We start from the raw sequence: 57414 nt of genomic DNA on the forward strand, positions 1-57414 counted from the left end.
CGTGGGGGAAACGCCCGGTCCCATCCCGAACCCGGAAGCTAAGACCCACAGCGCCGATGGTACTGCACCCGGGAGGGTGTGGGAGAGTAGGTCACCGCCGGACAACCATTAGGTCGAGAGCCTCCAACCACCCGGTTGGAGGCTCTCCCACTTTAACCGGCTTGATGCCGACCGATTGCGCACCGCGACGCTGGTGTGCGATCATTCCCGTGACAGCGATCCATCGGCAGGAGGTGAGACCCATGTACGCAGTATCCGCAATGGGTTCTCCCTGCAGTCAGCGACCGTGCGACTGAAGTAGTCGCAACTGGGAGCGCCCGCCAGGCAATTCGCGAAAGGCGACTCCCATGAACACAACAACCCCTTCCACTTTGCACTTCACCTCGACGACGGTGTCCGACCGACCGGGGTCCGACCAGCCGGTGTCCGACCAGGATCAGCCGCAGGTGGACGCCACAAAGCGGGGGTGCGCCGCCGGCGAGCGAGCGTTGGTGCTCGGTGGCGGCGGATCGACAGGCAACGCGTGGCTGATCGGCGTCATCGCCGGCCTGCTCGATGCCGGGCTTAATGTGACCGAGGCCGATCTGGTCATCGGGACGTCGGCCGGATCGACGGCCGCGGCCCAGATAGCTGGCTCGACCCCGGCCGAACTCCTCGCCGCCATCCTTGCCGCGGCGCCCCAGCAACGGACCGGACCGGTCGGATCCGACGGTGGACGCGGTCCGACCAGGCCGGCGACGGACCACCTGGAGCGAACGGGCAAGATTATCGCTGCTTCCGAGGACGCGGCTGACATGCGCCGCAGAATGGGCGCGGCGGCATTCGACAGGGATGCGGCGTCGGACGGTTCCGGGCAGGCGCGGTGGCGCGAGACCGTCGCCGCACGGCTACACAGTCAGCGCTGGCCGCAACGAGCGGTGCTCGTCACGGCGGTCGATGCCCACACCGGTGAACCGGTCGTGTTCGACCGCCATAGCGGAGTCGACCTGGTGGACGCCGTCGCCGCCAGCTGCGCCAGTGGCTTCGCCTACAGGATCGGGGATAACCGATATATCGACGGCGGCTACCGACGCAACGAGAATGCCGATCTGGCAGCCGGACTCGGACGGGTGCTGGTACTGTCGCCATTCGGCGGCAGAACACGGACGCCGTTGGAGTGGGGCATGCATCTGGCAGCCCAGGTCGACGAGCTACGTGCACGCGGCAGCAGAGTTGAAACGATCTTCCCGGATAGCGACGCCGAGCACATGTTCGGCGCCAATGCGATGGATTTTTCGCTGCGTCCGCCCGCTGCTGGGGCTGGTTACAACCAAGGCAGAGCCCTTGCCGGGCAGCTCACCGAATTCTGGCGATGACGCCCTCGGCGGAACACCGGCGGCCCCGGCGTCGTTGTACCAGCGCCACCCTCTTCGATTCAAAGGACTTTTCCATGACCCAGCGGACCATCGTCATCACCGGAGCCAGCGACGGCATCGGTGCCTCCGCCGCGCGGACGTTCAGCCGGCAGGGGGAACGGGTGGTCGTCGTCGGCCGTTCCGCGGAGAAGACGGCGACGATTGCAGCGGAAATCGGCGCCGACTACTTCGTCAGCGACTTTGCTGAGCTCGCCCAGGTGCGCACCCTCGCGGCGCAGCTGAAGGACAAGTACCCGCGGATTGACGTCCTTGCCAACAACGCCGGCGGGATCATGGGTCCCCGCGAGCTCACTGTGGACGGCCACGAGAAGACTCTCCAGGTCAACCACCTGGCCCCCTTCCTGCTCACCACCGAGCTCATGGACGTCCTCACCGCCAGCACGGCGACGGTGATCAACACCTCGAGCGTCGCCAATTCGCTTTTCGGCAAGCTGGACATCGAGGACCTCGACGCTGCCCGGAGCTACAACACCAACCGCGCGTACGGCAATGCCAAGCTCGCGAACATCCTGTTCACCGCCGAGCTCCACAACCGCTACAACGCGGCCGGCATCTCGACGGCGGCGTTCCACCCGGGCGGCGTGGCCACGAACTTCGCGGCGGACTCCACGAGCCCCATGCGCTTTGCGTACAAGTCGTTCCTGAAGCGGTTCATGCTGACCCCGGAGCAGGGCGCGGACACGCTCGTGTGGCTCGCCAACGCGACGCCGGGCCATGACTGGATCTCCGGGGCGTATTACGCCAAGCGGGCCCTTTCCAAGGCCAACAAGCAGGCCTACGACGGGGGATTGGCCCGGGAGCTGTGGCTGCGCAGCGAAGCGATGGTGGCCCAGGACCTCGACAAGCTCGATTCGCCGGCGTAACCGCCGCTGACCTTGGGGGCCGTAACGCCCCAGTAACGGGTGCCCAATATCCTCCTATCAGGGTTGCTTTCGCAAAATGATCCAATGCAGGCCGGCATCCTTTGCCGGAACCTAAGGAGAATCCTGATGGCCGAAATTGTTCTCGACAAGTTCTCGGCTCAAAACTGGGTGATTACCCCAGCCGCTCTGGCGGTGGGAGAAATACCGCCGCGGAATATTCTTGATCAGAAATGGTTGTTGGTCCTGTCCGGCGTCGTGGAGGCAAACTTGGAAGGAAACAGCAATTCGGCGTGGTTGAACGAGACCGTCGATTTCCTTCCCGCCGACAGCGTATCCCTGGGCTTTGGGCTGCAGGAAGGGCCGCTGAACTGGGCGATCAACCACTATTCAATTCCAAGGCCGTCGGCAAACGAGCACGACTATACAACCGTATTTTCACTCCAACAGTGGGCTCCGTTCGCTGGCCTGAGCGCAATTTTCGACGAGCATGAGTCGATAGACGCTGGCTACGCTGTCGACAGGTGGCGTCCACGCCACTTCCTTGTGGGGTTTACGCCGTTTACTGCGCAACCAGTCGGCAACATTTTCACAGGCCTCACAGTCGATGTGGGTGTTCGTGACAACGATGCGTGGATCTTGAAGCTCAGTTATAACATCACCCTCCTTGGCACGATTGCCTTCGTGGATCCGGGGTCGCTGAGGCCTCCGTCATAGATCCGATCACCCGGGAGCTTCCCGCGCCGGTACGAAGGCCCCGGCACCGCAGTCCAGCGCCGCCCGGCCAGGAACGAGACGTTAACCGGCAGGTTCGGCCTCTATCCGGGCGCCGACGCTCCCACCCCTGCTACACCCTCAAATGCGATGAGCCGGTCTACCGCCCGGCGTCGACGTTGTCGATGGCGTTGAGCGCGCTTTCCATGGTCCCGGCCAGGTCGCTGGCCGGGGCCGGCCTGGCGAACAGGTAGCCCTGCAGCGAGTCGCAGCCGCGGTCCATCAGGTACTTGGCCTGGGCCGGGGTCTCGATGCCCTCGGCCGTGACCAACAGGTCCAGGGCGTGGGCTGCGTTGATCATGGTGCCGAAGAACGGCAGCTGTTCCTGGCCGGTCTTGACCATGGCCACGAAGGAGCGGTCGATCTTGACGTTGTCCAGCGGCAGCTCCTTGAGGCGGCCGAGCGTGGAATAGCCGGTGCCGAAGTCGTCCATGGCAATCCGGACGCCGGCCGCCCGCAGCTGGTGCAGCTGGCGCAGCACGTCCGAGGACGCGTCGAAGAACACGCTCTCCGTCAGCTCCAGCGTGAGCTGGCGCGGATCCACGCCGGTGGACGACACGATCTCCAGGACATCCGTGCCGAAGTCCCGGTGCTGGAACTGCAACCCGGAAACGTTCACGGCGACGCTGTACGCGGCATCTCCGGCCAGCCAGGGCCGGATCTCGGCGCAGGCGCGGCGCAGGACCTCGTCGCCGATTTCGCGGATGAGGCCGCTCTGCTCGGCCACCGGCAGGAACTGGTTGGGCGGGACCAGGCGCCCGTGCCGTTCCCAGCGCGCGAACGCCTCGAACTGCACCACGGCGCCGAGTCCCGGCGACACAACCGGCTGGTAGTGGACCGAGATCTGGCCCAGCTCCACGGCGCGGCGCAGCCCGGTCTCGCCGTCGGCCTTGTGCACGGCCGTGCCCAGCATCTCGGGCCGGAAGCGCAGCCACGTGCTCTTGCCCCTGGCCTTCGCCGCGGTCAGTGCGGCGTCCGCCTGCCGAAGCAGTTCCGCGCCGTCCAACGTCTGTGCCGTTTTGGAGGCCAGGCCCATGCTCACGCCTGGACGCACCATGGTCCCGCCGACCCGCAACGGTACCTGCAGGGCCTCGGCGATCCGCTTGGCCACCGCATCGGCCTTGAGGCATTCGGTCAGCAGCACAACGAACTCATCGCCGCCGAGCCGGGCCACGGTGTCGTGCGGGCGGACGCAGTTGCGCAGCCGGCTCGCCACCTCCACCAGGAGCTCATCCGCGGCCGATCGCCCCAGCACGTCGTTGAGGTTCCGGAAGTCATCCAGGTTCAGCAGAAGGACGTCCACCGGATCGGGCCGGCGCAGCGCCACGGCCAGCCGCTCGTTGAACAGGGGACCGTTGGGCAGTGCCGTGAGCGGGTCACGCAGGGCACCGGCCTTGAGCTGGTCATCGTGCTCGACGAACGCTGCAGGAACAGTGGCCGCCGCACCGGGAGGACGACGGCGGAGCGCGCCGACTCCGCTGCCGGCACCGGCGATGCCACTGACGCTACTCACCGGGGCGCCGGCGTCGTACTTCTTGATGGCGTTCGGCTGCTGGGAATCCGTGTGTGCGGCCAGGCGGTGACCCGTGCCGCGGACGGACAAGGCAACCATGCGGCCTGCTTCGGCGGGGACCAGAGAGTACGCGATTTCGACGGGAACTTCGGACCCGTCTGCCTTGCGGCCCGAACCCTCGAACGGCGGGGACGAGGGGGATGCGGCGCCCAATTTGGCCAGGACGCGGTGGAACGGCTCGCGCGAGGCCTCAGCCAGCAGGAGGCTGTGGTCCGCGCCCAGGAGCTGCGCGCGGGAGTATCCGAAGAGCTGTTCCGAGGCCGTGTTCAGGAAGGAGATCGATCCGTCCTGGTCCAGCAGCAGCAGCGCGTCCGGGCTGTGCTCCAGCAGTAACTGAGCGAAGCCATCGTCCATGGTTTGTGCCTGCCCCCCAAGCGACGGAAATAAGGAATGCAGCCACCATGCGGAGAACAGGGCGCGCTGCGCTCCCTGCATCATATGTGGTGCGGAGCCTAAGGCGTGATACGCGTCATGCCGCGCCGGAAAATGCATCGGATCCGCACCGGAGGCCCCGCCAAACCGAACGCCAAACCGGACGCCAAACCGGACGCCAAACCGGACGCCAAACCGGACGCCAAACCGGACGCCAAACCGGACGCCAAACCGGGGGCTATCCGGGCAGCGGCACGCTCTCCAGGGCAGCAATAGCCGCGACCGAGGTGCGCACCGCGGCTGCCCGCCCGGACTCCGGCTCGGCGCGGGAGAAGAGGAAGCCCTGCAGGGCGTCGCAGCCGTGGTCCATGAGGTAGCGCGCCTGGGCCGGCGTTTCGATGCCCTCGGCGGTGACCTTCAGGCCCAGGCTCTTGGCCATGTGGATCATGGAGGTCAGGATGGGCAGCTTTTCCACCCCGGTGCGGACCATGGACACGAATGACTTGTCGATCTTCACCACGTCCACCGGCAGGTCCTGGAGCCGGCCCAGGGACGAGTAGCCGGTGCCGAAGTCGTCGAGGGCCACGCGGATGCCGGACAGGCGCAGGGTCTCGAGCTGGGCGATGACGTGGGAGTGGGCGTCGAAGAACACGCTTTCCGTCACTTCCAGGACGAGCTGCTGCGGGTCCACGCCGCTCCACGCCGCAATATCCAGGACCCGTTCGGCGAAGTCCCGGTGCTGCAGCTGCACGCCGGAGACGTTCACCGCGAGCGTCCGGAACGGATCCTCCGCGAGCCACGGCGCCAGATCCGTGCAGCTGCGGCGCAGGACCTCGGCCCCGATCTCCCGGATCAGGCCGCTGCGCTCCGCGGTCTCAATGAACTGGTCCGGGGGCACGAGCTGGCCGTCCCAGTTCCAGCGGGCGAGGGCCTCGAACTGGACGACGTCGAGCCGGTTCGTGGAGATGACGGGCTGGTAGTGGACGATGATCTGGCCCAGTTCCACAGCCCGCCGCAACCCGGCGGTCAGCTGCGTGCGTTCCAGCAGGGCCGCGAGCATCTCCGGACGGAAATGCACGTAGCAGTTCTTGCCGGCCTCCTTGGCCGCGTACATCGCCAGGTCCGCCTGCCGCAGCAGCTCCGAGGACGTCATGGTCCCACTGCCGCGCGAAGCCACGCCCAGGCTCAGGCCCGGCCGCATGAGGGTGCCCTCGATGGAGACGGGGGCGTTCAGGGTGCCCACGACCCGCTGGGCCACGGCATCGGCGTCCCCGCAGCCGACCAGGAGGACCACGAACTCGTCCCCGCCCAACCGCGCCACGGTGCCGTGGGGACCCACGCAGTTCTGCAGCCGGCGGGAGATCTCCACCAGCATCTCGTCGCCCGCATGGTGGCCCAGGACGTCGTTGACTTCCTTGAAATCGTCCAGGTCCAGCAGCAGCACGTGCACCGGCTCGGGCGTGAGTAGGGCCGCAGCGGCCCGTTCGTTGAACAGCATCCGGTTAGCCAGGCCCGTCAGCGGGTCCCGGAAGGCGAGTTCCTTGAGTTTGTCCGCCTGCTCGGCGAGCTCTTCCATGGCCTGGCGGGCCTGGTCTTGGGCGCGCCGGCGCGTGGTGATGTCGCGGAAGTTCCAGATCCGCCCCACGACGGCGTCCGAGACCTTCTGGGGGCGCGAGCAGAGCTCCACGGTACGGCCGTCGGTGAACTCGAGCACGTCCTGGCTCTGCATCACCTTGTCCGCGTAGAGCGCGTTGACCCTGCGCAGGAAGAAGTCCGGCTCGACCAGCTGCTTCGCAATGAAGTTGACCAGGGCGCTGGGGTCCTCCGCGGCCACGAGTTCGGGGGGCATGCCCCAGAGCCTGAGGTACTGGCCGTTGATCCCGGTGATGTGGCCCTCGCTGGAAACGACCACGATCCCGTCGGACGTCGTCTCCAGCGTCGCATCCAGGAGCGAGACGGCGAGGCGGCGGCCGGAGTCGGTGTCGTTGCGGTGGCTGGCGTCGCGGACGGCGACGGCCATGGCCGTTCCGGAGCCGCCGGTCACCAGCGAGCACGTGATCTCCAGGGCGAGTTCACTGCCGTCACGGTGGCATCCGACAGCCGCGAAGGGCCGGCTGGCCGACCGGTTCTTTCGGCCCAGCCTCCCGAAGACGCGCAGGAAGCCGCCGCGCTCACCCTCTGACAGCAGGACGGTGTGCTGGGTGCCCAGCAGCTGTTCGCGCGGGTATCCGAACAGGCGCTCGGCCGCTGAATTCATGAATGCGATGGTTCCGTCCGCGGTCAGCAGCAAAAACGCATCGGGACCCTGCTCCAGCAAAGCCTCTTCGAACCCTGTTCCCACGGCGATACCGGCCCCCAAAGCGACGGAAGTTGATAGACCCCCGGCGATGCCGCGGGCAATGCGTTTCCCTGAATCATAGGGTTCCCGGGTCCCGTGTCCAGCACCTTGGCACCGGAGATTTTCGGCGTCCCTTCAGGTCACCCGGTTCCCGGACACCCGATCCCCGCGCAATGCGGCGATCCTCTGGCCCGCCATGGTGAGCGCGTTCGCCAGTCCAGCCTCCGGTTCAGGGCCCGAAAACAGGAATCCCTGCAGGGAATCGCAATGCAGATTCATCAGGTAGCTTGCCTGCGCGGGGGTCTCCACCCCTTCCGCGGTAACCGTCAGCCCGAGGCCGTGCGCCATGGCGATCATGGCTGTCAGGATCGGCAGCTCTTCTCCGCCGCTGCGGATCATGGACACGAACGACTGGTCGATCTTCAGGGTGTCCACGGGGAGCTCCTGGAGCCGGCCAAGGGAGGAATAGCCGGTGCCAAAGTCATCGAGGGCCACCCGCACACCGGCCTTCCGCAGGGCCACGAGCTGCCGGGTCACATCGGCGTCGTTGTCGAAGAAGACACTTTCGGTGACTTCCAGGACCAGTTGCCGCGGGTCCACGCCGCAGGACTTCGTCACCGCCAGGACCAGCTCGGCGAAGTCCCCGTGCTGCAGCTGGACTCCGGAGACGTTGACAGCCAGGGAGCGTGAGGCGTCCTCCGCCAGCCAGGGCCGCAGTTCCGTGCAGCCGCGCAGCAGCACTTCGGTGCCGATTTCGACGATCAGCCCGCTGCGTTCTGCCGCGGGAATGAACTGTTGCGGCGGGACAATCTCGCCGTCCCGGAGCCAGCGGGCCAGGGCTTCGACCTTCACCACGACGCCCAGGTTGGTGGACACGATCGGCTGGTAGTGGACAGTGATCTGGCCGTTGTCGACGGCGAGCCGCAGCCCGGCCTCGATGTCCGTGCGGTCCACAAGCGCCTGCATCATTGCCGGCCGGAATTTCAGGTACCTGTTCTTGCCGGCAGCCTTGGCCGCGTACATCGCGACGTCGGCCCGCCGCAGGAGCTCGGAGGCGTCCACGGCATCCTCACTGATCGAGGCCATCCCCAGGCTCAGGCTGGGACGCAGCATGGTGCCGTCAATCCAGACCGGCACTTTCAAGGACTCGACGATCCTCGCGGCGACAGCCTCGGGATCCAGCGACCCCACCAGCAGCACCACGAATTCGTCCCCGCCCAGCCGGGCCACGACGTCGTTCGGGCGGACGCAGGCGCGCAGGCGCCGCCCCACCTCAATCAGCATCTGGTCCCCGGCGTGGTGGCCGAGGATGTCGTTGACTTCCTTGAAGTCGTCGAGGTCGAGCAGCAGGAGGTCGACGGCGGTCCCGCACGGCCCGCCCAGGGCGCTCGCCAGGTGGTCGTTGAAGAGCTGGCGGTTGGACAAGCCGGTCAGCGGGTCCTGGAAGGCCAGGGCCTTGAGCTGGGCGGCCTGCTCCGCGAGGTCGGCCATGGCCTGGGTGATCTGGTCCTGCGCGACCCTGGCCGGGGTGACGTCCCGGAAGCTCCAGACGCGTCCCACGACCTCGTCGGCGACTTTTTGGGGGCGCGAGTAGCGCTCGAATGTCCGGCCGTCGAGGAAGTCCAGGACGTCGTGGCTCTCCGCCATAGGATCGGCGTACAGGGCAAAGACTTTTTCGAGGAACTGGGTGGGGTCCTTGAGCTGGTCCAGGACGAAGCCCATCACGGCCTTGTCGTCCTGGGTGGCGAGCAGGTCCCGGGGGATGCCCCACATGGAGACGAACTGGTTGTTGACGCCGGCGATCTGGCCCTCGCTGCTGACTACCAGGATGCCGTCAGCCGTGGACTCCAGGGTGGCGGTCAGCAGCGACATCGCCTCGCGCAGGCTGGCGTCGGTCTCGCGGTGGGAAGTGCCGCGGACGGCGACGACCATGCCCACCCCTGCGCCGGGGGCCAGGAGGGAGCCCACCACTTCGCCCTGGAACTCGGAGCCATCCCGCCGTTGACCGTAGACGGCGACGGGAGGGGTCCCCAGGGCGTGGCTGTCGCGGCGCAGGCTCGTGAGCATCCGCCGGAAGGTTGTCCGGAATCCGTCCGCCAGCAGCATGCGGTGGTCGTGGCCCAGGAGCTCGCCGCGGGAATAGCCGAACAGGCGCTCCGCAGCGGTGTTGACCATGCTGATGGTGCCGTTCTCGGCAATCACCAGGACAGCGTCGGGGCTGGCATCGAGCACGTCAGCGTAGCTGGGGCCCGGCCCGGGCATCGGGCCGGGCATAGAGCCGCCGGACGGGCGTCGCGCGTCTGCGCGATCGCCGTCGTCGTCCGTCTCCGGGCGGGAAAACGTCACCCGGCCACCGCCGTGCGAACCTGAGACCACTGATATTCCATTAAGACGTCCTCCCCTCCGGAAATCATAGGGGTCCCAAGGGCGCCTCCTGCGTCAACACGGTGCAGTGGCGCTGCAGCAAGGCCGGATTGGTGGCCGTTGCACGGGGGTCACCGGTGGTTGAGCCTGCGCAAACCCGGGCTCCCGGCGATTCCGGCGTGTTCCATCACCGAGCGGTAGTGCTGGACGAGTTCATCGCCCAGGGCGGACCATGTCCGGCCCTGGACCGAGGCGTGGGCTGCCGCCGCGAACGCGCGCCGCTTGGCGTCGTCGCCCATCAGGTCCGTCACGCGGGCCCGCAACCCGGCGAGGTCGCCCGGCTCGTAGAGCCAGCCGGTGCGGGAGTTCTCCACGAGGTCCAGCGGGCCGCCGCGGCCCGTGGCCACCACCGGCACCCCGGATGCCATGGCCTCCTGGATGGTCTGGCAGAAGGTTTCAAACTCGCCGGGATGGACGAAGAGGTCGAAGGACGCCATGGCCCGCGCCAGGTCCTCGCCGCCGAGGAACCCGGTGAAGACCGCGCCGGGCAGGGCCGCCGCCAGGGCCGCCCGCTGGGGGCCGTCGCCCACGATCACCAGCCGGGTGCCGGGAACCTCGGCAAGCACCGCCAGATCTTCGACCTGTTTTTCGGCCGCTAGCCGGCCCACGTACCCGATGATGCGTTCGCCGCCCGGGACCAGGGAGGACCGCCAGGCCCCGTCGCGCTTGGCCGGACTGAACCGCTGCGTGTCCACGCCGCGCCGCCACATGCCCACCCGCGGAATGCCTCGGCCGCGGAGCTGGTTGAGCGCAAAAGTGGAGGGAACCAGGGTCCGGGAGGCCAGCAGGTGGATGTGGTCCACCCTGCTCCACGCCCAGTTCTCAAGGAAGGGAACGCCGTAGCGCGCCGCGTAGCTGGGAACCTCGGTCTGGTAGATGGCGACAGTGGGGATCCCCAACTGGTGCGCGGCCTGCGCTGCCCGCCAGCCGAGCACGAACGGGGACGCCAGGTGGACGACGTCGGGCGCGTAGTCGGCAAGGATTCGCTTGACCCGATACACACCGCCCAGCGCCACCCGCACGTTCGCGTACCCTGCCAGCGGAACCGAGGGCAGCCGGTGGACCTGGGCGCCGTACACCTCGCCCGGGACCTCGGCGTCCTGGGTTGCCGGCGCGATCACCAGGACCTCGTCCCCGCGCTGTTGAAGGTGCTCCAGCACGCGCAGGATGGAGTGCGTAACCCCGTTCATGAGCGGCAGGAATGATTCGGCGACGATTGCGATCCTCACACCTCCACGGTGCGGGCGGCGGCTGTCGGCGCGGGGTCAGGCGAATGGCGGGGGAGGGAAGAGTGCGTTAACAGGAGGGCGCGCGGGGCACCGGGGGCCGGTCACAGGGGGTCGGGCCAGTTGCCGACTCCGCGCAGGGCACGCAGGGGGTCCGGCCAGTTGCCGACGGGGCCGGAACGGCCCCGGGCCGGGCGGCCGCGATATGACTGTCCGCGCGCTGACAGGCCGTGACGGGACTGGCCGCGGGCGGCTTCGCCGGCGGGGACGGAATCAAGCAGAGGGGTGATGATGGGCATGAGATTGTCTCCTGAAAGAATAGTAAGTTCAGAAGGCCCCCCGCGTCGATAGCCCGAGCCTGACTGCCGTCAGTTGGGGGTGGTCTCTCAGTCCGGCGCGGATCCCGCGGCAGCGTCCCAGTCCCGCTTGAGTCTCAGTCCCGCTTGAGCACATCCGGGAGTTCGTCCACGTAGACCGTTTGCGGCGGCTCGTAGTAGATCACGAGGACTTGCTCGCCGACGGCGAAAACGCTGGTCTTATCAAACGGGTGGGCGTGGAACGCGCTGGTGCCGCCGCGGAACGGAAGCATGACCTCCCCGATGGTGCCCGGCCCGATCCGTCCGGTGACCCGGCCGATCCTGCCGGTCAGGCTCCGGTCAACGTCTTTGTGCATCGAAGTCCTTGGGCCTGGTCCTGCGCATGTCCCTAGGCATCCGGGGTTTTCGGCGGCTGTTTGGGTGCATTCTTGCCGTCCTTGAGCGCGGACCGCAGGGCGGGGAGGTAGTCGCCCACCTGTGCCAGAATCCCGCCAATCATCCGGTTGATGCCTTCGCCGCCGTTCAGGACGGTCAGCTGCCCGACGTGGGCAAAGGGCTCGGCCGCTGCCGCGATGATGGCCGGCATGTTCTCGGCGAGCTGCTGGGAGATGACGGCGTCCTGGTTGGTGCCGAGTGCCTCGGCACGGGCCTTGATGCCGTCAGCCTCGGCCAGCGCCTTGGCCTTGATCGCGGAGGCAGCCGCATCACCGCGGGCCTTCGTGGCTGCCGCTTCGGCCTCGCCGGTGACCTTGGTGGCACCGGCCGCGGCGGCCGCGGCCGTGGCGTTCGCCTGCGCCTGGAGCTCGGTCCGGCGGGCGTTGACCTGGGCTTCGAGTTCGGTGCGCCGCGCCAGGGCTTCGGCGGCACTGATGTCAGCGGCCTTCTGGCCTTCCGCCTCCGTGCGCTTGGCGTAGGCCTTGGCATCCGCGGGCTTGCGGACGCTGGTCTGGAGTTTCTGCTCCTCGCGGTCCGCCTCCAGCTTGGCCACTTCGGTCTCCTGCACCACCACCTGCTGGCGGGCCGTCGCGTCAGCCAGCGGGCCGGCCTGGGCGGCATTTGCCTTCGCCTGTTCGGCATTGGCCAGCGCGATGGACTGCCGGATCGCGGAGATGCTCTGGGCATCGGCAATCAGGGCCTCGGCCTCGGCCTCCTTTTCTGCCGCCTCGCGGTTCCTGGTGGCCTCGGCAATGCGGGCCTCCATCTTCACCTGGGCGATGTGAGGCTTGGCGATGTTCTGGATGTAGCCCGTGGGATCCTGCAGGTCCTTGATCTGCAGCGAATCGACCACCAGGCCCAGCTTCTCCATTTCCACGCCGCTGGCGCTGCGGACCTGTGATCCGAGCTTGTCGCGCTCGCGGATGATCTCCTCCATCGTCATGCTGCCGATGATGGAGCGCAGATGCCCTTCGAAGACGTTGTAGACCTGGCTTTGCATCTTGGGCTGCTGACCGAGGAACCTCCGTGCGGCGTTAGCGATGAAGGGCGGGGCGTCGCCGATCTTGTAGATCACCACGCCCTCGACAATCACCTGGATGCCCTGGGACGTGACGCAGGAGACTTTCAGCTCGGTTTCGTTCAGCGTCAGGGACAGGGCCCGGACCGTCTGGAGGCCCGGCAGCACCAGGGCTCCCTTGCCCGTGACGATCTTGAAGTCCATGCCCTCCCGGGTCTCCAGGGTGCCGCGCGTCAGCCCGGAGATGATGAGGGCCTCGTTCGGCTCGGCCACCTTCCACATCAGTTTGGTCGCCAGCCAGATGACGCCGACGACGGCCAACGCGCCAATGATCCCGGCGATGAGCGGGAAGAAAGCTGACAACTCCGGCATAACCCAAGTCCTTTCACGGTGAGGGAAAGGCATTGCGCAAAGCCCCCAAATGGCGCTGCTGCCCTTCCCAGCTGGCTTGGATGCTGGAAGTGTGGAGCCGCCCAGTCAGCTGTTGTACACAGTCTGCGGTGCTCCCGGCCGGGAAGTCCAGCAATTCGGGGCTGCGGGGCAGTTTAGGCTCCGCGCGGGGGGCAAAAGCCCCTGTTCGGGCGCACGCCGGCGTGCCATGGTGGGCCCGGAGAGGTGATTCTCGATGCACATCGGGTTCGGCGTGGTCGGGATCGGGTGGGACGCGTGGCGTGCTGAGCGCGGCGGACCCGACGCGATCGCCCGCCGCCAGCAGGCCCGGCTCGCCGAACTCGTGGAGTTTGCGCGGTCCGCGTCGCCGCACTACCGCAGGCTGTACCGCGGCCTGCCGGAGCGCGTCACAGATCCGGCCCGGCTGCCTCCCGTCGGCAAACGGGACCTCATGGAGAACTTCGACGACTGGGTGACGGACCCGCACCTCACGCTTGCGAAGATGACCTCGGACCTTCTCTCCGACCCGGCCAAGGTGGGGGCCGTCTACCGCGGGAAATACCTCGTGTTCACGACGTCGGGGAGCACCGGCGAGCCGGCCGTGCTGGTTCATGACCGAATGTCGTGGACGGTGGCAGGCGTCGTCGTCCGGGTCCGCGAGCGCAGGACGCTGATCGGGGCGGCGGACCTGCGGGCGCTCCTGCTCCGCGGGGTGCGGGCTGCGGCCCTGGTTGCCGACGGCGGCCACTTCGCGGGCGTCGTGATGACGGAAATCGCGCGGCGGCGCAGCCCCCGCGTCGCGCGGCGCCTCCGGGTCTTCTCCGTGCTGAGGCCCCTCGCCGACCTGGTGCAGGAGCTCAACGACTTCAAACCCACGGTGCTTTACGGCTATCCCAGCGCGATGCTGCAGCTGGCCGCGGAGCAGGACGCCGGACGGTTACGGATCCGTCCGGTCCTGGCCATCAGCTCCGGCGAGAGCCTGTCCGACAGCGGACTCGCGCGGATCGAATCGGTTCTCGGCTGCCATGTCACCAGCCGCTACCTGTCATCGGAGGTCCCGGCGCTGACGAGCCGCTGCCGTTGGGGCTCCTACCATGTCAACGCCGACTGGTACATCCTGGAGCCGGTGGACGAGGAGTACCGTCCGGTCCCCGCCGGCGTCACGTCCCACACGGTGCTTGTCACGAACCTTGCCAACCGGGTCCAGCCGCTCATCCGTTACGACCTCGGGGACCGGGTTGAGCTGGCCGCGGATCCCTGCCCGTGCGGGAGCCCGTTTCCGGTGGTGACGGTGGAAGGCCGCGCCGGGGACCTGCTGTCCTTCCAGGCGCCGGACCAGGCACCGGACGGGGCGCCGGTGACGGTGCTGCCGCTGGCACTGGGCACGGTGATCGAGGAGACCGCCGGGGTGCGCCGGTTTCAGGCGATCCGGACCGGGCCAGGAGCGCTGAGCGTGCGGCTGGAGCTGAGGCCCGGCGCCGACCTGGCGGAGGTGCGCGGCGCGGTGGCGGCGCGGCTGGCCACGTTCTTCGCGGCCCAAGGGTGCGGCTCGATCGACGTCCAGTTTGCGCAGGAGCAGCCCCGTCCCGACCGCAGCGGCAAGTTCCGGCAGGTGTGGTCCGCCTGAGGCCTAGTGCTGTTCCAGGATCCGGCGGGCGTCGCGCTGCGCCGCCAGTTCTTCCGGGCTCAGGGTGTGTCCGGACAGGAAGCCGGCGGCTCCCATGATCCGCCGCAGTTCGGCGACGGTCCGTGCTGTCTTGGCCCCGCGATGCGCCATGACATGGCAGTTGGCGCAAAGCGGCACCAGATCTGCCACGGGATCCAGCACATAACCGCTGCCCAGCTGAGCGGGCGGAACGATGTGGTGGACCTGGATGAAGTCCTTGCCAAGCTCGCCGTAGGCGATTTCGTAGGAGAATCCGCATGCGGCACAGTTCGTTCCATGATGGGCGATGCACGCCCGCTGTGCGTCCGGGCTGCGTTCGTAGCGGTTCACGTCCACCCTGCTCAGCGCATATCCGGGCAGGGTGCCCGGCACAGGCTGCGTGGCGTCGTGTCCTGGCGGCGGACCGAAGTCAGACCAGACCTGGCGGATCCGGGCTTCCTCTGAGGGATCAAGGGTCATCCCGGAGCCATGGATGGTTTCCCGGGCCACCCCGGGGGCGGACGCCTGCAGGATTTTCATATCGATGTGGTCGCCGGCAGGCAGCAGGGCGTCGAAGGCCACCCGGACATACAGGGGCGGGACGGATGCAGGGGAGAGGGGATCCGGGGCGTAGTTCTCTGGCGCCCCTTCCGGCGCCGCGTTCTGTGGCCGCGGCTCCGGCTGGGGATGCTCCGACACCACGACTCCGTGACCGATCAGCCCGCGGCCGTGGCGCCCCTGCAACAGGAGCCAGGCGTCCGCGCCGGAGGGGATGTCCTGATGCCGGCCGACGCTCCAGCTGGCCAGGAACCGGCCCGTTTCGGCTGCCTCCGCCACCACAGCAGGGTAGGTCCACCCGTTCCAGTGCTCGGGGTTCCACACCAGGATGATGGCTGTCATGTGCCCATTGTCGCAGTCTCCTGCGCGTGCGTCATGGCCGCGTCACAGGGCAGTCTTTGATCCGCCTCCGGCCCGCGGCGAGGCGCCCGGTCCAGCCACCCGAACCGGTCACGGCAGTAGAATTAATGCCAGGGGTGTTGGAGAAATGTCCGGATCCATCGTCGTCGTGCTGATCTTTTTCGCCGTGGTTTCCGTACTGGCGATCGCCGGGACGGTCGTCCTGGTGTGGCGGGACGGCCGGGGCCGGATTCCGCTGGAGCCAACGGAGCGGCCCTGGATGGCCGGCAACCTCCCGAGCGTGCCGTACTCCGTGTGGCGTTTCTAGCGCGCAGGCGCCGGCGCCCCCGCGACCACGGGATGGTCACGGCCCAGGTTCCCCAGGCCGGAGGCGCCCTGCGGGGAGCCGAGGTCCTCGAAGAACTCCACGTTGGCCCGGACGTAGTCGGCCCACTCCTCCGGGACGTCGTCCGAGTAGTAGATCGCCTCGACCGGGCAGACGGGATCGCAGGCGCCGCAGTCCACACACTCCGAGGGGTGGATGTAGAGCGAGCGTTCGCCTTCGTAGATGCAGTCCACCGGGCATTCGTCGATGCAGGCCTTGTCCTTCACATCCACACAGGGCTGCGCGATCACGTACGTCATGGCAGGCTACACGCCCGTGTAGACGGTCTTGCCCCACGTAAAGAAGTCCAGTGCGGACTTCCCCTGTTCGCGGAACGTGTTGGTGGAGGAGTCCTTGACGCCGCCGAACGGCACGTTCAGGTCCAGGCCCGCCGTCGGACGGTTGACCTTGATGACGCCGGCCTGGGCCCGCGAGGCGAAGTCGGTGGCACGGGCCAGGGAGTCGGTGCAGATGCCGGCAGTGAGGCCGTAGCGGGAATCGTTGATGGCGGCGAGGCCGGCCTCATAATCGGCGACCTCCAGGACGGCCACTACCGGTCCGAAGATTTCCTCGGTCACGGCGGCGTCGTCGAAGGGCAGGTCGGTGAGCACGGCGGCCGGGAAGAGCAGGCCGCCGGAGGGGTCGCCGTCGTACGCGCCGTGCAGCAGCGTTGCGCCGCGCTCGACGGCGGTGCGCACCGCCGCCTGGTTCTGTTCGAACTGCTGGCTGCTCACGACGGCGCCCATGCGGGCCGGGTCCGATCCGTCACGGCCGAGCCCGTCCCCGGCGGTGTACTCGGCGGCTTCCTCGGTGAGGGCGTCAAGGAACGCGGACCGGATGCCCGGGGTGACGTAGACGCGGGACGTGGCGGTGCAGGCCTGGCCGGTGAGGCCGAACGCGCCGGCCGCCACCACCTGGGCGGCCTTGCGGGCATCGGCGTCGTCGAGGACGAGGACGCCGTTCTTGCCGCCCATTTCCAGCTGGACCCGGGCGCGGCGGGCGTTCAGGATTTCCTGCAGGCCCAGGCCCACCTTGGTGGAACCGGTGAAGGACAACCCGGCAATCCGGGGGTCCCGGGCGAGGGCGTCGCCCACCACGCGTCCCTTGCCGTGGACCACGTTGAACACGCCGGCCGGCAGCCCCGCGTCCTGCAGGGCGCGGGCGAGGTGGGTAGCGGAGAGCGGGGTGAGCTCGGCCGGCTTGATGACCACGGCGTTGCCGCTGATCAGGGCCGGGGCGGACTTCCAGGCCGGGATGGCGATGGGGAAGTTCCACGGCGTGATGAGCCCGACCACGCCGAGAGCCTCGCGGCGGGTGGTGATGGTGGTGTCCGGCAGGCCGCTGGGCAGCACCTCGCCGCTGGCGGCCCAGCCGAGCGAGCCGAAGAAGCGCAGCACGTCCGAGGCGCGCTTGACCTCGCCCTTGGCCTCGGCGAGGGTCTTGCCTTCCTCACGGACGAGGTCTTCGGCGATGGCGGCCTGGCGGTCCAGGAGCAGGTTGCCGGCGGCCATCAGGATGGCGCCGCGGGACGGTGCCGGGAGGGCGGCCCAGGCCGGCTGGGCCGCGGCGGCGGCGGTGATGGCGGCGTCGACGTCCTCCGCGGTGCCGCTGGGGGAGAGGGCGGCGAGCTCGCCCGGGCGGGCCGGGTTCATCCGCTCGGTGTCCGCCCCGCCGAGCCATTCGCCGTTGATCAGGTGCCGGGCGGTGAGGAGGCCCCGGGCTGTTGCGGTTGAGGTGTCTGTGTCGGTGGAAGTCATGGTGTTCCTTCGTGAGAGTCGGAGCAGGGGGTGTGCTGAGTGTTCAGCGCCTACGGTTAGAGCCCGCGGATCAGGCCGCCGTCGCAGCGCAATGCCACGCCGGTGATGTAGGAGGCCGGGGCGCTGCAGAGGAACGCCGCGGCGGCGCCGAATTCCTCGGGTTCGCCGTAGCGGCGGGCGGGGATGGTCTTGCGGGATTCGAGCTGGATTTCCTCGGGCGTGGTGCCGCGCCGCTTGGCGGCGGCCTGGTCGAGTTCCGCGACCCGGTCCGTGGCGATGCGTCCCGGAAGGAGCATATTGACAGTGACGGCGTCCAGCGCCACCTCGGCGGCGAGGGTCTTGAGGTAGCCGGCGAGTGCAGCGCGGCCGGTGTTGGACACGGCCAGGTTCGGCAGTGGTGCCACGACGCCGCTCGACCCGACGGCCAGGATCCGGCCCCAGCGCCGTTCCCGCATGCCCGGCAGGATGTGCGAGATTAGGGCGTGGTGCGGTTTGACGAGCTGTTCGAACGCCGCGGCGATGTCGTCCGCGCCGAGCGTGGCGGCCGCGCCGGGCTTCGGCCCGGGACCGTTGAGGACCAGGATGTCGATGGGCCCGAGTTCCGCGACTGTCTGTTCGACGGCGGCGGTCACGCCCTCCGCGGTGCTGAGGTCCGCTTCGATGGCGACAGCGCCCGGTCCGAAGGCGTCCGTCAGTTCGGCCACGATCTCCTTGGCGCGGACTTCGCGCCGGCCGGTGATGGCCACCCGGACGCCTTCGGCGGCGAGGGCCCGGGCGATGGCGAGGCCCAGGCCGCCGGTCGAGGCGGCCACAAAGGCGGTCTTTCCGCTGATTCCGAAATCCATCAGTTCCTCCCCGCCGTGGTCAGCACGGCGGCCGGGTTCGGGCCGAGGGCCTCGGCGGCCTCGGCCAGGTGCGTGCGCAGCCCGGTCCGGAGAACCTCCGGGAACGCGGCGGCCGGTGCCCGGACGCCGGCATCGGCAATGAGTCCGCGCTGGTGCAGGCATTCCTTGCGGATCGCCAGCGCGATTTTCGCCTGCTGCTCGAAGTTGATCAGCGGCAGGTAGGGCAGCAGGGCATCGCGGGCGGCCTCGTAGCCGTCTTTCTGCCAGGCCCGCACGCAGGCGATGAGCGCTTCCGGGTAGGAGAAACCGGTCATCGCCCCCGCGGCGCCGGCCATGAGCTCGTCCAGCAGCCCCTGGCCGCCGAGACCGCCGAAGACAGAGACATCGAGGGCTGCGGTGAGGTGCCCGATCGCCACGGAGGTGGGCGGAGCCTCGGCCTTGACCGCTGTGACGAAGCCGCAGGCCTGCACCACGGAAATGAGTGACTCGGTGCTGATGTGGACGCCGCTGGCCAGCGGGTAGTCCTGCAGCACCACGTTGGCGCCGGTGGAGTGATGGATGGCGTTCAGGTGCGTGATGACCACGCCCGGGTTGGCGGAGTTCGCCTGCACCATGACGGCAGCCAGCCGGTCCCCGGTGGCGGCCTGGATGGAACGGATTTCATCGACCGCCGTGCCGGTGTAGAGGGAAGTCACTCCCACCACGAGGGGCAGGCGCGTTTCCTCCATGACCACTTCCAGGACCAGGCTGCGCTCGGCCGCCGTCAGGGCCGCGGCCTCGCCGAACACGCCCAGGACCGTGAGTCCCGTGGCGCCGATCGACTCGTAATAGCCCACGAGCCCGGCCAGGCTGTCCGTGTCGACATCCAGGGCGCTGCCCTGGAACGGTGTGGCGACGACGCCCCACACTCCGGGTGTCAGTGACTCCCGCATTGGTTTCTCCTTCTAAGCTCTAGTTGTTCTTCGAGCGGCTGAATCTGCTAGCGGCCCGGCCAGTGCGGCGCGCGCTTCTCCTGGAAGGCGCGGACGCCCTCGGCGGAGTCTTCGCTGTCCAGCGCCGCCATGAGGGCGGGGAGCCGGAGGCCGCGGGCCTCGGTGGCGGTCAGGTGCGCGGTCTGCGTGACCATCTGCTTGACCGCCCGGACCGAGGTGGGGGCGCAGGCGAGGATCTGGTCCACCCAGCGCTGTACCGCGGCGTCGAGCTGGTCCGCGGGGACCACCTCGTTGACCAGGCCCATGGACTGCATCTCTGTGGCCTGTGCCTTCCGCCCGGTCAGGAGCATGCCCATTGCCTGGGTATAGGGGACGCGGCGCACCAGCTGATGGATGCCGCCGTCGAGCGCCAGGCGCCCGACGCGGGGTTCCGTCAGTCCGAAGCGGGCGGTGTCCGCGGCGATCACGATGTCCGCGCCGAGCACGATCTCCATGCCGCCGCCGAGCGCATAACCGTTGACCCGGGCGATCACCGGGATGTCCAGCGTGGTGCGCAGGCTGAGCCCGCCGAAGCCGTTCGGGTCCAGGCCCGCCCAGTATTCGAGCCCGGTCTTGTCCACGGCGGAGGCGGACATGTCCGCGCCGACGCAGAATGCCCGGGTCCCGGCGCCGGTGATGACCACGGCGCGGACGTCCGGATCGGCTTCGAGCTGGTCCCAGATCTCGTTGAGCCGGGCCTGCGCGCCGCCGTCGACGGCGTTGAGCACATGCTGGCGGTCGATGACCACGGTGGCGATGTGGTTCTCGATGGTCAGGGTGACCTGGTCAACGGCGGTGGGAACTGAGGCGGTCGTGCCGGCCTCTGAAACGGCGGTCACCGCAGCACCCCCAGCTGCTGCAGGCGCTCGATGGTCTCGGCGTCGAAGCCGTTCTCCAGCAGCACCTCGACGTTGTGCTCACCCAGCCGCGGCGCCACGCGGCGCACGGTCGGCGGGGTGGCGGAGAGGCGGATGGGCGCATTGAGCATCTTCACGGTGCCGACGCCCGGGTGTTCGGCTTCCACGATCATGCCGTTGGCGTGCGTCTGGGCGTCGGCGAGGGCCTGCTCCAGGGTGTGGACGGGCGCGTTGAGGAGGCCCTGGCCTTCCAGCTGGGTGGTCCAGTACTCGGTGGTGTTGGTGGCGATGCGCTCGCGGAAGATCGCCTGCAGCGCCGGCTTGTGCTTGAACTGCTGCTCCAGGTTGGCGAACTCGGGCCGCTGCGTGAGGTCCTCGTCCAGGCCCAGCGCCTCGGAAATCCGCAGCAGCGGATCCGGGGTGAAGCCGCCCACCATGCAGACGGCGCCGTCGGTGGTTTCAAAGACGCCGCTGAGCGGCATGGCGCCCCAGTTGACCTCGTAGCCGCGGTTGAGCTGCATGCAGGCCTCCTGCATCTGCAGGTGCAGCATGGAGTCGTACATGGTCACCTCCACCTTCTGCCCGACGCCGGCGGACTCGCGGGTGCGCAGTGCCAGCAGGATGCCCTGCATGAGGTGCATGCCCGTGATGTAGTCGCACAGCGTCGTGGGGTAGATGGACGGTTTCATGTCGTCCGATTCGCGCCGCCACATCACACCGGAGTAGGCCTGCGCGATCGCATCCTGGCCGCCCTTGTGCGAGTAGGGGCCCACCGGGCCGAAGCCCGTGCCGGAGGCCCAGATGATGCCGGGGTTCTCGGCCTTGAGCTCCTCGTAGCCGAAGCCCATCCGTTCCATGACGCCGGAGCGGAAGTTGCTGACCACGACGTCGGCGTCGGCCAGCAGCCGGCGGAGGACGGCTTTGCCCTCATCGGTCCGGGTGTCCACCGAGACGCTGCGCTTGTTGCGGTTGATGGACAGGAAGATCGGGTTGTCCTGGCCGTCCTTGTCCGGGAAGGAGTTCCGGGAGATGTCCCCGGCGCCGGGGCGTTCCACCTTGATGATGTCCGCGCCGTAGTCGCCCAGGAGCTGGGTGCAGGACGGTCCCATGAACACCTGGGTGAAGTCCACGATCTTGATTCCGTCGAGGGGGAGCGGGGTGCCAGCGGGCAGCGGCGTGCCGGCCGTTTCACCGGCGGCGGCGGGTCCCGCCGTCGTGCTTTCCGTCAGGACGCTGTCGTCCAGAAGGGCTTCGGTGCTCATGCCCCCACCACCGCGTCGGTGTCCAGCGTGGCGTTCGACGACGGGACGTCGCCCGGGTCCGCGCCGTGCCGGCGCATGCCCTGCTGGATGTCCAGGGCGGAGACGTCGCGGACGAGGGTGCCGTTCTCGACAGCCAGGGCGGCGGCGACGCCGACTGCCTGGCCCATGGCCATGCAGGGCGGGATCTCGCGGGACATCTTCTGCGCCTCCGGGGTGGCCGAGTAGTGGCGGCCGGCCACGAGCAGCTGGTCCACTTCCTTGGGCAGCAGCGAACGGTACGGGTAGTAGTAGTCACGGCCGCGGGCCACGGTGTCGGCGAAGTGCCGGCGTGAGGTGACGTCGTCCTTGGTCATGACGTATTCGCCTTCGAGCAGGCGGGTCTGCCGGACGCCCATCTGGGACGCGACGTCGAGCATGTAGCAGTTGGCGAAGCCGGGCAGGTGGGCGCGGACGTAGTCCACGGCTTCGGTGATGCGGTCCCGTGCGGCGAACTCGGCGGCGGTCATGTCCGCCGGGTCGACGCCGTCGTACCCGGTCATGTGGGGTGCGTTGCACCAGACGACGCCGTCGATGGGGGTCTTGAGCCACCACAGTTCCCAGGCGCCGCCGAGGAGGCGCTTGATGGTGCGGTTGATGGCGCGGGCTTCCTTCGGGTTGGCCTGTTCGAAGGCTTCCGCAGCGGCGGTGTCCACGTTGCCGAGGCGGAAGACGAGCGTGGTGAGGTAGCTGTCCTTGACGTAGCTGGCGCCGGCCCGGGAGGCGACGTCGATGTCGCCGGTGGTGTCGATGACGATGTCCGCCATGAAGGCCTGCGGGCCGGACTTCGTCTCGCAGATGACGCCCTTCATGACGCCGTTGTCCACGATCGGGCGGGAGAACCAGGAGTGCAGGCGGAGGTTGACGCCGGCCTCGCGGACGAGGTCGTTGGAGACGCGCTTCCAGCCGTCGGGATCGAACGCTGCGGCGTAGCAGACGGGCTTGGGGGTGGTGTGGGAGTGGAAGTCGAAGGTGCCGTAGCGGCCCCACTTGTTCCACAGTTCCTCGGAGGTCTTGCGGTCATCGGCGGGCGGGACAATGGCCAAGCCGAGCTTCTGCAGGCGCTCGACGTACTCGGAGACGATGCCGGTGACCGTGATTTCCTGGCCGTTGATCATGTCATCGAGCACCAGGACCATGCCGCCGGAGGCGAGCCCGCCGAGGGAGGAGTAGCGCTCGAGGAGCGTGACGGACGCGCCGGAGCGGGCTGCGGTGACGGCCGCGGCGACCCCGGCGGGTCCGCCGCCGACTACGAGGACGTCGGAGCGGGAGATGACAGGAGCGGTGAGGTCCTGCGTGGTGGTGCGCAGGTCCAGGGCGAGTTGCGAGTCAAGCGAGTTCATAGGGGAATCCTTATTTTCCGACGAAGATGCCGTTGCTGCGGCGGGCTGCGAGGTAGAAGACGATGCTGAGGATGGACAGGACGGCCACGTAGACCGGGAAGATCCAGCTGGCGTTCAGTGACTGGAACCAGACCAGGAGGTAGGAGGCGGTGCCGCCGAAGAGGGCGACGCCGATGCCGTAGCCGAGGGCCACGCCGGCGCCGCGGCAGGACTTGGGCATCAGGGAGCTGCTGACCACGTTGTAGAGGGTCATGTTCAGCACCAGCACCACGGATCCACCGAGCAGGACGGCGGCGAACCCGCCGATGCCGGGCTGGACGTACATGAGCATCAGGAACACGGCCGGGATGGCCAGGATCCGGGTGACGAGGAACCAGCGGGACATGGACCGGCCGTCCGCGACCTTGCCGATGATCCAGCTGCCGACCACGAGGATCAGGCCCAGGATGGTGGTCAGGGCGAAGACGGCCGTGGGGTCTTCCTTGAAGTTGCTGCGGGCCGCGCTGGGCAGGCCGATGTTCCAGGCGTAGTTGTAGGCCTGCGCTGCGCCGACCACGAAGACGATGGCCAGGACGGAGAGCCAGTGTTTGCGGACGCCGGTCCAGACGGCGCGGGAGGAGTTGGTGGCCATTTCCTCCGGGCGCATGGTTTCAGGAAGCGAACGGCGCAGGTACAGGACGACGAAGCCGAAGGCCGCGCCGATGATGAACGGCACACGCCAGCCCCAGCCGGCCATGGCCGCGCCGCCGATCATCAGGCTGCAGAGGAAGCTGACGAGCGAGGCGAGCAGGATGCCGATGTTGACGTAAAAGGACATGATGCCGGCGACGTAGCCTTCGCGGCCTTCCGGGACCAGTTCCACGGCGTGCGAGGTGGAGAGCGGGGCCTCGATGCCGGTGGAGATGCCCTGCACGATGCGGCAGGCCACGAGGATGATGCCGGCCCAGCCGCCGATCTGCTGGTAGCTCGGGCAGATTGCGATCACCAGGGTGGTTCCGGCCATCAGCATGATGGACATCAGCATCACCCGGCGGCGGCCGATGCGGTCCGCCAGGGTGCCGAGCAGGATGCCGCCGAGCGGGCGGAACGCGAAGCCGACGGCGAAGACGGCGAGGGCATTCAGCGTGGCCGAGAGGGGATCGGCGTTGGGGAAGAAGTTCGGGCCGATGAAGGCGGACAGGAGGCCGAAGACCATCCAGTCGTACCATTCCAGGGCGTTGCCCAGGCCGAGGCCCAGCAGGCCCTTGCGGACTTCGGGGGAGAGTTGGCGTGAAACTTTGCGCGACTCGACGACGGTGTCAAGCATTGGTTTTCCTTACGCTGGCGCCCCTTTTATCGGGGGGAGGGGGCGAATGAGGGCATGACGCATCGCCGTGTGTGCGAACGGAGAATGCGAACGTGGCAAGGACTGCCGGCGGGCGGTTCAGGCCCGGACAGTGAGGGGACGGTGGCTGGCGGCGCTGGGCGGGCGCGCGCCTACCACGCGTGGGGTGCGTTGACCCAGATCGCTACGCATTCTTCGTCGTAGCTGTTCTTGAACCAGTGCGGGGTGTCCGAGGAGAACGTGATGGAATCGCCCGCCTCGAGCGTGTAGCACTCCCCGTCCAGGAAGATGTCTTTCCGGCCGGAGATGATGATGCCGAACTCTTCACCGCTGTGACGGAAAGGCGTGGCACTGGTGTCGTGGCCGGGCGGACTGACAATCCATTGGGCTTCCAGGGCTCCGTTGAGATCGGGGGTGAGCAGTTCGTAGACCGCTTCCCCGACGGATTTCTTGGTAATGCCTTTCAGATTGCGCCGTTCGGCCTTGCGGACCACGGGGGACCTGGTTTCTTCCTGGCCGACGAAGAACTTCCCGACCGGAATGTCCAGCCCGTGGGCCAGCTGCGCCAGGGTGGTGAACGAGGGGTTCGCCAGGCCGCGTTCGATCTGGCTGACGATTGCCGGGCTGAGGCCGGTGATCTCCGAGAGCTTCGCGAGCGTCATGCCTTTTTCCTTGCGCATGGAGCGCACTTTGTTGCCGACCGTGGCCAGCAGGGCGCTGGTCGCGGGCGGGGCAGTGATCGCAACACTCTCGGTGGTCATTGGCTGTCCTTCGCTTGGTGACCTGACTCACACAACTATAGTGAAGATTTTTAGCCAGTCAATGGTTGTTTCTTAATTAAAGTGAAAATATTTACAGGAGTGCTGTTTGGGGGGTTCCGGGGAGGGCCCAGCCGTGGCTGGGCGGGTTGACCCGCCGTCGGGCGCCGGAGACAGAGAAGCTGGTGCAGCCGCCGCGTTTCCGCTAAGCCGCTGCACCAGCAGGTAGTACGAATTTTCAGATTGCTATGAAACGTTACTCATTCGCGGCTCCCTAAGTCCCGGTGATCACTTACCGGGTTTTTGCGTCGTCGGCCAGATGCCGCGAAAGCAGCCAGCCGGCGCCAATCATTGCCACGCCCAGCACCATGTGGGTCCAGTTGTCCATGGCGTTCAGCGACAGGAAGTTGGCCGCCGACCCCACGCCCACAATTAGCCCATATACGCTGAGGACGATGTACAGCAGGCCAAAGCCCATGAGGTAGTTCCTGGCGCCCATGCCGTTACGGGACATGGCCCAGCCCGTTGCACCAATGGCCAGCTGCACGATATTGAGCAACATGGACACCTGGAACAGGTTCAGGAACATGGCCCTGGAATCGGGCCCGAAGAACCTCAGTTCGCTGTACTGCGTGGTGATGCCGGGGATGAACCCCAGGATGCCCACGACAATAAGGACGATACCTACACCCATGCCGACGTTCTGAACATCTGTCCGTCCGAAGTGAACGCCGTGTGCATGGGGAGATGCGGTAGTCATTTTCTGCCTCCAACCACTGAATGCGGACATTCCAATTTTACGGCGGGCCTGTCGAAAAAGCGCCGGCGCCGGCGGCGGTGCAATCGCACGGATCGGGGCGTTAATCCGGGCGTTAAGCCTGTCGGAACCGGCGCGCTGGCCCGCCCATGGCACCATGGAACACGATGAAACTGCGCGCTGATCAGACCGGACAACACGGCATCCCCATGCCCTTATGGCTGCAGGGAGCCCTCGAGTCCGCCCAGGCCGCCCTCATCTCGGCCCTGGTGGTGGTTGCCCCGATCATCGCGGTGTGGGCCACTGCCGGCTTCCAGAACAACGGCACCGACGTCCTCGCCCGGCTGGCCGGCCAGGCCTGGCTGCTCATCCACGGCGTCCCCCTGCTGCTGGACACGGTCGGTGCCGGGTCCGCGGCGCAGCCGGAATCCGGCACGCTCTCGCTCATCCCCCTGGGGCTGACGCTTATTCCCTTCCTGCTCGCGTGGCGCGCAGGCCGCCGGCTGGCCCGGGCCTCCTACACCGATCAGCTGTGGCAGGCCCTCCTCGGTTCCTGGCTCGTGTACGCGAGCTTCGGGCTGACCACGGGCTTTGTCTGCCGCACCTCCGACGTCGGCATCAACCTTTGGTCCGCCGGGCTCATTCCGCTGGTCCCGTTCGCCCTCGGCATGGTGGTGGGTGCCCGCCGCGAGGCAGGCTCCTGGAGCCGGCTGATCGGCGTCGACGCCGTGGCCTGGCTCTCGCGTACCAGCCAGCACTCGCGCTGGGCCGGGTCCTACCTCGGATCCGTCATCAAGGCCGGAGCGGTGGCGCTCATGGCCAGCCTGGCGATGTCCGCCGTGCTGCTCGCCGTCGACCTCTTCATCCACTGGAACCTGGTGATCGCCATCTATGAAGGGCTCGACGCCGGGGCCATGGGCGGTGCCGTCCTCACCATCGCGCAGCTCGGCTTCCTGCCCAACCTTGCCGTCTTCGCGCTGGCCTGGACGTCCGGCTCGGGCTTCGCCCTGGGCGTGGGCTCGCAGGCCGGGCCGCTCGGGACCGCCGTCGGGCCGCTGCCGTCGATTCCCGTCTTCGCAGCGCTGCCGTCCGGTCCGCTTGACTACGGCTTCGTGGCCCTGGTGGTGCCGGCGCTCGCCGGGGCCCTGGCCGGGTGGTGGTTCCTGCGCGAAGGCGAAAACCACTTCGACGAGTGGCTCTCCATCAAAGTCCGTACCCGCTGGTTCACGGCGGCGGTCTCCACCCTTGTACTCGGCGCGATGATCGGCGCAGTGGCCGGGTTGCTGGCCGCCGGACTGGCCTGGCTCGCCCGCGGCTCCGCCGGCATCGGGCGGCTGACCGATATTGGCCCGGACCCGCTGCGCACGGCACTGTTCGTGGCCGCCGAGGTGGGGATCGGCGTCGTCATCGGTTACGCGGCCGGGCCCTGGCTGGAACGCCGGCAGAACCTGCGCGAAGCGGACCTCGAAACGGCCTCCAGCAACTAGGCGCTGCGCGGTAAGCCGTGGCGCGTGTGCCGGCGCCGGCCGTGCCCGGCATGCCACAGTCAGCCGAGGTCAGCGGAGCTGGATCGGCATCGACTTATCCAGCTGCGTCCTGCACTGGGAGGCGGCCTGCTCGGTCAGGGCATGGCGGACGCACTGCTGGTAGTCCCTGACCTGGCCGAAGAACAGCGCCGAGGACAGGATGAGCAGCGCCTGAACCGCCGCGACCACCAAGCCGGAAATCGCGCCGAACAGCACCAGCCGGGATTCCTTGAGCTTCGCGGCACGGATCAGCAGCGCGATGCCGAGCGCGATCGCGGCCACCGTGAGGACCGCGGTCAGCCACAGGTAGTTGATGTCCAGCTGGTAAACAAAGAACGATCCCAGGACCGCCACGATGAAGATGCGGAACAGGGTGTGGGTCCGCACCAGGGAGGCCTTCGCCGCCTCGCCGCGGGGGGACTGGCTCGGCTGGCTGCCGCCGGAGCCGTTCGGGGGATACATGGTTTCCAGCCTACGCGAGCGGCCCCATAAGCTAGGACGATGCGCATCGTTGTCCTCGTTTCCGGTACCGGCTCCAACCTCCAGGCCCTCATCGACGCCGTGAAGTCAGGCGGCCTCGACGTCGAGATCGCAGCCGTCGGCGCGGACCGGCCGGGGACCTACGGGGTGGAACGCTCGGCTGCCGCCGGAATCCCCACGTTCGTGGTGGACTTCAAGACCTACCCGGACCGGGCGGCGTGGAACGCGGCGCTCACCGAAACCGTCGCGGCGTACCGGCCCGACGTCGTCGTGTCCTCCGGGTTCATGCGCATCGTCAGCGCCGGCTTCATCGACGCCTTCGGCGGGAAATACCTCAACACCCACCCGGCCCTGCTGCCGTCCTTCCCCGGCGCCCACGGTGTCCGTGACGCACTGGCGTACGGGGTGAAGGTCACGGGCTGCACGGTGCACTGGGCCGACGCCGGGGTGGACACGGGCCCCATCATCGCGCAGGAGGCCGTGGCGGTCGAGGACGGCGAGACCGAGGACTCCCTGCACGAGCGCATCAAGGTGGTGGAGCGCCGCCTGCTGGTTTCGACGCTGTCCTCCCTGGCCGCGGAGCACAAACCCGCCTGACCTGCCCGCCCCCCATCTGACTCGCAGCAGGGGCCGTTTTGAGGGCCCAAAACGGCCCCTGCTGCTAGTTAGTTGGGCAGACGTGCAAGGGTCTGTGGATAACTCCCCGACAACATCCTCGGCTTTGCGACGATAGGGCGATGAAGACACCCCGGCCCCTTCCGGCGCAGCTCGGCTCGGCGCCGTTCACTGTCCAAGAGGCAGCCGACGCCGGGGTGAGCCGACGCAGGCTCCAGCATCTCTCCCTGTGCATTCCGAGCCGCGGGATCCGGTTTCCATCAGGACGTCCTGCCGAACTGAAGCTCCAAGCCCGGCCTCTCGCTCTCATTACGCGATTCTCTGCGGTCTCCCACGCGACCGCGTTCCTGTTCTGGGAGTTTCCCGGCTTCCTGCCGGGATCCCATACCCCGGGCGTCCACATTTCCCGGCCGGACACGATGGCCATACCGCGGCGCAGGGGAGTGACTGGTCACGTCGGGCAATTCTTCGCCGACGAGATCACCACCGTCGACGGCGTATTCGTCACCACGCGGACCCGGACGTGGCTGGACTGCGCCCGGAAGATGAGCATCGATGAGCTGACCGTGGTGGCTGACCACCTGTTGCGCCACCCGCGCCCCGCATTTGAAAACCGGACGGAGCCCTATGCCAGCCTCGGGGAACTCACCGAGATGCTGGACCGGCACAAGGGTACGCCCGGCATCCGGAAGGCGCGGCTCGCCTTGGAACAGGCCCGGATCGGTGCAGATTCGGCGCAGGAGACGCGGCTCCGGCTTGCGCTATGCCGTGCGGGACTACCCGAGCCCGTACTGAACGTGGCCACGGTCCTGCGCTCTGGCGTCGTGCGTCAACCCGATCTTGCCTATCCGGAGCACGGGGTTGCAGTGGAGTACGAGGGGAGCGGGCACTCCGAGCCGGCCCAGGTCGTCCGCGACATCGCCCGGGAAGAGGACTTCAGCGGCGCTGGCTGGATCCTGGTCCGGATCTCGAGGCGGCACATGGAGAACGACGCCCGGGCCGCGGTTGCCAAAGTCCGCGCCGCGCTCGCCAGCCGCGGGTGGGAACCCAACTAGCTAGCAGCAGGGGCCGTTTTGAGCCCCCAAAACGGCCCCTGCTGCGAGTCAGTTGGGTGGGCCGGGGTGGCGGGGGCTACTCGAGCCGGCGCTGCCTGGTTTCGGGGGAGAAGAACGCCATCCACAGCACGGAGAGCAGCACCAGGGCGCCGGCCAGGGCGAACGACGTCGCGAGGCCCAGTTCCGGCCACAGCACGGCGGCGAAGATCAGCGGGCCGAAGCCTGCGCCGAGCCGGGAAAATGTCGAGGCCCAGCCGAAGCCCGAGCCGCGCAGCTCGGTCGGGTAGAGCTCGGAGACGTAGGCGTACAGGACCGGGATGGCAACCTGCACCACAAAGCCGAACATGAGCAGCCAGAACACAGCCGCCGTCGGGATGTCCACCACGATCGCCACAATCACGAGGGTCAGCGCGGACAGCGGGCCCGTGACGGCCAGAATCCATTTCCGGCCCACCCGTTCCACGAGCAGCGCCGCCACCACGACGCCCAGGAGCCCGACGGCGGCCATGGAAGCGGTCGTGAGGAAGGCCTTGTACTCCTCGAATCCGGCGCCGATCAGGATCCGGGGCATCCAGGTCAGCGACAGGTAATAGACCAGCAGGATGCTGAAAAACAGGGACCAGGCCGCCGTCGTGATCTTCCAGTTGAACTGCCACAGCAGGCGCAGCTGGGTCCAGGCGCTGCCTGCGGAGAGCCGGGGAGCGTCCTGCGGATCGGGCAGGCTGTAGACCCGGGGCTCGGCGCCGGTGGCCTCGACCAGGCTGTCGATCACCTTCGCGGCCTCGTCCCGGCGGCCTTTGCGGATGAGGAACAGGGGGGACTCGGGGACACTGCGCCGGATCCAGAACACGAGCAGCGCCGGCAGCACCATCACCAACATGGTCAGGCGCCAATCGGCGAACGCCGCCACGAGGCCCGCGGAAACGAAACCGCACAGGGCAGCGCCGACCGGCCACCAGCCGTCCATCGCGGTAAGGACCTTGCCGCGCTGTTTGCGGGGAGTGAACTCGCCCACGAGCGCATAGTCCACGGGAATACAGCCGCCCAGGCCGAAGCCGGCCAGGAAGCGGAACACCACGAACCACAGGTAGTCCGGGGAGAACGCGCCCAGAACCGTGAAGACGGAGAAGATCAGCAGGGTCGCGGTGAACGCCTTCTTGCGGCCGATGGTGTCCGCGACGGTGCCCCAGATAAACGCGCCCAGGGCCATGCCGATCAGGTTCGAGGCGCCGATCCAGGCGGCATCGCCCGCGCCCAGGGACCAGTGCTTGGACAGCAGCGGAATGAGGATGCCGTTGAGCGTCACGTCCCAGGCATCGAACATGAAGCCCAGGCCGCCGATCAGGAAGATCCGGCCCTGCACTTTCCAGCGCCACGGCAGTTCCTGGACCACCTGTTCGCCGCTGGGCACGGTGGTGTATGTATTCATCTCAGCCTCCTGTGAAAACTCTACGGTGCACTTCGCGCCCGCGGCGGGCTTCACACTGCGGCGCGCAGGAAGGGCCGGCGCCGCGACGCGATAAACTGGCCCCATCCCCACCACCCGCGGCCCCGCCGCGATATAAGACGGAGACTTTTGTGAGCTTCACGCAGCTTGACCGTGTATCCATCGACCGTGTCCCGATCCGCCGGGCGCTGATTTCGGTCTACGACAAGACCGGTCTGGAGGAGCTCGCCCGGGGCCTGCACGCGGCAGGCGTCAAAATCGTCTCCACAGGCTCCACCGCCAAGAAGATCGCCGCCGCCGGCATCCCGGTGCAGGAAGTCGAGGAAGTCACCGGCTCCCCGGAAATGCTCGACGGCCGCGTCAAGACCCTCCACCCGCGCGTGCACGGCGGCATCCTCGCGGACCGCCGCGTTCCGGCGCACATGCAGACCCTCGCGGACATGGAGATCGAGCCGTTCGACCTCGTCGTCGTGAACCTCTACCCCTTCGTGGAGACCGTGAAGTCCGGCGCCGCGCAGGACGACGTCGTCGAGCAGATCGACATCGGCGGCCCGGCGATGGTGCGCTCCGCCGCGAAGAACCACGCCGCCGTCGCGATCGTGGTCGATCCCTCCTCCTACGGTTCCGTGGTGGAGGCGGCTGCATCCGGCGGCTTTGACCTGAAGACCCGGCGCCGGCTCGCCGCGAAGGCCTTCGCGCACACCGCCAGCTACGACACCGCCGTGGCCACCTGGACGGCGAGCCAGTTCCTCGATGAGGACGGTGACGGCCTGATCGACTGGCCCGCCTACGCAGGCCTCGCCCTGGAACGCTCCGAGGTCCTCCGCTACGGCGAAAACCCGCACCAGCAGGCCGCGCTCTACGTGGACCGGGCCGCCCCGGCCGGCATCGCGCAGGCGGACCAGCTGCACGGCAAGGCCATGAGCTACAACAACTTCGTCGACGCGGACGCCGCCCTGCGCGCCGCGTTCGACTTCGCCGGGCCCGCCGTTGCCATCATCAAGCACGCGAACCCCTGCGGCGTGGCCGTCGGGTCCGCCTCCGCGGCCGACCCGATCGCCGACGCGCACGCCAAGGCCCACGCCTGCGATCCGGTCTCGGCGTTCGGCGGCGTCATCGCGGCCAACCGGACGGTCACCGCCGGCATGGCCAGGACCGTGGCGGACATCTTCACTGAGGTTGTCATTGCGCCGGGCTTCGACGACGAGGCCGTGGAGATCCTGGCCAAGAAAAAGAACATCCGCCTCCTGGCCCTGCCCGAGGGCTACGGCCGCTACCCGACTGAGTTCCGCCAGGTCTCCGGCGGCATGCTGGTCCAGGCCACGGACAAGGTCGACGCCGAGGGCGACAACCCGGCCAACTGGACCCTCGCCGCCGGTGAGGCCGCCGATGCCGCGACGATGGCGGATCTGGCCTTCGCCTGGACCGCGTGCCGCGCGGCGAAGTCCAACGCGATTCTGTTGGCCGCCGACGGTGCCGCCGTCGGCATCGGCATGGGCCAGGTCAACCGGATCGACTCCTGCAAGCTCGCCGTCGAGCGGGCCAACTCGCTTGGTGTGAGCGTGAGCTCCGAGGTTGAGGGCGCCGGCGGTGCCTCGAACGCCGACGCTGTTGGAGCCCCCGAGCGTGCCCGCGGCGCCGTGGCGGCGTCGGACGCGTTCTTCCCGTTCGCCGACGGCCTGCAGATCCTGATCGACGCCGGCGTCCGGGCCGTGGTCCAGCCCGGCGGTTCGGTCCGGGACGAGGAAGTCATCGCCGCAGCCAACGCAGCCGGCATCACCATGTACTTCACGGGCGCGCGGCACTTCTTCCACTAAGCCGCACGGCTAACGCGGACGACGGTATTCCGAACCCCTGGTTCCACCAAAGGACATGCTCATTCTTGCCGCGGGACATGCTCATTTTTCGGGACAAGGAGTGGACATTTGGGGGATATGTCCATTTTCTGGCCTGCGCGGAGGGCATGTCCCGTGGACTTAGACGCATGCCGGGCCACTGCAGGGACATGCTCATTCTTCGTGCCCCGGGCGGGCCGGCGGCCGGTCAGGAGTGCGTGGTCATTTCCTGCCGGGGGCTTGACCTGGTGGGCCGGCCGGGGGACATGCTCATTCGTGCCGCGGGACATGCTCATTTTTCGCGGCAAGGAGTGGACATGTGGGGGATATGTCCATTCTCTGGCCTGTCGGGAGGGCATGTCCCGTGAGCTCGGATGCGGGCGGGCCGCCGTCGCGCGTCAATGCCAACGCGAGGCCACCGGGAGCCCTCCCCGCTTCTGGAGATGGGCAACAAGTGACCCCGCGCCGGGGTACAGGAAGCTTGGGGTGCAGAAAGCCGGGGGTACAGGAAGTTTGGGGTACATGAATCCGGGGTCGACAGGGCTGTGCTGCATGCACTTGGGCTGCACGCACCCGGTAGATGCGGGCCTGAAGGGCACGAGCCCGGGATCAGCCAGGCTCGTGCCCTTCCGGTCAGGAAGCCGCGGCGGTGCTGTACTCCTGCTGGATGACTGAGCCCCAGTACGGGCCGTACATGGTGGTGGAGTTGCTGCCGTAGCCGTAGCTGTTGATCGAGTTCTGGTAGCCGGACGCGCTGGTGCCGATGAACCACGGGCCGCCTGAGGAGCCGCCGGTCATGTTGCACGGGATGCCCTGGGTGTTGAACTGCGGGTTGTAGGGGTCGTTCGTTGCGGTGCCGGAGCAGCTCTTCAGGGACTCGCCGTTGAAGGGTGACGCCGCCGGGTAGCCGAAGGACTTGTAGCTCAGGCCGCGGGCCGCGTTGAACTGCAGGCCGGAGGCGCCCACGACGTCGGACAGATACTGGCCGTTGAGCGTCGACATTACGGCGAAACCGGTGTCGTACGTCATGTCGCCGGAGGAGCTCCACTGGGTCGGCGCGTAGAGCGCCTTGGCGGTCCACTTCCCGTACGGGGCGGAGCCGTTCAGGTAGGCCGGGACAAACGTGAACTTGGTGGCGAAGGCGCCCGGGCCCTCATTGACGCAGTGGCCGGCCGTGACGACCGTGCTCTTGTTACCGGCGGAAACCGAGTTGCCCGAGCACACGTAGTTGGTCCCGCCCAGGGTGAAGAAGACCTTGCCGATGTGCGGGACGGGGGACTCGCTGGCATTTGCCTTCGTCTGGACCGCCGGGGCCTGCGTCGCGGCCTGCGCCGGGGACTGCTGCGCCTTGGACTGCTCCTTCGGTGCGGTGGCCTCGACCGTGCTCGGGGCGGCACCCTCCAGCAGTGCCGCCGCGCGCTTGGAGGACTTGCCGCGTTGGATGGCCTTGGCCGCCAGGACGTCGCCGGGGACCGCGCTGCGCATCCGCTCCTCGGTCCAGTAGTCCGCCGCACCGGCCAGGGCCAGCAGGGCCGCGGCCGACAGGGCGAGGAGGCTGGTGGCCAGAGTCTTGGGTGTTCTCATGGTGTCCTAACCGGTGGAAAGCGGTGCGGCCACGGATGGTGGCCGGTGTGACGGGAACGAAGCTACGGTGGTTTGACTAATCTGTAAAGTTAATTGTCAAATTCTGTCAACTACTCGCGGAGCCCTCGCGAACGCCTCGCGAGGGCGTCACGGATCCACCCGCGTCCGACGCCGGTAGGCGCCAACGGGGGCACCTCAGGTAAGTTAGGGGTGTTGAGATAACACAAGATTCCGGAAATACCCAGACCTTCAGGGAGACGCCCGAGCAATGGCAAAGATTATCTATACCCACACCGACGAAGCGCCGATGCTGGCCACCTATTCGTTCTTGCCGATTGTTGAGGCATTCGCCTCCACGGCCGGTGTGGAAGTGGAGACCCGCGACATTTCGCTGGCCGGCCGCATCATCTCCGCATTCGGCGACTACCTCACCGAAGAGCAGCGTGTCAGCGATGCCCTGGCTGAGCTTGGCGCCCTCGCCAAGAGGCGCGAAGCCAACATCATCAAGCTGCCCAACATCAGCGCCTCCGTGCCCCAGCTGAAGGCCGCAATCGCGGAACTGCAGGGCCACGGCTACGCGCTGCCGGACTACCCGGACAACCCGTCCTCGGACGAGGAAACGGACATCCGGTCCCGCTACGACAAGATCAAGGGTTCCGCCGTCAACCCGGTGCTGCGTGAAGGCAACTCCGACCGCCGCGCGCCACTTTCGGTCAAGAACTACGCACGCCAGAACCCGCACAGCATGGGTGCCTGGAGCCCCGAGTCGAAGACCAACGTCGCGCACATGGACACCGATGACTTCCGCTCGAACGAGTTGTCCGTGGTCATCGACGCGGACACCAACATCAAGATCCAGCTGGTCAAGGAAGACGGCACTGTCAAGGTCCTCAAGCGTGCGTTCCCTGTCCTGGCGGGCGAGGTCATCGACGGCACCGTGATGCGCGCTGCCGCCCTGGACGCGTTCCTTGCCGCCCAGGTTGCGCGGGCCAAGGAGGAGGGCGTGCTGTTCTCCGCCCACCTGAAGGCCACCATGATGAAGGTCTCGGATCCCATCATCTTCGGCCACGTCGTCAAGGCCTACTTCTCCGACCTCTTCGCCACCTACGGCGAGCAGATCGCTGCCGCAGGCCTGAGCCCGAACAACGGACTCGCCTCCATCCTGAACGGCCTCGAGGAGCTTCCCGAGGAAATCCGCGGCGACGTCCAGAGCGCCATCCAGAAGGGCCTCAACGAAGGCCCCGAACTCGCCATGGTCGACTCCGACAAGGGCATCACCAACCTGCACGTGCCCTCCGACGTGATCGTCGACGCCTCGATGCCCGCCATGATCCGCAGCTCCGGCCACATGTGGGGCCGCGACGGCCAGGAAGCCGACACCCTCGCCGTGCTCCCGGACAGCAGCTACGCCGGCATCTACCAGGTTGTCATCGACGACTGCCGTGCCCACGGCGCCTTCGACCCGACCACCATGGGCACGGTGCCGAACGTCGGGCTCATGGCCCAGGCCGCCGAGGAGTACGGCAGCCATGACAAGACCTTCGAGATCCAGTCCGCCGGCACCGTCCAGATTGTCGACGACGCCGGCACCGTGCTGATCGAGCACCAGGTCGCCCCCGGCGACATCTGGCGCGCCTGCCAGACCAAGGACGTGCCGATCCGCGACTGGGTCAAGCTGGCCGTCACACGCGCCCGCGCCTCCGCCATGCCGGCTGTCTTCTGGCTGGACAAGGGCCGCGCCCACGACGCCCGGATGATCGCCAAGGTCGAGGAATACCTCCAGGAACACGACACCGAGGGCCTGCAGATCGCCATCATGTCCCCGGACAAGGCCACCGCCTTCACGCTGGACCGGCTGCGCAAGGGCGAGGACACGATCTCGGTGACCGGCAACGTGCTCCGCGACTACCTCACGGACCTGTTCCCGATCCTGGAACTGGGCACCAGCGCCAAGATGCTCTCCGTGGTTCCGCTGATCAACGGCGGCGGACTCTTCGAGACCGGCGCCGGCGGCTCCGCCCCGAAGCACGTCCAGCAGCTGCTTAAGGAAAACCACCTGCGCTGGGACAGCCTGGGTGAATTCCTCGCCCTGGCCGTGAGCTTCGAACACCTCGCCACCAGCACGGGCAACGCCCGCGCCCAGGTCCTGGCCGACACCCTGGACCGCGCCACCGGCACGTTCCTGCTCGAGAACAAGTCCCCCAAGCGCAAGGCCGGCGAGCTCGACAACCGCGGAAGCCACTTCTATCTGGCCAAGTTCTGGGCCCAGGAGCTGGCACGCCAGACGGACGACGCCGAACTGGCCGCCGCTTTCGCTGCGGTCTCCGGCGCGCTGGACTCAAACGAGGAGACCATCGTCGGCGAGCTTCTGGCCGTGCAGGGCTCCCCGGTCGACATCGGAGGCTACTACCGCCCCGACGAGGCCAAGGTCACCGCCGTCATGCGCCCCTCGGCGAAGTTCAGCGAAGTGCTGTCCATGCTCGGCTAATGCCTGAACAGACCGTGTGAGTGCCCAAACGGCGCACCGTGGATCTAAAGCAACGCGGGGTCACTTCGGCCCAATCCGCACCTGGGATTGGGTCAGAGGGACCCTGCGTTGCTGTTTAACGTCGCGGCGGCCCTCAGCCTTTGCCTTTGGGCTTTGGCTTGTCGGCCTTGCCCGGGGCCGGAGCCGGGGCGGGGGCGACGACGGCGGGCGCCGGTGTCGGCTCCGGGGCCGCGGCGGACGCCGCCTGGGCAGCTGCTGCTGCTTGCGCTGCGGCCTCCTGCTGGGCCGCAGCCTGTTGCGCGGCGGCCTTGGCGGCATCGGCTGCAGCTTGTTTGGCCGTGAGGTCGGCGCGGACGGCGTCGATGGACGTTTTGATGCTCTGGTGGCGTTTGAACGACACCTCCCCGCGGGCCGCGGCGTCGTCCAGCTTGGTGACGAGCTCATCGAGCAGTTTCAAGGACCCGGGGGAGTCGTCGGCAGCCGCGGCCTCTGTAACGGCGAGGACCTGTGACTGGAGTTCCTTGGCCGCGTCATTGCCGAGTTCGGGCGATGCCGGGGCGCAACCGGCAAGGGCACCGGCCAGCAGGCCTGCGGTGAGGAGGAAGGCCGGGAGACCGCGCGCCGGGCGGCAGCCGGGCGTGGCGAAAGGCCGGGGGATGCTGCGGCTCATGGCTTGACGCTCTCCTGCAGTTGTTTCAGGTGGTCGCCGAGGGTGCCCGTGACGGCCGGGTAGGAGACCACCGCGGAAGCTTTCGGGGCCGCGACCGCGACGACGACCGCGGCGGCCGCTGCCAGGATAACGACGACGGCGAGCACCACCGCGATCCGGGCGCGCCGTCCGGCCGTCCGGAAACGTGCCACCTGGCGGGACGCAAAGCCGCCCCTTCCGGGATGGCGCGCCGCGGCGCCGCCGGGAGAACCTGCCGGAGAAGCGCCGGGAGCATCGCCAGCAGTGAGCACATGCAGGCGGCGGGTACCGGCGTCGGAGCCGGGCAGCAGCGGCGGCCGGGCGGGCGGGGCGGGCAGCCCGCGCGTGCGCTGTTCGGCCAGGACGCCAGGAAGCGACTCTGGTGACACGAGTGCCTGGCGCAGGGCCACTTCGAGGTCCGCGGCAGCCGGGCGGTCCAGGGGGTCCGGCGCGGTCACGGCCCGGATCAGGTGCGCCCATTCGGCCGGCACATGGGCCGGGATTGCCGGGGGCCGGTGCAGCCGGGCGACCGCCGATTCCATGGGACTGCCCGGGTACTCCACCTCTGCCTTGATACATTCGAGCAGCACCAGCCCCAGCGAGTAGATGTCGCTGGCAGGACCAAGGTCGGCGCCCCGGGCCTGTTCCGGACTCAGGTAGGCGGCGGTCCCCACCATGGTGCCTGTGGCGGTTAGGCGTGCCCCGTCGATGATCCGGGCGATGCCGAAGTCGGTGAGTTTTGGCCGCAGCGGCTCGCCGGGCCGTACCTGCACCAGCAGGATATTGGCCGGTTTGATGTCACGGTGGACGATGCCCAGGCCATGCACGTACGCCAGGGCATCTGCAACGCCCGCACCGATGACGGCAAGTTCGTCAAACGGCACCGGACTGTGGCGGATCCTGGTCCGCAGGTCCTGGCCGTCCACCAGTTCCATGGTCAGGAACGGCCGCGGTTCCTGGGGGACCCGGGTGTCCGTCCCGGCGTCGAAAAGAGTTACAAGACTTGGGTGGTTCAAGGTGGCCAGAAGCTCAATTTCGGCTTCCTGGCGCCGCAGCTCGTCCGGGTCGGCCGACTGCGGCGCAAAGAGCTTAAGCGCCACGTCCCGGCCCAGGTTAAGGTCCTTGGCGGTGTAGACCGACGCCATGCCGCCCCGGCCGATTACTTCTCCCAATCGGTAGCGGCCGCCCAAGGGCTCGGCCGCGATGCTATTGGTCGAACTGTCCACGATCTCCCCATCCCCTACCACTGCGCCACGGCGGCGCTAGTAAAGAATAATACGGGGACGGGTATTTGCGGCCATCACGTGCGGCCTGAGCCGGCGGCACATCGTGCCGCGCGTTCTGATCCGGCCCTGCGGACCGCCCTGCGGACCTTCCAGCCGACCGGCCTGCGGCCGCGCATCATGCGGACCGGCCTGCGGACGGTCTTGCGCCGGTCCTGCGCCTGCCCTGCCGACCGTCCTGCGACGAAACGGACGGGCCCTCCGCCGGAGCCAATGAACGCCGTTGAGTCCCCCAGCGGACCCAACGACTTCGCTCCGGCGGTCTCGGGACCTCGACCGGGCACGTGGCTACTACGGCGGATGGTCCTTTGACGCGGAGGGATCCGGATTGTCCGGCCGAGGCGGCCCTGAGACCAGCCCTGGAATCACGGAAGGGGGACGTGGCGGTGCTGCATGACTCAGCCCGTTGGCAAGTGGGGTGCCGGAAATCCGCCGGCGAGCGGTCGTGTCCATGGGGAGATCTCCTGAATGACTGTCAGCGGGCGCTCAAGGCAGCCCGATGGGCCGTGCTCTGGGGAAGCAGAGACGGCTTGACTAGTCAGGAGAGGAGCCGGGGTCAGCGGCTAGGGCAGCAGGCTGGTGTTGGAGGGGACCACGGATCGGGTCTGCATCTGCCGTTGGGACGTAGAAGTACATGCTGGGCATCCAGGCGGCTGTCCCTGTGGGGCCGTTGGAGGAGTGCCCGCTTCCTGACCCGGAGCCGGGCGCCGGCGGCAGGGCATCGGGTGCAGGCAGGCCGGTGCCACCGTGCCACGGGTTGGGCCGCCCGTTGCCGCCTGGTGCGGGTGTGCCTCCGCTGCCAGGGGCAGGGGGAGCCGGCGGCGCTGCAGCGCCGGGCGCGGGTGGAGTCTCGGGCACGAGCACAGCCGACACCGACGGCGCGTAGTAACTCCGGCGCAGGGCCATGGATGCGAATTCAGCCAATCGCCCGGCCAGGCCGAGTTGCTCGGCTGTCCCCGGAACCGCGGCGTTCCCGGTACCCGGAACCGCTCCGGGTGCCACCACCTGGGCGGTGGTTGATGTCGTTGCGGCGGAACCAGGGGAAGAAACCATGGGCACTGCTGCAAGGCCGCCCGGGATCGGGACAGCCGGTAGCGCAGTTCCGGGGTCCGGGACTTGAACGGAGGTATCCGCAGGTGAGGGCGTGGGAACCGCAGGGTCCGGGGCCGGCAGCACAGCAACTGCGGGATCCGGGACCGGGACGGCATCGGCGGGGACGGGGGCGGGGACTGAGGGGTCGACGGCGGGAAGGGCCGGGTCGGGGACAGGCGCGGGATCCACGACCGGCAGCGACGGGTCCGAAACAGGCGGGGGGTCGGAAACAGGCACCGCCGGCGCGTCAACGGTCGCGGCCGGATCGCCGGAGCCGGGGACGTCCGCGGCGGGAAGGGACGGCAGCGGGTCAAGAACCGTAACGACGGCAGCCGGCGCGGCAGGGGCGGTCTCGGCGGTCACCGGCGTCGGGGCCGGTACTGCCGCGGCAGCCCACTGTGTTTCCTCGGGTGCGAGGCCGGCAGCCGCCGTCGGCGTGAAAACCGGCATGTCGTCGAGGTCTGTGCCCGTGGCCGCCACGGCCTCGGCGGCCTCGTCTGACGGCGCTGGGGTGGCAGTGGAGTCGTCCGCGTAGGCAGAGCCAGCGGAGAGGACCAGCCACGCGGCGCCGGCGACGCCGGCTAAAAGGATGCGGCGCAGCGGGGTGGGGCGGAGCACGCGCGAGCGTGTTGTTGGCTGTTCCATGCGCGCACCCCCGTCCCGGACGAATCGACGATTGCCTTCAGGGTAAGGCCGCCCTTGCGGGCTCGTCCAGAGCGGACCGTAAACTGTGGCGGATCCGAGACCCGCCCGCGCGGGCTCAGCGGGCGTCGTTCGGGTAGATCACACCCAGCTGAGCGCGGACGCCGTCGAACAACCGCATGGTGTTCAGGGAGTCCTCCAGCGGCATGACAGGACTCTCGGTGAGGCCCTGCTGGATGCAGCGTGTCACCTCGCGGAGCTCGTAGCTGTAACCCCTGCCGACGACGGTGAAGTGCTCCCTGCGCGGTTCGTCAAAACCGATCCTGACCTGGAGTTCCTTCGGATTGTTGATCGACCCTGTGGTCTGCATGAATCCCAGGCTTCCGGCCACGGTCGCCGTTCGGGGCCCGTGCGCCAGCAACGAGGAGGTCAGCTGGGCCTGTGCGCCATGGTGATATCCGAGCGTCAACGCATTCTGGGCGTCCACACCGTCGTCGTTGAGCCAGCCGGTGGCACTGACCGTTTGCGGGAATCCCAAAGTGCCGAGGGCCCACAGCAGCGGATAGACGCTCAGGTCCAGTAGGGCGCCGCCGCCGTCCTTCGGAGCCCAAAGCCGCGACGTGGGCGAGTACGGGGCCGGAAAGCCGAGGTCGGCGCCGACCCACTTCACCTCGCCGATTTCGCCCGAGGCGGCGATCTCGAAGGCCCGCACCATGCTGGGCAGGAAGCGGCTCCACATCGCCTCCATCAGGAACAAGCCCTTGGTTCGGGCCAGCGCCACGAGCTCGGATGCTTCCCGGGCGTTGACGGTGAGGGCTTTTTCGCAGAGAACATGCTTGCCGGCGGACAGGGCCGCCATCGCGATGTGGTGATGATGGGCGTGGGGGGTTGCGACATACACGACGTCCACGGCGTCGTCAGCGAGCAGGCGCTCATAACCCGCTCGCCCGGCGTCGTCCCCGTAGGCCCTGGCAAAGCCGTAGTCGGACGCGAAGGCATCTGCGGCCGCCTGCGTGCGCGAGCTGACGGCGTGCAGTTCCGCGTCGGCCAGGAGCGTGAGGTCCCGGGTCACGGACGCAGCGATGCCGCCGGTGGCGACGACGCCCCAGCGCAGCCTGGCGCCGGTGGCTGAGCGGGGGTCCTGGTCCGGCTGGCTGAACAGCCACGGTTTCGCGATGGGGGCGGTCATGGAGCCATCTTCTCATCCGGCTGCGGGAGGGAATGGGTTTTGGGGACGGGATCTGCGGGAGGGATTAGGTTTCGGGGGCAACAGCTGAGGGAGGGTCCGGGAGGACCCTCCCTCAGCCGATGCAGCATCAGGCCAGCGGCTGGCCTACGCGGGCGAGCCGGCCGTCGCCCGGTCCCTGGCTGCTTCCTCCGTGAGGCGGCCCTGCTGGAGGCGGAAGCGGCGGTCCGTCTTGTTGGCCAGGGACCGGTCATGGGTGACGACGAGGATCGTGGTGTTGTGGTCCCGGCTGAGCGAGCTGAGCAGTTCGATGATGTGCTCGCCGGTCTGTTCGTCCAGGTTGCCGGTGGGCTCATCGGCCAGGATCAGTTTGGGCTCGTTGGCCAGTGCCCGGGCGATCGCCACGCGCTGCTGCTCGCCGCCGGAGAGCCGGTTGATGCGCCGCACGTGCTTCTCCGGGTCGAGCTGCACCTGTTCCAGCAGCTCCCGGGCACGTTCGAGCCGCGCCGCCTTGCGGATCCCGGCAAACTCCATCGGCAGCATCACGTTGTCCAGAGCGGAGAGGTTGGGGATCAGGTTGAACTGCTGGAACACGAAGCCGATGTCCCGGCGGCGGTACTGGGTCAGCTTGCCGTCCGGCATTCCGGCCAGGCTCACGCCGTCGACCAGCACGTCGCCGCTGGTGGGCTTGTCCAGTGCACCGAGCAGGGACAGCAGGGTGCTCTTGCCGCTGCCGCTCTTGCCCACGATCGAGGCCAGTGTGCCCTGTTCGAGTTCGAAGCTGACGTCGTTGACCGGTTTGATGGTTTTGTCACCGGTCTTGAAAACGCGGACCAGGTTTTTGACTTCGATCATGGCTACTCTCCTCGGAGGACTTCGATGGGGCGGATGCGGGCAGTGAGCAGGGCCGGGACGAGCGCCCCGATGATGGCGACGCCGAACACCGCGGCGATTCCGGCGGCAATGACGCCGGGGGAGGCGCTCGCCGTCACGGAGGTCAGCAGCTGGTTGGCGCCGCCGAAGGGGTTGCCGGCACCGCCGCCGGGGAAGCCGCCGCCGCCGAACCCGGAGCCTGGGCCGCGCTGGCCGGTGGTCGCCGCAGTGCCGGAAGAGGAGTTGGAACTGATGAGGGCGGTGGCTATGCCGCCGCTGGCAAGGGACGCGACGGCGGCGCCCACCACGCTGCCGAGGGCCACCAGCACGAGGGCCTCGAGCACGAACTGCAGGCCGATGGTGCGGTTGGGGGCGCCGATGGCCTTCAGCACGCCGATTTCACGGCGGCGCTCGCGGACCAGCATGACCATGATCAGCAGGATGATCAGGCCGGCGGTCCCCAGGGCTGCGACAAAGGCGATGAAGGAGATGTTCTTGACGCTGCCGAGTGAGCTGACGGCGGTCTGGAGGTTCCGCTGGCCCTGGGTGACATCGGCCTTGTCGGAGCCGAGGGCTGCCTGCAGGGCGGTCTTGGCGGCGTCGACGTTGTCCATGCTGTTCACGGTCACGATCATCGTGGACAGTTCATCGGGCAGCGCCGCAATGGTCTGGGCCGTCGGCAGGGTCACGTAAAGGGCGTTGTTGCCGAAGGCGGTGCCGGCGTCGAACAGGCCCGCGACGGTGAAGGTCTGGTCCTTGATGGTGAATGTCGAGCCCACGCTCAGCCCGTTCTTCTCGGCGAGCGTGGTTCCCAGCAGGGCGTTCGTGGACGCTGCGGTGTAGTCGCCCAGCCCCGTTCCCTGCGTCAGCTGCAGGGCCTTGCCCGTGGCGTCCACCTCGGCGCCGATGCCGGTGGCGGTGATGGGGAGGGAAAACGCAGGCGCCGCCTGGCCGGTGCCGCCGCTGGTTCCGCTATTGGAGCCGGTGCTGCCGGTGCTCCCGCTGCTGGAGCCGGTCGAGGCCTGGTTCCGGCTGCCGAGCGTGCCGGCGTCGATGGCGGCCGTGAGGCTCGTGGTCACGGCGGTGGCCGACTGCCCGCCGGGACCGCCCTGCCCGCCGGGACCGGCCTGCCCGGTCTGGGATGCGTTCGTCTGTGCGGCCGCTGCGCTGGCGTTGCGCAGGCGCAGCGCCTTGGTGCCGACAACGCTGCTGACGTTGGGCACCGCGGCCGCCGTGGCTGCCTGCGCCGCGGTCAGCGGCTCGCCGCCGCCTTCGAAGCCCTGGCCGCCGGCGGGGTTGACGGTGAGGACGGTGCCCACCGAGGCGTTCAGTTCGGCAACCTTGCCGGCCACCGCCTGGTTGGCGACCAGCATGGACAGGGCAAGGCCGATGGCCACGGCCAGGACGGCCACGACGGCGGCTGTCCTGACCTTGTTTCGAAAGGCGTTGCCTACACTCCGGGCAAGGACGCTCACGGTACTCCTAGGGATCTTGGGCCGGACGCGGAATGGCCGGCGGCTGCTCCCACAGTGGTACGTGCTGCTGTGCGGACCTCACAGCGAAGCTATGGATCCGCTGTGAAGGGCAGCAGCGGACGCCGGGCAGCAAAGAGCCCCGGTCCGCCAGGAGGCGGAGCCGGGGCTCTTCGAGGTGCTGCCCAGTCAGGCGCTGCCCGGTCAGGCGTTGCCTGAACAGGTGCTACTTGGTCAGCGGGCCGAGTACCGGATCGTTGACGTAGGCCGTCTTGACGTTGTCCTTGGTCACGATAACAGGCGTCAGCAGGTACGCCGGAACGGTCTTGACCGTGTTGTTGTAGGACTTGTCGTCGTTGATCTCAGGCTTCTTGCCTGCCTGGATGTCGTTGACCATGACGATCGAGTGCTCAACGAGCGCGCGGGTGTCCTTGTTGATGGTGGAGTACTGCTCGCCCGCCATGATGGACTTGACCGACTCAACCTCGGAGTCCTGCCCCGTGACAACCGGGATCGGCTTGCCGGCGGCCTTGACGGAGGTGATGATTGCGCGGCCCAGGGTGTCGTTCGGGGAGAGCACACCGTCAAGCGTGGCGCTGCCGTAAGTTCCGGCGAGCAGGGTGTCCATGCGCTTCTGGGCGTTCTCTGCCTTCCAGCCCTGGGTAACAGCCTGCTCGAACGTCTTCTGGCCGGAGAGCACCTTGAGCGTGCCGTCGTCGATCTTCGGCTGAAGAATGCTCATGGCACCGTTGAAGAAGACCTTCGCGTTGGCGTCGTCCGGGGAACCGGCGAACAGCTCGACGTTGTACGGACCGGTGGGCTTCTTGGCCTTCATGCCGTCCAGCAGGGCCTGGCCCTGGAGCACGCCGACCTTGAAGTTGTCGTAGGCCACGTAGTAGTCCACGTTGTCCGTGTTCAGCAGCAGACGGTCGTACGCGATGATGGTCGCGCCGGCGTCCTTGGCCTGCTTGAGCTGGGTGCCCAGCTGGGCGCCGTCGATGGCACCGACGATGATGAGCTTGTCACCCTTGGTGACCATGGCACTGATCTGGTTCTGCTGTTCCGATACGCCACCGTTGGCGAACTGCACGTCAGGCTTGTAGCCGGCCGCAGTGAGATCGTCGTTGAACAGCTTCTCCGCCAGGACCCAGTTTTCACTGGTCTTCTGGGGGAGCGCGACGCCGATTGCGGAACCCTTCGGGAACGCCTCGCCGCCAGTGCTGGATCCCCCGGAAGTTCCGGTGTCGGCGCGGCCGCAGGCTGTCAGCGCCAGTGCCGCAATTGCAGCGATTGCTGCTGCCTTTCCTGCTTTACCAATCATTTGCATTGCTTGGTTCACTTTCTTTAGGTGGTGTGCGGAGAATCAGGGAATCTTGGGACCAAGGGAACCGCTCAGGCGCCCTTGGAAATGGTTTCCTTGGTGGAGGTAACCTCGTCGGGCTGGAGCTCGCTTCCGCGGCTGAAGTTCTTCATCATCATCCCGATGATCGACTTCTTCCCCTGCGTCTTGTTGTAGACGTCGAAGGCAACGGCGATCAGCAGCACGAGGCCCTTGATGATCTGGGTCAGGTCGGCGCCCACGCCGAGGAGCTGCAGGCCGTTGTTCAGCACGGCCATGACAAGGCCACCGACGATCGAGCCGATCACGGTGCCCACGCCGCCGGTCACGGCGGCGCCGCCGATGAACACAGCCGCGATGGCATCCAGTTCCCAGCCGACGCCGTCGAACGGGCCGGAGGCGGTGGAGCGGCCGACGAAGATCATGCCGGCGAGGCCGGCCAGGATCGACATGTTCATCATGACCATGAAGTTGACCTTCTTGGACTGGACACCGGAGAGCTCAGCAGCGTGCCGGTTGCCACCCACAGCGTAGATGTGGCGGCCGATGACGGTCTTGGAGGAAACGAAGCCGTAGATAAGGACCAGGACCGCGAGGATCAGCCCGGGAATCGGGAAGGACGTGCCCCGGCGGCCCGTAGCGAACAGGTACGTGGCGTAGAGGATCGCGGCGGAGACCAGGACCAGTTTGGTGACGGTGACCCAGACCTCGGGGACCTCGGCGCCCAGGGCCTTGGCGTTGCGGCGGGAGCGGACCTCGCTGAAGATCACGAACGCCACACCGGCCAGGCCAAGGAGCAGTGTCAGGTTGTTGTACCCGGTATTGGGGCCGAATTCGGGCAGGTAACCGGAACCAATGTACTGGAAGTCGGTCGGGACCGGGATGGTGTTGGACTTGCCGACGAACTGGTTGAAGCCGCGGAAGAGCAACATGCCTGCCAGCGTCACGATGAACGCCGGGATGCCGACATAGGCGGTCCAGAATCCTTGCCAAGCCCCGATCAGGGCCCCGAGGAGCAGCCCGAACAGGATGCCCAGGTACCAGGGGATACCCCAGTCGCGGATCATGAGGGCGACGCTGACGCCTACGAAGGCCGCAACTGAGCCGACGGAGAGGTCAATGTGGCCTGCAATGATCACCAGGACCATGCCGATGGCGAGGATCAGGATGTAGGAGTTGCCGTTGAAGAGGTTGATGACGTTGCCGGGGGTGAGCGTGCGGCCCTCTGTGAAAATCTGGAAGAAGATGATCAGCGCAACCAGGGCGAAGATCATGCCGAATTGACGGGTGTTGCCGCCAAAGAGCTTCTTGAGCGCGTTCATTTTTTCAGTCCTTGTTTTCCGTCAGTGATCGGAGTGTTCTGGATGGTCCCAGAGGGTCAGGCGGTCTTGCGGGCGGAAGTCATCAGTTTCATGAGGCTTTCCTGGCTGGCTTCGTCCTTGTTCAGCACGCCGGTGATGGCGCCCTCGAATATCGTGTAGATGCGGTCCGAGAGGCCAAGCAGCTCCGGGAGTTCCGAGGAAATGACGATGACGCCCTTCCCCTGGTTGGCGAGCTGCTGGATGATGCCGTAGATCTCGTACTTGGCGCCGACGTCGATCCCGCGGGTGGGTTCGTCCAGGATCAGCAGGTCCGGATCCGTGAACATCCACTTCGCCAGCACCACCTTCTGCTGGTTGCCGCCGGAGAGCTTGGCCACTCCTTCCTCAACGGACGGCGCCTTGGTCCGCAGCGACTTGCGGTACTGCTCGGCGACGATGAACTCCTGGTTTGCATCCACCACGTTGTGCTTGCTGATCTTCTTCAGGTTCGCGGAGACCGTGGTGGCCTTGATGTCGTCCAGCAGGTTCAGGCCCAGGGACTTGCGGTCCTCCGTGACATAGCCGAGCCCGGCGTCGATCGCCTGCTTGACGTTCTTCAGGTGGAGTTCCTTGCCGTCTTTATGCACCTCGCCGGAAATGAAGCGGCCGTAGGAGCGGCCGAAGACCGACCGGGCAAGTTCCGTGCGCCCGGCGCCCATGAGGCCGGCGAAACCGACGATCTCGCCGCGGCGGACGAAGAAGTTGGAGTTCTTGCACACCAGGCGGTCCTGGATCTGCGGGTGCCCGACCGTCCAGTTCTTCACTTCGAAGAACACGTCGCCGATCTTCGGCTCGTGGTCGGGGAACCGGGATTCCAGGGTCCGGCCCACCATGCCCTTGATGATGCGGTCCTCGTCGACGCCGTCGGCCTTGACGTCGAGGGTTTCGATCGACTTGCCGTCGCGGATGATCGTGATCTCATCCGCGATCTGTTCGATCTCGTTGAGCTTGTGGGAAATGATGATGGAGGTGATGCCGCGGCCCTTCAGGCCGAGCATCAGGTCCAGGAGGTGCTGGGAGTCCGATTCGTTAAGGGCGGCCGTGGGCTCGTCCAGGATCAGGAGCTTCACCGACTTGTTCAGCGCCTTGGCGATTTCGACGAGCTGCTGCTTGCCGACGCCGATTTCCTTGACCGGGGTGTCCGGGTTTTCGCGCAGGCCGACGCGGGCCAGCAGTTCGGTGGAGCGGGTCCGGGCTTCGGCCCAGTCGATCACTCCGCGCTTTGTGGGCTCGTTGCCGAGGAAGATGTTCTCCATAATCGACAGTTCCGGAATGAGCGCGAGTTCCTGGTGGATGATCACGATTCCGGCGTGCTCGCTGGCACGGATGTCCTTGAACTCCTGGACTTCGTTCTGGTAGACGATGTCCCCGGTGTACGTGCCGAAGGGGTAAACGCCCGAGAGCACCTTCATCAGAGTGGACTTGCCGGCGCCGTTTTCACCGCAGATGGCGTGGATCTCGCCGGCCTTCACCCGCAGGCTCACATCGGCCAATGCTTTAACGCCGGGGAACTCTTTGGTGATGGAGCGCATCTCGAGGATTATCGGATCGCTGTGCGTGTTGAGGGACGTCATCTGCCCTTACGCCTCCAATGCATGACTTCGTTGTCCGCCCCTGCAAACCGCAGGGCCGTCTGATGGAAAAGTAAACTAGGTCACAGCCCTTGTCGTCAAGTCTTTAACGCAACGGGCTGGTAACGAAAACATTAACTCCGCCGGATTCCGGCATGTTGGAACACCAAAGCTGTGGCGCCGAGGGCTTCTGCGCGGTCTCCGAGTGAGGACATCGTGAGGGTGGTTGTCTCCCCGATGACCGGCACGGCATGGCGGACGAGGCCCCGACGGATGGGGTCCAGGAGCAGCTCCCCGAGCCCGGCGAGCGGACCGCCGACCACGATCACTTCGGGGTTGATCAGGTTCGCGACGTTGCCCAGGGCGCGGCCGACGGCCAGGCCGGCGTCGTCCACCACGCGCAGCGTCGCGGAGTCGCGTTCCTGGGCTTTCCGGACGATGTCCGCCGGGCTCAGCGGCTTGTCCTCGCCGCGGCTGAGGAGTTCGATCATGGTGGTGGTCGAGGCGATGGTTTCCAGGCAGCCGCGGTTTCCGCAGCGGCAGATCAGCCCGTGTTCATGGATGGTCGCATGGCCGATTTCACCGGTGATTCCGACGTTGCCGTAGTACGGGATGCCGTTGAGGATCAGCCCTGCGCCGATGCCCGAGCCGATCTTGAGGAACATCAGGTTACTGATGCCGCTGTGCGGGCCCCAGGTGACCTCGGACAGGGCGCCGAGATTGGCGTCGTTGTCGACAAAGACCGGCAGTTCCAGCGCTTGTTCGAGGCGGTGCAGAATGTTGATGCCCACCCATTCGGGCAGGATCGCGCCCTGCGCGACCGTCCCGGTGCGCCGGTCGATGGGCCCCGGAATGCCGACGCCGGCGCCTACCAGGGCGCTGCGTTCCACGCCGCTTTCGGCCAGCAGCCTGTCCAGCACGCCGACGGCGGCGGCGATGCCTTCCTCGGCATGGTGGCCCAGGGGCAGCAGGACCGATTCCTCGGCGATCACGTGGTAGCTCAGGGAGGCGAGCACCACCCGCAGGTGCCGCCGGCCGAAGTCGATCCCGACGGCGACTGCACCGTTGCTGTTAAGCCGGACGTTCAGGGCCCGCCGCCCGGAGCTTGTGATTGGCTCGGTCGAGGCAAGCCCGGCGTCCTGCATGATCTTGACAATGTTGGAGACCGTGGCCGTGGAGAGGCCGGTCTGCCGTGCCAGTTCCGCCTGGGTGGAAGGCCCGGCCAGGAGGCATTCGATGATCCGCTGCTGGTTCAGGTGCCGGAGCGCGGACTGCGATCCGGGGTTTTTGGTTCGGCTCCTCGTTGAGCGCGTTGGTGAGGGCATGCTATGAAGCGTGACGCATCCCGACCTTGTAGTCAAGAAGTTAACGCAACCGTTTGCCTTGCCGTGGGACACCTCCCGGGGACGTTCCGTCCCGCCGGAGCGTGGGGCGGGCCGAAATGCACCGGGGCTGCGGCAGGAACCGCCGCTACGCTGGAGGGGAGAGTCCGCAGCGTTCCTGCGGAGGTCCCGGAGATTTTTGAGGTGGTAATGGTGCTGCTGGCCCTCATGCAGGCGAATTCGGCTGTGCTGGATGTGCAGTCCAATTGCGACGCAGTGGACGACGCCGCGCGGACGGCTGCGGCCTCCGGTGCGCAGCTGCTGCTCACGCCGGAACTTTTCCCGGTGGGCTACGCCCCGCGCCGGCTCCGGGCGGGGCTTGACCCCGGCATGCTGCCCGCCCTCCGGCAGACCCTGGCCGGGATAGCGCGAAGGAACGGCATTGCGCTGGTCTACAGCCTCCCGGCAGTGACCGCGGAGGGGGACTGGCAGATCACGGCCACCCTCGTCGACGAAAGCGGGCACGAACTCCTCCATTACGCCAAGGTGCACCTCTTCGGCCCGGAAGAGCGGGCTGCCTTCGCGCCGGCCGGCGCGGCTCCCGCCGTCGTGGAGTTTCACGGCGTCAAGACATCCCTGGTGATTTGCTACGACATCGAGTTTCCCGAGTCCGCCCGGGCCGCGGCCCTGCGTGGTGCCGAGCTGCTGCTGGTCCCGACGGCACTCGCCGGCGGGTTCGACGCCGTGCCGCAGGTCCTGGTCCGGGCCCGGGCGCTCGAGAACCAGCTGACGGTCGCCTACGCCAACCACACCGGAACCGAGGACGGCAGCGACTTCCTCGGCGGCAGCGTCATCGCGGCTCCGGATGGATCCTTGCTGGCGGAGGCCGGCGCCGGGACGGAGCTCCTCTTTGCCGAGCTCCCGGAAGCCTCCCGGCCGGTGGCCGCCGAGGCCGTGGCTTATCTGCGGGACCGCCGCCCGGACGCCTACCGCTCCTGGGGCGGCTGAATCGGCTGCGGAGGGTGGAGCGGTTGGGGCGCGTGGGGCGATTCGGGCGCTTGGGGCGGCTGGACGGCGCCCGCTGCGGGCGGCAGATCCAGTTCGCCCGTGTACTGCAGGGCGATCCAGAATTCCGCGCGCGCCTGGGCCTGGTTGAGGTCGGTCCCCAGCAGCTCCCCGATGACGCCGATCTGCCGGCGGACGCTGTTGCGGTGCAGCCCGGTGACTTTCGCGGTGGAGTCCCAGCTGCCGTTCTCGCCCAGCCAGGCCCGGAGGATGCCGAGCAGGCTGTCCCGGCGTTCGGGCTCCAGGGCCAGGACGGGGTCCAGCAGTCTGGCGGCCAGCATGGCGCCGGCCTGGTTGCCCAGCAGCCCCGTCACGGACCACGTGACCTCATCGGCCCGGACGCTGCGGCCTGACGTCCGGACCCGGTTGCGCAGCGAGGAGGCGTGCCGGTACGCACCGGGCAGGCCGCCGAATTCGGTGCTGCTCCCGATCACCAGGCGCCAGCCGAGCCGTTCGACCTCGGCGAGGACGGCGTCGTCGACCTTCAGCCGGGTAATGGCTGCAAAGCCGTAGTCGGTGATTTCCACCAGCTTGGTGTCGAACAGCCGGCGCCATTCCAGCAGCTCGCGGACCGGCCCCTCGCCCGTGCGGCCGGTCTCGTGCGCGCCGTCGAGGCGGATGCCCTGCACCACGCGCAGCTGCCCGGACCGGGTGGAGGTGACGCTCTGGGCCAGCAGGTCCTTGAGCCCGTTCACATGGCGGGTCGAGCCCGACACCAGGGTCTCCGGGTGCAGCAGCAATGCGGTGGCGAGCTGGCTCGGGGCCAGCGATCCGCTGGTCCGCTGCCGGACCAGCAGCTCCAGGAGCCCGACGGCGGTCGAGACGACGCTGTTCTGGGCGGGCGCCAGCGGCTCATCCGTGCCCAGGACCAGGGCGCCGAGGTTGGCGTCCCGGGTGCTGCGCAGGGGATAGCCGAAGACCAGGGACGAGCCGGCGGTGTCGAACGAGTCCATTTCCACCCGGGGTCCGCTGCCGGAGAGCAGCCTGGCCAGCAGGGGCTGCAACGCCGCCGTGTCCATTCCCGTGGCGGCGGCCGCGGCGCCTGCCCCGCGGGCGCTGCCGCGGGCGCGCACCCGTCCGTCAGCCCCGACCAGCACCGCCCAGACGGGGACCCGCTGCACCAGGGCCGCCAGGAGTTCGTGCTCCGGGCGGGCGGACAGCACTGCCCGCATGAGCTGCCGGTTGGTATCGGCCAGTTGCCGGAACGTCCTGGCGCTGTCCGACTCGAGCAGCTGGGAGAACTCCACGCCTACCGCCGCGAAGGGGATGTTTCCGGGAATGGAGACAAGTGTCAGGTTATGCCGCCGGCAGGCCCGGACCACGGTGTCCGGAACGGCATCGAAGTAGGGTTCAAGGCCGAAGCCTAGGGCGCCGACGTGCGCCCGGACCAGCCGCCGGACGTAGGCGTCCACACGCTCCTCGTGGCCGCCCTCGGCCAGGAACGGCAGGCCGGCGGTCAGCAGGAATTCGCCGTCGAGCAGGTAGGGAGTCGGATCCTCCAGCTCGCTCGGCTCCACCCAGCGCAGCCGCCCCTCGCCGTTGCCGCCGTCGTGCAGCACCTCCAGCCCCGGCGGGAGCTGGCGCAGGAACTGCGCCAGGGTGACGAAACCGAGCCGCTCCGGCGCGTCAGCAGCCACGGTGGCCACGCCTGTCCTGTCGGTTCCGGCCCTGCCGTCTTGGTGCATTAAGTCTCATGACCATTGACTATAGGTCATTCTGCACAACCTTGAGAGCTGGCTCACACACCTAGGCTGAACGAGGGGAAACCGACCACCACTGAAGAAAAGGACGTCAACGATGACTGTGCCAACTCTGATCGACGACCGGCCGCCGGCCACCATAAGCCGTCCCGGCCTGGCGGCGCAGCTGCTCCGCCGCAAGCCGATCGGCCAGCTGGTCAGCGAGGCGGAAACCGGACATGGCGGCACGCGCCTGGTCCGCAGCTTCGGCGTGCTGCAGCTGACCATGATCAGCGTCGGGGCCACCCTGGGCACCGGCATCCTGGTCATCCTGGGCGAATCGGTGCCACTGGCCGGGCCGGCCATCTGGATTTCCTTTGCCATCGCCGGAATCGCGGCCCTCCTCTCCGCCGTGTCCTACGCGGAGATGGCGGGGCTGGTGCCGGCCGCAGGCTCCAGCTACTCCTACACGTACGCCACTACGGGCGAGGGCATGGCCTGGATCTGCGGCTGGTGCCTGGTCCTCGAATACGCCGTCTCGGTGGCCGCCGTCGCCGTCGGTGCCGGGCAGTACGTCAATGAAACCCTTGCGGTGTTCGGCCAGGTCCTGCCGGATGCGGTCTCCGCGCCACCAGGCGACGGGGGAGTGCTGAACGCCCCTGCAATCGTGATCGTGGTCCTCGCCATGGTGCTGCTGGTGCGCGGTGCCAAGGAGAGCGCCTGGATCAACACCGCGATCGTGCTGATCAAGGTCGTTATCCTGCTGTTCTTCTGCGCCGTCGCGTTCACCGCATTCAACGGCGGACACTTCGAGCCCCTCATGCCGATGGGTGCAGCCGGCGTTTCGGCCGCCGCATCCAGGGTGTTCTTCTCCTACATCGGCTTTGATGCGGCCTCCACGGCAGGCGAGGAAGCGCGGAACCCGAAGCGCGACCTGCCCCGGGCGATCCTGCTGTCCATGCTGATCGTGACCAGCATCTACGTGCTCGTTGCCGTCGCGGCCATCGGCGCCCGGCCGTGGGAGTGGTTCGACGGCAATGAAGCGGCGCTCGTGAAGATCCTCGAGGAAACCACCGGCCAGCCGTGGATCGCGGTGGTCTTCGCCGTCGGCGCCGTCCTGGCCATCGCGAGCATCGTGCTGACGGTCCTCTACGGGCAGACCCGCATCCTGCTCTCCATGGCTAGGGATGGACTCGTCCCCAAGGTCTTCGGCCGCGTGTCCCGGCGGACCGGCACGCCGGTCGCGGGAACCCTGATCGTGGGAACCGCTGTCGCGCTGACTGCGGGTCTCGTGCCGCTCGGGGCCCTGGCCGACGCCACCAGCATCGGGACCCTCTTTGCTTTCGCCCTGGTCAACGTCGCCGTCATCCACCTGCGCCGCACCCGGCCGGAACTGAAGCGGAGCTTCCGCGTCCCGTTCTTCCCCCTGACACCGGTCCTCGGCGCCCTCATGTGCGCCTACCTGATGGCCAACCTCGGCGCCGAGACGTGGACGGTCTTCGGCATCTGGATGCTGGTGGGCCTGGCCGCCTACTTCGGCTACGGCCGCCGGAACTCCCGGGTGGCCGCGCTGAGCCAGGAGGAATACCGTGAACTATCCAGACGCACCCCCTCCGTCCCATCCCCAACCCCGGAACCGCTGAAGGCAGACATCTCATGACCACCGCCACCGAACTCCCTGCCCCCCGACCGGCGCAGCCCGGCTCAGGCCCCGCGCGGACAGGCCCCGCAGGCGCCGCCCCGGCAACCTCCGGGCCGGCCGAGGCCCCCATCACCATGCTGAACCCGGACTTCCCGTTCAGCTACGACCACTTCCTGGCCCATCCGGAGGGGCTGGGTTCGGTCCCGCCCGCGCTTTACGGAACGGAGGTCGCGATCGTCGGGGCAGGGCTGTCCGGCCTCGTCACGGCCTACGAGCTCATGAAGCTGGGCCTGCGCCCGGTCATCTACGAGGCGGACCAGATCGGCGGCCGCCTGAGGACCGCGAACTTCCCGTCCGCGCCGGGCGTAGTGGCCGACCTCGGCGGGATGCGATTCCCGGTCTCCGGCAGGGCGTTCTACCACTACGTGGACCTGCTGGGACTTCGGACCGAGGAATTCCCCAACCCGCTGGCACCGGCAACATCCAGTACCGTGATCGAGCTCGCGGGCCAGAAGTACTACGCCGAGACGGTGGCGGACCTGCCGCCGTTCTTCCTTGAAGTGGCGGATGCGTGGAAAGCGGCGGTCAACGACGGCGCCAAGTTCGGCCAGATGCAGGAGGCCATCCGGGCCCGGGACACCGCCCGGATCAAGGAACTGTGGAACGCACTCCTCCCGGAAATGGACGAACAGACGTTCTACGGCTTCATCGCCGGCAGCGCGTCCTTCAAGGAAGCAGGCTTCGCCCACCGCGAAGCCTTCGGCCAGGTCGGGTTCGGTACCGGCGGCTGGGACACCGACTTCCCCAACTCCATCCTGGAGATCCTCCGCGTCGTCTACACCGACGCCGATGACCAGCACCGGCTCATTGCCGGCGGCGCGCAGCGGCTCCCCGAGGCACTGTGGGAGCACGCGCCGTCGGGCATGGCCCACTGGCCGGACGGCACCTCCCTCGCGTCCCTGCACGCCGGCGCCCCGCGCGGCGCCGTCGAGCGGATCGCCCGGCAGGGGAGCGGGGACTTCCGCATCCGGGAGCGCTGGGGGCGGGAAGCCGCCTACCCGGCGGTCGTGGCCACCTGCCAGTCGTGGCTGCTCTCCACGCGCATCCACACGGACGAAACCCTGTTTCCCGCGGAACTGTGGACCGCCATAGAACGCTCCCACTACATGCAGTCGTCCAAGACCTTCGTGATGGTGGACCGGCCGTTCTGGAAGGACATCGATCCCGCGACCGGCCGCGAGGTCCTCTCCATGACGCTCACGGACCGGTTGAACCGTGCGACGTATCTGCTGGACAACGGACCGGACAAGCCGGCGGTGATCCTGCTCTCCTACACCTGGAACGACGACGCGCTGAAGTGGCTGGCCCTGGACGCCGAGCAGCGGGTTGAGCTGATGTTGCACTCGCTCCAGCAGATCTACCCGGACGTGGACATTGCCAGCCACATCGTCGGCCAGCCGATCACGGTTTCCTGGGAGGCGGACCCCAACTTCATGGGCGCCTTCAAGGCCAATTTGCCCGGGCACTACCGCTACCAGCAGCGCCTCTTCACGCACTTCAAGCAGGACCAGCTGCCGGAGGAGCAGCGCGGGATTTTCCTGGCCGGCGACGACGTCTCCTTCACGGCCGGCTGGGCCGAGGGCGCAATCACCACGGGGCTGAACGCCGTCTGGGGCGTGCTCAACCACCTCGGCGGCCAGGCCGCACCCGGGAATCCGGGACCCGGTGACCTGCTGGACGAATTGGGTCCCATCGCCCTGGATTGAGTGCGTTGGCGGGCCAGGCCTGCCGGCCACGCGGGCCTGAGCGGCGCGGGCGGATCAGGAGCTGTGCAGTTCCCGGTGCGCCCGCGCCAGCTCCTGGTAGTGCGCCGCGTTGTGCTGCACGCCGGCGAACTCCTCGTCGGTCAGCGCCCGCCGGACCTTGGCAGGCACCCCGGCGACCAGCGAACGGGGCGGAATGACGGTGCCTTCGAGCACCACGGCGCCGGCCGCAATGAGGGACCCGGCACCGATCACCGCGCCGTTGAGAATGGTGGCGCTCATGCCGATGAGGCAGTCGTCCTCGACCGTGCAGCCATGCACCACGGCACTGTGGCCGACGCTGACCCGCGCGCCCACGGTGCACGGGAATCCGGGATCGGCGTGCAGCACCACGTTGTCCTGCAGGTTGCTCCCGGCCCCTACCGTGATGGCGGCAGTGTCCGCGCGGACGGAGACGCCGTAGAAGGCACTCGAGTTCTCGGCCAGCGTGGCCTTGCCGATCACCGACGCCGTCGGCGCAATGAAGACGGAGTCGTGGACGGCCGGGGTGTCACCGGCGAAAGCGTAAAGGGGAGCCATGCCCCCAGCCTAGAACACACCCCCGCCCAGTTGGGTCAGGCGGGGGAGCGGAGCACTGTGAAGCCCTCACCGTGGTGCTCCACTCCAGGTTCCAGCGGGCCGGGCCCGGGGAGGACGACGGCGATCGGGGCGCCGGGTTCTGCCACGCGCCCCAGTTCGCGGACGACGTCGTCCCACTGCTCCGGCGGCAGGCCCGCCAGCGCATCCACGGCCCAGACGGACGCGAATGCCGCGTCGGGGAACGGAAGAGCGGCGGCGTCGGCCACCGAGGCTTCCAGCCCGCGGGCACGCGCCGAATGGATGTGTTCCTCCGACGGGTCGACGCCGGTGAAATGGATGCCGTGCTGGACGAAGACAAGCCCGTCCGCGCCCGGGCCGCAGTCGAGGCCGAGCACACCGTGCCGTCCCTCGGACTTCAACAGTGCCACGAATGCCGTCAGCTGGTTCTCCCACAAAGCTGCCATACCTCTAGTTAAGGACCGGTATCAGTTAAAGACAACCGTCCGGTTGCCGTCCAGCAGCACGCGGTGCTCGGCGTGCCACTGCACGGCCTGGGCGAGGGTCCGGCCCTCCACGTCGCGGCCCATCTGGACGAACTGCTCGGCGGTGCGCCGGTGGTCCACCCGGATGACTTCCTGCTCGATGATCGGTCCCTCGTCCAGGGCCGCCGTGACGTAGTGCGCCGTGGCTCCGATGAGCTTCACGCCCCGGGCATGCGCCTGGTGGTAGGGCTTGGCGCCCTTGAAGGAGGGCAGGAAGGAGTGATGGATGTTGATGGCCTTGCCCGTGAGCTCGTTGCAGAGGTCATCGGAGATGATCTGCATGTAGCGGGCCAGGACGGTCAGCTC

The 57414-nt window shown here is 67.8% G+C and carries 48 protein-coding genes and 1 rRNA gene (1 of these 49 only partly in view); 14 read left to right on the top strand and 35 right to left on the bottom strand.

The features are described 5' to 3' along the window. The 4 genes from rrf to AC1DES_RS06075 all read left to right on the top strand — a co-directional run. Nucleotides 1-103 (top strand): 5S ribosomal RNA (rrf, locus tag AC1DES_RS06060); the annotation flags it as partial. Between the two features lie 244 nt (nt 104-347). Further along, nucleotides 348-1355, top strand: coding sequence for a patatin-like phospholipase family protein (locus AC1DES_RS06065; protein ID WP_476894792.1), 1008 nt, complete (start codon nt 348-350; stop codon nt 1353-1355). Nucleotides 1356-1429: 74 nt separating this feature from the next. After that, nucleotides 1430-2278 carry an SDR family NAD(P)-dependent oxidoreductase gene (locus AC1DES_RS06070; RefSeq protein ID WP_476894793.1) on the top strand — a complete coding sequence of 283 codons (849 nt, stop codon included), beginning with the start codon at nt 1430-1432 and terminating at the stop codon, nt 2276-2278. A gap of 126 nt (nt 2279-2404) precedes the next feature. Then, nucleotides 2405-2992: a hypothetical protein gene (locus tag AC1DES_RS06075; RefSeq protein WP_476894794.1), complete on the top strand. Its 588-nt coding sequence runs from the start codon at nt 2405-2407 to the stop codon at nt 2990-2992. 157 nt (nt 2993-3149) lie between these two features. On the opposite strand, the gene AC1DES_RS06080 is transcribed toward AC1DES_RS06075, so the two are convergent. From AC1DES_RS06080 to AC1DES_RS06110, 7 genes are all read right to left on the bottom strand, one after another. Continuing rightward, nucleotides 3150-4976, bottom strand: coding sequence for a putative bifunctional diguanylate cyclase/phosphodiesterase (locus AC1DES_RS06080; RefSeq protein ID WP_476894795.1), 1827 nt, complete (start codon nt 4974-4976; stop codon nt 3150-3152). Between the two features lie 256 nt (nt 4977-5232). Next, nucleotides 5233-7335, bottom strand: a complete 2103-nt coding sequence (locus tag AC1DES_RS06085; RefSeq protein WP_476894796.1) for a putative bifunctional diguanylate cyclase/phosphodiesterase — start codon at nt 7333-7335, stop codon at nt 5233-5235. A 132-nt stretch (nt 7336-7467) separates the two neighbouring features. Then, the gene (locus tag AC1DES_RS06090) at nt 7468-9606 is read right to left on the bottom strand and encodes a putative bifunctional diguanylate cyclase/phosphodiesterase (RefSeq protein WP_476894989.1); all 2139 of its coding nucleotides are present in this window, start codon (nt 9604-9606) and stop codon (nt 7468-7470) included. 221 nt (nt 9607-9827) lie between these two features. Then, a complete protein-coding gene (locus AC1DES_RS06095; protein ID WP_476894797.1) occupies nt 9828-10985 on the bottom strand; it encodes a glycosyltransferase family 4 protein in 1158 nt (385 codons plus the stop codon). A gap of 101 nt (nt 10986-11086) precedes the next feature. After that, nucleotides 11087-11281 (bottom strand): hypothetical protein, encoded by a 195-nt coding sequence (locus tag AC1DES_RS06100; protein ID WP_476894798.1) that lies wholly within the window; start codon nt 11279-11281, stop codon nt 11087-11089. 134 nt (nt 11282-11415) lie between these two features. After that, nucleotides 11416-11655 carry a hypothetical protein gene (locus AC1DES_RS06105; RefSeq protein ID WP_476894799.1) on the bottom strand — a complete coding sequence of 80 codons (240 nt, stop codon included), beginning with the start codon at nt 11653-11655 and terminating at the stop codon, nt 11416-11418. Nucleotides 11656-11687: 32 nt separating this feature from the next. Next, the gene (locus AC1DES_RS06110) at nt 11688-13124 is read right to left on the bottom strand and encodes a flotillin family protein (RefSeq protein WP_476894800.1); all 1437 of its coding nucleotides are present in this window, start codon (nt 13122-13124) and stop codon (nt 11688-11690) included. Between the two features lie 253 nt (nt 13125-13377). Here AC1DES_RS06110 and AC1DES_RS06115 point away from each other — a divergent pair, with 253 nt between their 5' ends. Beyond that, nucleotides 13378-14769 (top strand): phenylacetate--CoA ligase family protein, encoded by a 1392-nt coding sequence (locus AC1DES_RS06115; RefSeq protein WP_476894801.1) that lies wholly within the window; start codon nt 13378-13380, stop codon nt 14767-14769. A gap of 3 nt (nt 14770-14772) precedes the next feature. On the opposite strand, the gene AC1DES_RS06120 is transcribed toward AC1DES_RS06115, so the two are convergent. Continuing rightward, nucleotides 14773-15687: an HNH endonuclease gene (locus AC1DES_RS06120; protein WP_476894802.1), complete on the bottom strand. Its 915-nt coding sequence runs from the start codon at nt 15685-15687 to the stop codon at nt 14773-14775. 145 nt (nt 15688-15832) lie between these two features. Here AC1DES_RS06120 and AC1DES_RS06125 point away from each other — a divergent pair, with 145 nt between their 5' ends. Then, nucleotides 15833-16012 carry a hypothetical protein gene (locus tag AC1DES_RS06125; RefSeq protein ID WP_476894803.1) on the top strand — a complete coding sequence of 60 codons (180 nt, stop codon included), beginning with the start codon at nt 15833-15835 and terminating at the stop codon, nt 16010-16012. On the opposite strand, the gene fdxA is transcribed toward AC1DES_RS06125, so the two are convergent. The 10 genes from fdxA to AC1DES_RS06175 form a co-directional block, all read right to left on the bottom strand. Continuing rightward, nucleotides 16009-16329: a ferredoxin gene (gene fdxA, locus AC1DES_RS06130; protein ID WP_476894804.1), complete on the bottom strand. Its 321-nt coding sequence runs from the start codon at nt 16327-16329 to the stop codon at nt 16009-16011. The genes AC1DES_RS06125 and fdxA overlap by 4 nt on opposite strands. A 6-nt stretch (nt 16330-16335) precedes the next feature. Beyond that, nucleotides 16336-17826 (bottom strand): aldehyde dehydrogenase family protein, encoded by a 1491-nt coding sequence (locus AC1DES_RS06135; RefSeq protein WP_476894805.1) that lies wholly within the window; start codon nt 17824-17826, stop codon nt 16336-16338. Between the two features lie 56 nt (nt 17827-17882). Continuing rightward, a complete protein-coding gene (locus AC1DES_RS06140; protein WP_476894806.1) occupies nt 17883-18671 on the bottom strand; it encodes an SDR family oxidoreductase in 789 nt (262 codons plus the stop codon). Continuing rightward, entirely contained in the window at nt 18671-19603 is a 933-nt protein-coding gene (locus tag AC1DES_RS06145) for a dihydrodipicolinate synthase family protein (protein WP_476894807.1), read from the bottom strand. Before AC1DES_RS06145 ends, AC1DES_RS06140 begins: the two co-directional genes overlap by 1 nt. 47 nt (nt 19604-19650) lie before the next feature. Then, nucleotides 19651-20481, bottom strand: a complete 831-nt coding sequence (locus tag AC1DES_RS06150) for an enoyl-CoA hydratase-related protein (protein ID WP_476894808.1) — start codon at nt 20479-20481, stop codon at nt 19651-19653. Then, the gene (locus tag AC1DES_RS06155) at nt 20478-21761 is read right to left on the bottom strand and encodes a CaiB/BaiF CoA transferase family protein (protein WP_476894809.1); all 1284 of its coding nucleotides are present in this window, start codon (nt 21759-21761) and stop codon (nt 20478-20480) included. The genes AC1DES_RS06150 and AC1DES_RS06155 overlap by 4 nt, the downstream gene beginning before the upstream one ends. Next, the gene (locus tag AC1DES_RS06160; RefSeq protein WP_476894810.1) at nt 21758-23140 is read right to left on the bottom strand and encodes an FAD-dependent oxidoreductase; all 1383 of its coding nucleotides are present in this window, start codon (nt 23138-23140) and stop codon (nt 21758-21760) included. Before AC1DES_RS06160 ends, AC1DES_RS06155 begins: the two co-directional genes overlap by 4 nt. A gap of 10 nt (nt 23141-23150) precedes the next feature. After that, the gene (locus AC1DES_RS06165; protein WP_476894811.1) at nt 23151-24446 is read right to left on the bottom strand and encodes an MFS transporter; all 1296 of its coding nucleotides are present in this window, start codon (nt 24444-24446) and stop codon (nt 23151-23153) included. A 170-nt stretch (nt 24447-24616) separates the two neighbouring features. Beyond that, nucleotides 24617-25225, bottom strand: a complete 609-nt coding sequence (locus AC1DES_RS06170) for a helix-turn-helix domain-containing protein (RefSeq protein ID WP_476894812.1) — start codon at nt 25223-25225, stop codon at nt 24617-24619. A gap of 289 nt (nt 25226-25514) precedes the next feature. Next, nucleotides 25515-25982, bottom strand: coding sequence for a DUF4383 domain-containing protein (locus AC1DES_RS06175; RefSeq protein WP_476894813.1), 468 nt, complete (start codon nt 25980-25982; stop codon nt 25515-25517). A gap of 164 nt (nt 25983-26146) precedes the next feature. Here AC1DES_RS06175 and AC1DES_RS06180 point away from each other — a divergent pair, with 164 nt between their 5' ends. Next, nucleotides 26147-27466 carry a cell division protein PerM gene (locus AC1DES_RS06180; RefSeq protein WP_476894814.1) on the top strand — a complete coding sequence of 440 codons (1320 nt, stop codon included), beginning with the start codon at nt 26147-26149 and terminating at the stop codon, nt 27464-27466. A gap of 69 nt (nt 27467-27535) precedes the next feature. Here the strand turns inward: AC1DES_RS06180 and AC1DES_RS06185 are convergent, their stop codons facing one another. After that, nucleotides 27536-27967, bottom strand: a complete 432-nt coding sequence (locus tag AC1DES_RS06185; protein WP_476894815.1) for a hypothetical protein — start codon at nt 27965-27967, stop codon at nt 27536-27538. A 39-nt stretch (nt 27968-28006) separates the two neighbouring features. Here AC1DES_RS06185 and purN point away from each other — a divergent pair, with 39 nt between their 5' ends. Together purN and AC1DES_RS06195 are read left to right on the top strand one after the other, a co-directional pair. Then, nucleotides 28007-28582, top strand: coding sequence for a phosphoribosylglycinamide formyltransferase (purN, locus tag AC1DES_RS06190; RefSeq protein ID WP_476894816.1), 576 nt, complete (start codon nt 28007-28009; stop codon nt 28580-28582). Nucleotides 28583-28722: 140 nt separating this feature from the next. Further along, on the top strand, nt 28723-29655 hold the full coding sequence (locus AC1DES_RS06195; RefSeq protein WP_476894817.1) for a hypothetical protein: 933 nt from the start codon (nt 28723-28725) through the stop codon (nt 29653-29655). Between the two features lie 76 nt (nt 29656-29731). On the opposite strand, the gene AC1DES_RS06200 is transcribed toward AC1DES_RS06195, so the two are convergent. Further along, complete coding sequence (locus AC1DES_RS06200; protein ID WP_476894818.1) at nt 29732-31084, bottom strand: MFS transporter; 1353 nt, start codon at nt 31082-31084, stop codon at nt 29732-29734. 149 nt (nt 31085-31233) lie between these two features. Here AC1DES_RS06200 and purH point away from each other — a divergent pair, with 149 nt between their 5' ends. Next, on the top strand, nt 31234-32919 hold the full coding sequence (gene purH / locus AC1DES_RS06205; RefSeq protein WP_476894819.1) for a bifunctional phosphoribosylaminoimidazolecarboxamide formyltransferase/IMP cyclohydrolase: 1686 nt from the start codon (nt 31234-31236) through the stop codon (nt 32917-32919). A 651-nt stretch (nt 32920-33570) separates the two neighbouring features. Here the strand turns inward: purH and AC1DES_RS06210 are convergent. After that, nucleotides 33571-34521, bottom strand: a complete 951-nt coding sequence (locus AC1DES_RS06210) for a trypsin-like serine peptidase (RefSeq protein ID WP_476894820.1) — start codon at nt 34519-34521, stop codon at nt 33571-33573. Nucleotides 34522-34789: 268 nt separating this feature from the next. On the opposite strand from AC1DES_RS06210, the gene AC1DES_RS06215 reads away from it, so the two are divergent. Then, on the top strand, nt 34790-37009 hold the full coding sequence (locus AC1DES_RS06215) for an NADP-dependent isocitrate dehydrogenase (protein ID WP_476894821.1): 2220 nt from the start codon (nt 34790-34792) through the stop codon (nt 37007-37009). A gap of 133 nt (nt 37010-37142) precedes the next feature. On the opposite strand, the gene AC1DES_RS06220 is transcribed toward AC1DES_RS06215, so the two are convergent. From AC1DES_RS06220 to AC1DES_RS06265, 10 genes are all read right to left on the bottom strand, one after another. Continuing rightward, nucleotides 37143-37679, bottom strand: coding sequence for a mucin-associated surface protein (locus AC1DES_RS06220; RefSeq protein WP_476894822.1), 537 nt, complete (start codon nt 37677-37679; stop codon nt 37143-37145). Then, nucleotides 37676-38923: a serine/threonine-protein kinase gene (locus AC1DES_RS06225; RefSeq protein WP_476894823.1), complete on the bottom strand. Its 1248-nt coding sequence runs from the start codon at nt 38921-38923 to the stop codon at nt 37676-37678. The genes AC1DES_RS06220 and AC1DES_RS06225 overlap by 4 nt, the downstream gene beginning before the upstream one ends. A 591-nt stretch (nt 38924-39514) precedes the next feature. After that, nucleotides 39515-40717: a hypothetical protein gene (locus tag AC1DES_RS06230; protein ID WP_476894824.1), complete on the bottom strand. Its 1203-nt coding sequence runs from the start codon at nt 40715-40717 to the stop codon at nt 39515-39517. 115 nt (nt 40718-40832) lie between these two features. Then, nucleotides 40833-41903 (bottom strand): Gfo/Idh/MocA family protein, encoded by a 1071-nt coding sequence (locus AC1DES_RS06235; RefSeq protein WP_476894825.1) that lies wholly within the window; start codon nt 41901-41903, stop codon nt 40833-40835. Nucleotides 41904-42047: 144 nt separating this feature from the next. Beyond that, on the bottom strand, nt 42048-42755 hold the full coding sequence (locus AC1DES_RS06240) for an ABC transporter ATP-binding protein (RefSeq protein WP_476894826.1): 708 nt from the start codon (nt 42753-42755) through the stop codon (nt 42048-42050). 2 nt (nt 42756-42757) lie between these two features. Next, complete coding sequence (locus tag AC1DES_RS06245) at nt 42758-44248, bottom strand: ABC transporter permease (RefSeq protein WP_476894827.1); 1491 nt, start codon at nt 44246-44248, stop codon at nt 42758-42760. Nucleotides 44249-44471: 223 nt separating this feature from the next. Beyond that, nucleotides 44472-45572 carry a substrate-binding domain-containing protein gene (locus AC1DES_RS06250; RefSeq protein ID WP_476894828.1) on the bottom strand — a complete coding sequence of 367 codons (1101 nt, stop codon included), beginning with the start codon at nt 45570-45572 and terminating at the stop codon, nt 44472-44474. Nucleotides 45573-45637: 65 nt separating this feature from the next. Further along, nucleotides 45638-46906: a multiple monosaccharide ABC transporter permease gene (gene mmsB, locus AC1DES_RS06255; RefSeq protein ID WP_476894829.1), complete on the bottom strand. Its 1269-nt coding sequence runs from the start codon at nt 46904-46906 to the stop codon at nt 45638-45640. A 56-nt stretch (nt 46907-46962) separates the two neighbouring features. Beyond that, nucleotides 46963-48519, bottom strand: coding sequence for a multiple monosaccharide ABC transporter ATP-binding protein (gene mmsA / locus AC1DES_RS06260; protein WP_476894830.1), 1557 nt, complete (start codon nt 48517-48519; stop codon nt 46963-46965). Between the two features lie 131 nt (nt 48520-48650). After that, entirely contained in the window at nt 48651-49841 is a 1191-nt protein-coding gene (locus tag AC1DES_RS06265; RefSeq protein ID WP_476894831.1) for an ROK family transcriptional regulator, read from the bottom strand. Nucleotides 49842-50048: 207 nt separating this feature from the next. Between AC1DES_RS06265 and AC1DES_RS06270 the strand changes: the two genes are divergently transcribed. Continuing rightward, complete coding sequence (locus AC1DES_RS06270) at nt 50049-50846, top strand: nitrilase-related carbon-nitrogen hydrolase (protein ID WP_476894990.1); 798 nt, start codon at nt 50049-50051, stop codon at nt 50844-50846. On the opposite strand, the gene AC1DES_RS06275 is transcribed toward AC1DES_RS06270, so the two are convergent. After that, the gene (locus AC1DES_RS06275) at nt 50825-52588 is read right to left on the bottom strand and encodes a PucR family transcriptional regulator (RefSeq protein ID WP_476894832.1); all 1764 of its coding nucleotides are present in this window, start codon (nt 52586-52588) and stop codon (nt 50825-50827) included. The two genes, AC1DES_RS06270 and AC1DES_RS06275, sit on opposite strands and share 22 nt — an antisense overlap. A gap of 112 nt (nt 52589-52700) precedes the next feature. Between AC1DES_RS06275 and AC1DES_RS06280 the strand changes: the two genes are divergently transcribed. Together AC1DES_RS06280 and AC1DES_RS06285 are read left to right on the top strand one after the other, a co-directional pair. Continuing rightward, on the top strand, nt 52701-54242 hold the full coding sequence (locus AC1DES_RS06280; protein WP_476894833.1) for an amino acid permease: 1542 nt from the start codon (nt 52701-52703) through the stop codon (nt 54240-54242). Next, nucleotides 54239-55990: a flavin monoamine oxidase family protein gene (locus AC1DES_RS06285; protein ID WP_476894834.1), complete on the top strand. Its 1752-nt coding sequence runs from the start codon at nt 54239-54241 to the stop codon at nt 55988-55990. The genes AC1DES_RS06280 and AC1DES_RS06285 overlap by 4 nt, the downstream gene beginning before the upstream one ends. A gap of 54 nt (nt 55991-56044) precedes the next feature. On the opposite strand, the gene AC1DES_RS06290 is transcribed toward AC1DES_RS06285, so the two are convergent. The 3 genes in view from AC1DES_RS06290 to purU are tightly spaced (at most 35 nt apart) and all read right to left on the bottom strand, a layout consistent with a single transcriptional unit that may run on beyond the window. Next, nucleotides 56045-56566: a gamma carbonic anhydrase family protein gene (locus AC1DES_RS06290; protein ID WP_476894835.1), complete on the bottom strand. Its 522-nt coding sequence runs from the start codon at nt 56564-56566 to the stop codon at nt 56045-56047. Nucleotides 56567-56601: 35 nt separating this feature from the next. After that, the gene (locus AC1DES_RS06295) at nt 56602-57030 is read right to left on the bottom strand and encodes a class I SAM-dependent methyltransferase (RefSeq protein ID WP_476894836.1); all 429 of its coding nucleotides are present in this window, start codon (nt 57028-57030) and stop codon (nt 56602-56604) included. 21 nt (nt 57031-57051) lie between these two features. Then, nucleotides 57052-57414, bottom strand: the 3' end of a protein-coding gene (gene purU / locus AC1DES_RS06300) for a formyltetrahydrofolate deformylase (protein ID WP_476894837.1). 498 nt of this gene lie beyond the right edge of the window; 363 of the gene's 861 nt are visible here — the last part of the coding sequence; the start codon falls outside the window, past its right edge; the stop codon is at nt 57052-57054.

The sequence above is a fragment of the Arthrobacter sp. 05T442 genome (assembly GCF_056395945.1).

Bases quoted from the DNA above. Each gene is read 5' to 3' on its own strand.
- AC1DES_RS06065 (WP_476894792.1), top strand. From the start codon at position 348: ATGAACACAACAACCCCTTCCACTTTGCACTTCACCTCGACGACGGTG.
- AC1DES_RS06070 (WP_476894793.1), top strand. From the start codon at position 1,430: ATGACCCAGCGGACCATCGTCATCACCGGAGCCAGCGACGGCATCGGT.
- AC1DES_RS06075 (WP_476894794.1), top strand. From the start codon at position 2,405: ATGGCCGAAATTGTTCTCGACAAGTTCTCGGCTCAAAACTGGGTGATT.
- AC1DES_RS06080 (WP_476894795.1), bottom strand. From the start codon at position 4,976: ATGGACGATGGCTTCGCTCAGTTACTGCTGGAGCACAGCCCGGACGCG.
- AC1DES_RS06090 (WP_476894989.1), bottom strand. From the start codon at position 9,606: ATGCCCGGCCCGATGCCCGGGCCGGGCCCCAGCTACGCTGACGTGCTC.
- AC1DES_RS06100 (WP_476894798.1), bottom strand. From the start codon at position 11,281: ATGCCCATCATCACCCCTCTGCTTGATTCCGTCCCCGCCGGCGAAGCC.
- AC1DES_RS06105 (WP_476894799.1), bottom strand. From the start codon at position 11,655: ATGCACAAAGACGTTGACCGGAGCCTGACCGGCAGGATCGGCCGGGTC.
- AC1DES_RS06110 (WP_476894800.1), bottom strand. From the start codon at position 13,124: ATGCCGGAGTTGTCAGCTTTCTTCCCGCTCATCGCCGGGATCATTGGC.
- AC1DES_RS06115 (WP_476894801.1), top strand. From the start codon at position 13,378: ATGCACATCGGGTTCGGCGTGGTCGGGATCGGGTGGGACGCGTGGCGT.
- AC1DES_RS06120 (WP_476894802.1), bottom strand. From the start codon at position 15,687: ATGACAGCCATCATCCTGGTGTGGAACCCCGAGCACTGGAACGGGTGG.
- AC1DES_RS06125 (WP_476894803.1), top strand. From the start codon at position 15,833: ATGTCCGGATCCATCGTCGTCGTGCTGATCTTTTTCGCCGTGGTTTCC.
- fdxA (WP_476894804.1), bottom strand. From the start codon at position 16,329: ATGACGTACGTGATCGCGCAGCCCTGTGTGGATGTGAAGGACAAGGCC.
- AC1DES_RS06135 (WP_476894805.1), bottom strand. From the start codon at position 17,826: ATGACTTCCACCGACACAGACACCTCAACCGCAACAGCCCGGGGCCTC.
- AC1DES_RS06140 (WP_476894806.1), bottom strand. From the start codon at position 18,671: ATGGATTTCGGAATCAGCGGAAAGACCGCCTTTGTGGCCGCCTCGACC.
- AC1DES_RS06145 (WP_476894807.1), bottom strand. From the start codon at position 19,603: ATGCGGGAGTCACTGACACCCGGAGTGTGGGGCGTCGTCGCCACACCG.
- AC1DES_RS06155 (WP_476894809.1), bottom strand. From the start codon at position 21,761: ATGAGCACCGAAGCCCTTCTGGACGACAGCGTCCTGACGGAAAGCACG.
- AC1DES_RS06160 (WP_476894810.1), bottom strand. From the start codon at position 23,140: ATGAACTCGCTTGACTCGCAACTCGCCCTGGACCTGCGCACCACCACG.
- AC1DES_RS06165 (WP_476894811.1), bottom strand. From the start codon at position 24,446: ATGCTTGACACCGTCGTCGAGTCGCGCAAAGTTTCACGCCAACTCTCC.
- AC1DES_RS06170 (WP_476894812.1), bottom strand. From the start codon at position 25,225: ATGACCACCGAGAGTGTTGCGATCACTGCCCCGCCCGCGACCAGCGCC.
- AC1DES_RS06175 (WP_476894813.1), bottom strand. From the start codon at position 25,982: ATGACTACCGCATCTCCCCATGCACACGGCGTTCACTTCGGACGGACA.
- AC1DES_RS06180 (WP_476894814.1), top strand. From the start codon at position 26,147: ATGAAACTGCGCGCTGATCAGACCGGACAACACGGCATCCCCATGCCC.
- AC1DES_RS06185 (WP_476894815.1), bottom strand. From the start codon at position 27,967: ATGTATCCCCCGAACGGCTCCGGCGGCAGCCAGCCGAGCCAGTCCCCC.
- purN (WP_476894816.1), top strand. From the start codon at position 28,007: ATGCGCATCGTTGTCCTCGTTTCCGGTACCGGCTCCAACCTCCAGGCC.
- AC1DES_RS06195 (WP_476894817.1), top strand. From the start codon at position 28,723: ATGAAGACACCCCGGCCCCTTCCGGCGCAGCTCGGCTCGGCGCCGTTC.
- AC1DES_RS06200 (WP_476894818.1), bottom strand. From the start codon at position 31,084: ATGAATACATACACCACCGTGCCCAGCGGCGAACAGGTGGTCCAGGAA.
- AC1DES_RS06210 (WP_476894820.1), bottom strand. From the start codon at position 34,521: ATGAGAACACCCAAGACTCTGGCCACCAGCCTCCTCGCCCTGTCGGCC.
- AC1DES_RS06215 (WP_476894821.1), top strand. From the start codon at position 34,790: ATGGCAAAGATTATCTATACCCACACCGACGAAGCGCCGATGCTGGCC.
- AC1DES_RS06220 (WP_476894822.1), bottom strand. From the start codon at position 37,679: ATGAGCCGCAGCATCCCCCGGCCTTTCGCCACGCCCGGCTGCCGCCCG.
- AC1DES_RS06230 (WP_476894824.1), bottom strand. From the start codon at position 40,717: ATGGAACAGCCAACAACACGCTCGCGCGTGCTCCGCCCCACCCCGCTG.
- AC1DES_RS06235 (WP_476894825.1), bottom strand. From the start codon at position 41,903: ATGACCGCCCCCATCGCGAAACCGTGGCTGTTCAGCCAGCCGGACCAG.
- AC1DES_RS06240 (WP_476894826.1), bottom strand. From the start codon at position 42,755: ATGATCGAAGTCAAAAACCTGGTCCGCGTTTTCAAGACCGGTGACAAA.
- AC1DES_RS06250 (WP_476894828.1), bottom strand. From the start codon at position 45,572: ATGCAAATGATTGGTAAAGCAGGAAAGGCAGCAGCAATCGCTGCAATT.
- mmsB (WP_476894829.1), bottom strand. From the start codon at position 46,906: ATGAACGCGCTCAAGAAGCTCTTTGGCGGCAACACCCGTCAATTCGGC.
- mmsA (WP_476894830.1), bottom strand. From the start codon at position 48,519: ATGACGTCCCTCAACACGCACAGCGATCCGATAATCCTCGAGATGCGC.
- AC1DES_RS06265 (WP_476894831.1), bottom strand. From the start codon at position 49,841: ATGCCCTCACCAACGCGCTCAACGAGGAGCCGAACCAAAAACCCCGGA.
- AC1DES_RS06270 (WP_476894990.1), top strand. From the start codon at position 50,049: ATGGTGCTGCTGGCCCTCATGCAGGCGAATTCGGCTGTGCTGGATGTG.
- AC1DES_RS06275 (WP_476894832.1), bottom strand. From the start codon at position 52,588: ATGCACCAAGACGGCAGGGCCGGAACCGACAGGACAGGCGTGGCCACC.
- AC1DES_RS06280 (WP_476894833.1), top strand. From the start codon at position 52,701: ATGACTGTGCCAACTCTGATCGACGACCGGCCGCCGGCCACCATAAGC.
- AC1DES_RS06285 (WP_476894834.1), top strand. From the start codon at position 54,239: ATGACCACCGCCACCGAACTCCCTGCCCCCCGACCGGCGCAGCCCGGC.
- AC1DES_RS06290 (WP_476894835.1), bottom strand. From the start codon at position 56,566: ATGGCTCCCCTTTACGCTTTCGCCGGTGACACCCCGGCCGTCCACGAC.
- AC1DES_RS06295 (WP_476894836.1), bottom strand. From the start codon at position 57,030: ATGGCAGCTTTGTGGGAGAACCAGCTGACGGCATTCGTGGCACTGTTG.